Below are 40,662 nucleotides of genomic sequence, written 5' to 3' on the forward strand. Positions count from 1 at the left end.
TCGCTTCGCGATTGTTGTTCAAAAAAGGTTCGCGCAAAGGATACAATCTCACCGCATTTTGTTGATGATAGAATACTTTTGTACGGAAGTGATCGATATGTGTCGATTTTCTTGTCTGCCGCATCGTACTAAACACTAAAGACCCCCCATGCTTCGCGTAAAGCTACGCAGGACAAGCGGTATTTAGTGTTTAAAAGCTGGTTTGTGAGCAGCGGGCGTATCCGTCCTCTCCGCAGACTAAAATTTTTTATCGGAGAGCCTCGATTGCCTAAAGGTTAATATCTAAGCTAAACTTAAGACATGAATGTTATCTTATACATGGCAATATCGGCAAACGGATTTATCGCTCGAGAAAACGGCGACGAAGATTTCTTATCACACGAGAACTGGAATAGGTTCTGTGATCTTGCCAATAAATACAACAACTTCATAGTCGGCAGAAAAACATACGAGGCGGTAAAGAACTGGAAGGATGGATATGGTTTCGACGATTTGAATATGGAGAAGATTGTTGTCTCTCAAGACGCTTCATATCCTCTCAGTGGTTCTTATTCTTTGGCTACATCTCCTCATGATGCCCTCGCAAAGCTTGCTGAGAAAGGATTTCAAGAAACGTTACTGGCAGGCGGTTCAGCTTTAAATACCGCCTTTGCAAAAGCGGGACTCATCGACGAAATCGTACTGAATGTCGAGCCGGTTGTTATCGGAAAAGGTATACCCCTTTTCTCTTCTGGAGGATTTGAACTACCGATTGAATTGCTAGACACTTCCAAAAGTGACACCGGCATCGCTACCCTTCGCTACAAGGTGAAAAAGTAGATGAGGGTCAAATACCTAGTGGCATGAATCTTGTCCATGACACAGGGAAGTCGGTCTGATAACATACTTGTATGCCTACATACAATAAACTTGTTCGGGACAAGATACCCGAGATTTTAGATCAGAAGAATATACCGTACGAGAAAAGAATTGCTGACGAGAGTGAGTTTAAAAATGAGTTGATTAAGAAGTTACTTGAAGAAGTAAATGAATTTTCTGAGACTCCCACCACGGAAGAACTTGCCGATATTGTAGAGGTGGTTGAGTTTCTTAAAAAACTCCCGGAGTATTCGAACGTAGAGAGTATTCGGTTAAATAAAAAAGAAGAACGGGGCGGTTTTGATGAAAAAATAATTTTGAGGGGAGAAAAATAGCCAATAGTAGAGTCTTTCTAAACACGCCACCCGGGTGGCGTATTGAAAAGAGTACTTTCGTTCTCTGCTTTTCCCTGGTTACTGTTTTTTAATGGGGTATACTGCAAATAACATTTCATTAACGGCTAAACGTGATTAACTCAAAATCTATGGAACAAGAATTTCAACAGCAACCTCAAGAGGTAGAACCAAAGAATAACGGCCAAATCATTGTCGCTGTTGGCGTTAGTGTTTTACTGACGGCTCTCGTGGTCGGTTTTGGTGTTTACTTTGTAATGAGTAAGTTTGCTGACCCGCAAAAACAAACCGGGAGTGATCTTGTTACGGAAACTGAAGGAGTTAATGATATTAGCGAGTTGGTTTTACAAGATGTGGTAGATGAGATCGTTTACGTAGAGCAAGAATCTGGAGAGTTGGCTCAACTGGATACAAATAAGCTCAAAAAAGCTGGTCGTTACTATTACGTAGATATCGAAGCACAAAAAATTTACTATCTCAAAAAGAATATCGATGGAGATAGTGTTCAATTAGGGAATGCTACGACTATAGATTCCAAGAGCTTTTCGATTTATAAAAATGATAATCGTTATGCACATGATTTAATAAATGTGTATGCGGTATTGTCAATTCCGTGGTCGTCAGATTACGAATTTGGCGTTATCGAAAAAGCTGATCCACTGACTTTCGAACCAAAAATTGTCGAACAATTTGATGTGTCGCAAGGTAATACGTTTCAAGGATGGATCTCTAGAGACAAAAATAATGTCTATTATAAATATGAAATTTTTGAACACGCTGACCCAAAGAGCTTTGAGATTTCAGAGAATGTCTCAATCAATAAAGACAAAAATAATGTTTATCTGTGGAGAGAAATTTTGCCTAAGGCAGACCCTCAAACTTACGAAATATTATTAGATGAGAGTGCTGCGGGCCGCGGTACAGTGTATGGAAAAGACAAAAATAATCTTTTTGTTGATTACTGCACGTTGAGCGGAGTTGATACGGCATCAGTTAATTTTGAATATGTTCCAAATAAGGGGCGTGTATTTTCTGACAAAAATGGTGTTTTCACAATCAAACATGATGAAGAATCAAATACGTGTTCGATAGTTCGAGAATAGAAGCTCTTCGTAACGGATACTTAATATATAATACGCCTATCGATAGCGTACGTGTAGTTCTGATATGCAAGCACCGCAAGGCTAAAGCAGGTCTTGTTGCTCGCACATCCACTAGATACAAAAAAAGAGATAGGCTATACTACACATATGCATTTTATGTCTCTTGATCTCGGTGTTGTCGCGCTCGCGGCGTTGGTTCCAATGGTGCTGGGAAGTTTCTGGTATTCACCGGTAGTATTTGGTAATCACTGGCTGACACTCTCTCGAATAAAAACGAGTAGCATTCAGCAGGCACGTCTTGAGATAGCTGTTGCGCTCTTCGGAAGTTTTCTTGCTTCGTTCATCATGAGTTTCGTGCTGGCAATGCTGATAGAGAATTTGTTTGTGATAACAGCAGTTGATGGCATGGTCCTTGGCTTCTGGATCTGGCTTGGGTTTGTGGCTACTACAATGATCCCGGAGTATCTATTCGGTGGCAGTGCCAAACCGTACTTGCTGTATGTGCTGAATGCCGGTTACCACCTTCTTGCTCTGATAAGCATGGGCGGACTACTGGCTCTCTGGATGTAGTCACCGTGAGCCATAGATAGAGATATGCAAAAAAACTTTTTTATCGGTCTTGTCGGCGCCCTGGTTTTGCTCGTCGGTTTTTATGTGTATCAGTTTGCGTATCAGCAGGAGTCTTCGCCTTTGCCGGACCCTGAAGATCCGGATGCCGGTGAGGTTATTCGCTCGGTAGAGCTCGCGGGGGAGTGTGTTGACGTAGATGTTGCTCAAGAGCCTAGTGAGCGGGCACAGGGTCTCTCCGGGCGCACTGAGTTGCTTGATGGGACCGGCATGTTGTTTGTATTTGAGCAACCCGACCGTCATAGTTTTTGGATGAAAGAGATGAATTTTTCTATTGATATGCTGTGGTTCTCCGAAGATAAACGTGTCGTGCATATTGTTAAAAACGCCTCACCTGAGAGCTTTCCTGAGTCTTTTCGACCCGATGAGCCTGCGCTGTATGTCTTGGAAGTTCCGGCTGGATTTTCACAGGAACAGGGTGTAGAGGCGGGGGATTCTATGGGCTTTCAGGCTCAAGCCTGTGGATAACTTTTGGTCTTTATAGGTTCAATTCAGGGTGCTTTTTAGATCAGGTTACAAGAGAGTCCTGTTTGGGTCAGATAGTACAGGCGTTTCCACGTTTCTCGATTGACAGCCACTCATTTTTTATTTCGTGTATGGGCTGTGGGCTGACCTGGGTTGCATACGGGGGTAAAATAGGAGAAACAGATGCTCATCATTACAAATATTAGTAGTAGTATCAGTAATACTTTTCGATAATCCACTTTACTATGGCAAACGAGAAACGATCTACACGATCAAAGAAAAAAACAACCAAATCATCGGCTCAAGCAAAAGAGAGCACGACAGCGAAGACGTCTCGATCAAAGAAGGCTAAGAGCGGCATGACAAGCGAGCAAGCCGGCGCATTCATCAAAGGTGTTCGCAAGCGTGACGGTTCGGTTGTTGGTTTCGATCTCGACAAAGTTGCCAACGCGATCTACAAAGCAATGCTTGCCACCAACACCGGTTCGGATGTAGAGGCAAGTATGGTCGCGAATAAAGTGTTTGCTGAGCTGGTAAAGATCTCTAAGAAACACAAAGATTTTGTGCCGACCGTGGAAGGTATTCAGGATACGGTCGAAAAGGAATTGATGCTTTCTGATTATGTTGAGGCCTCTAAGTCGTACATTTTGTACCGTCAGGAGCACGCGAAGCGACGCGAGCAAGGGATCAAGGTTCCTAAGAAGGTTCAAAAGTTGGCGAGTGAGAGTAAGGCGTATTTCCGAAATCCTCTTGCTGAATTTATTTACTACCGTTCGTACTCCCGTTGGATGCCGGAAGAGAACCGACGCGAGACCTGGATCGAGACAGTTGATCGCTACATGGACTTCATGAAAGAAAATGTGGGTAGCGCAATAAAAGCAAACGAATACGCTGAGATCCGAGAGCATATTCTTCATCAGTGGTCGATGCCATCGATGCGACTGATGTGGTCTGCCGGCGCTCCGGCACGCAAGACCAATGTCTGTGCGTACAACTGCTCGTTCATTGCTCCAAGTCAGCTACAAGACCTTGGTGAGATCATGTACCTCTCGATGTGCGGCACCGGTGTTGGTTTCTCAGTCGAGAGTCAGACGATCCAGCAGTTGCCGATCATCCAAAAGCAGTCCGGCCAGCATGTCGGCACGCACACTGTAGACGACAGCAAAGAAGGGTGGGCAGATGCGTTCGTCTACGCGATGCAGACCTGGTTTGACGGGAAGGATCTTGATTTTGATTATTCCCAGGTTCGCCCGCAAGGCGCACGGCTCAAGACAATGGGCGGTAAGGCGAGTGGCCCGGATCCATTAATGCAATTGATGGCGTTTGCAAAGCAACGAGTGCTTGCACGACAAGGTAAGCGGCTTTCAAACCTTGATGCGCACGACATTATCTGCAAGATCGGTGAGATCGTTGTGGCCGGTGGTGTGCGTCGAAGCGCTCTGATCTCTCTTTCTGATCTTGATGATGATGACATGCGAGACGCTAAGAAAGGCCAGTTCTTCTTGACCGATCCACAGCGCGGCATGTCGAACAACTCCGCTGTCTACGAAGAGAAGCCAAGCAACGAAGATTTTCTCGATGAATGGGTGGCATTGATGAAGTCCGGTTCAGGAGAGCGAGGTATCTTTAACCGTGGCGGACTTCAGAGTCAGCTTCCGGAGCGTCGATGGAAGGTGTTCGAGGATCATGCGCCAACGAGCGGAACGAATCCGTGTGGTGAGATCATCCTCAGGAGCAAGCAGTTCTGTAACTTAAGCGAAGTAGTGGCACGTAAAGAAGATGACGAAGCTTCGCTTATTAAGAAGGCTCGCATTGCTGCTATCCTCGGCACGTATCAGTCAACGCTGACCCATTTCCCGTATCTTTCAAAAGAATGGAAAGAGAATTGTGAGGAAGAGCGCCTTCTGGGTGTTTCGATCACCGGTCAGTGGGACTGTCCGGCAGTACGCAACCCGGAGACGTTGGAGAAGATCAAGAAGGAGGCGGTCAAGGTTAACAAACAGTTTGCAAAGCGTCTTGGTGTTAAGGAGTCAACGTGTGTGACGTGTGTGAAGCCATCGGGAACGGTCTCTCAGTTGGTAGACGCAAGTTCGGGTATGCATCCGCGACACTCTAAGTATTATATTCGACGGGTTCGCATCACCGGCACCGACAGTCTGTTTCAGATGTTGAAAGATCAGGGTGTGCCGTACAAGCCGGAGAACGGTCAGAGTGAAGAGAATGCACACACATTCGTGCTGGAGTTTCCGGTCAAGGCACCCGACGCTTCGATCATGAAAGATGACATGACCGCAAATGAGCAGCTTGAGTACTGGAAAATGGTGAAGGAGAATTACACCGAACATAATCCGTCGACCACGATATCGGTCGGACCAACTGAATGGGTTGAGACAGCAAACTGGATCTATGAGAACTGGGATCAGGTTGGCGGTCTTTCATTCCTTCCGCGCTTCGATCATGTGTATCCGTTGGCGCCGTACGAAGAGTGTGATGAGAAAACCTATAAAGAGCTTCTCAAGCGGTTTAACGGTATCGATTTCTCGAAGATCGTGACGTATGAAGCACAGGACAACACGAAAGGAGCAAAAGAGCTGGCGTGTGTGTCGGGAACGTGTGAGATCATCTAGCTCTCTTCTAAACTAAGTTATAAGTTGCAGAACACAGGTCGCTTTTGGCGGCCTGTTTTCATACTATGAGCCGGTATGTAACTTGTGCACACGACGCAAGGATTACTCAGCTGATATACTACAGTTAATCAGTACACACACCATGATTCATCCAAGAGTGTTATCAAGTATGCTCGGGGCGCTTGTCGTTAGTGTTGCTTTTTTGGTGTTTATACTGCCTGTGGATGCATCAGAAACGAACGGAACCATAGATGCTACGGACAAGTACGCGAAATTTATTGATGGACATGGAAAGGTGAATTTCAAACCGGCAAACGGCACGGCGGTAAGTGTGACCGACTCGGCGCTTGCTGGCGATGTGTGGGGTGAGAAAGTGGGGTGGATAAATCTTCAGCCTACGAATGGAGGGGTAACGAATGATGCGGAAGGAAACCTGTCGGGATATGCTTGGGGAGAAAACACCGGCTGGATCAATTTCAACACAACAAATGCACAGGTAACGATCGATGATAATGGATATTTTGAAGGATACGCATGGAGCGAGAATTACGGCTGGCTTTCGTTTAATTGTTCAGACGAGGGCGAGTGCGGCAGTGACGATTATAAAGTACGCACCGACTGGCGTCCTGAAAGCGTGCGTGATGACAGTGATCCGGAATGTAGCGATGGAATTGATAATGATGGTGACGGCGATATTGATCACCCTGACGACGAAGGATGTTCCAGCTCGTCGGATGACTCTGAGGATTCCGATGATGGCGGGGACCCTGGTACGTCAAATAGTTCGCCGGAAATAACTCTTTTGGGCAATGATCCGACGGTGGTAGAGGAAGGGGAGGACTATATTGAACCGGGATACACAGCAACAGACTCAGAAGACGGTGATCTGACTGATGATGTTACTGTGTCCGGTAGCGTAGATACATCCACTGTGGGTGAATACACGCTTACGTACGAGGTGTATGATTCCGGCAATCGTCGGGCGCTCGTGCGACGTGATGTGCATGTGGTAGAGCCTAACGAAAGACCGATCATTACACTTGTTGGTGATGAGGCAATGAGTATTGAGCAGGGATCACTGTTTACTGATCCCGGTGCTACTGCATCCGATCCTGAAGACGGAGATATTACTGGCGATATTGACGTTACCGGCTCAGTTAATACATCTGTCACGGATACATATATTCTTTACTACGATGTTACTGATAGCGATGGTAAGTCAGCGGTTACTATTGTTCGCGAAGTTACCGTCACTCCGGAAGATCAGGTCGGAGAAGTGCCAACAATATCTCTGATAGGTCCGGCAATCATTGAGCTTAATGTGAACGATGCATTTGCTGATCCCGGAGCTACAGCGATGGATCCTGAGGACGGCGATCTCACTGATCAGATCGTTACAATCGGTAGTGTCGACACATCTGTCCCCGGTACTTACTTCCTCCGCTATGATGTTACCGACTCTGACGGCAACGCTGCGCCGGCTAGAGTCCGCCAGATCCGTGTGACGGAAGAAGACGACGAGCCTGATGATGATCCTGACAATGATCCTGATGGCGATCCGGATGATCCGGATGATCCGGATGAACCTCGCGATGACCCTGATGATGATTCTGGCAGTGGAGGCCCTGATGATCCGGCTACAGATGATGAGACCGATGACGACGATGATGTTATTACGACCACTGTTCGCGAAGTTGCAGAATTCTATAATAGCCCGGTCGGCTCGGTAACTACGAAGGTAGTTTCAACAGCTGGTCTGATCACCGGTAGTATAGGCGCAGCGGCAACGCTGTTCATGTCCCCGCTTGCTTTAGGTGAGCTGTTTCTTATTCCGTTGCGTCTGTGGGCACTTTTGTTGTCGTTGCTCGGATTAAAGAAAAGATATCGACCGTGGGGCACGGTCTACGACAGTGTTACCAAGCAGCCGCTTGATCCGGCCTACGTCATACTTGAGGACATGGATGGAAATGAGCTTAAGACCTCGATCACTGATCTTGATGGTCGATTCGGTTTTCTTATTGGTCCGGGGCGCTATCGGATCAAGGCGCATAAAACTAATTACTCGTTCCCGTCAGAAAAACTAGCTGGTCAGACAGATGACGATCTACATCCGAATCTATACTTCGGAGAGCCGATCGATGTCACTGAAGAAGGTGGGGTAGTGGCAAAGAATATCCCGATGGATCCGGAGAAATTTGACTGGAATGAGTTTGCAAAGAATGATCAAAATTTGATGAAATTCTATTCCCGTTTTGACGTGATAAAAAGCAAGATCGTGAAATGGCTATTTTACCTCGGATTCGTAGTGACTCTCGTAGCGTTATTCTTTGCTCCGGAGCCGTACAATTACATCATTTTTGCTTTGTATGTTGTTGTGGTCATTGTTTCGTTCGTTGGTTTGAAGCGAAAGAAGTCCGGCCGTGTTGTAGATGATGAAACCGGGGCGCCGCTTTCGTTCGCGATCGTACGACTCTTCTCGCCGAACCTCGGTCGGGAGATCTCAAAGACCGTGTGCGACAAGTACGGACGATACTTTATGCTTATTTCAAATGGTGATTATTACGTGGTTATAGAGCGGAAGACAGGAGAGGACGAATACGAAAAAATATTCACCTCTGAGTCGTTTAAAGTAAAGAACGGTATTGTGAAAAAGAAATTTCGGGTATAGAAAGAGGTTTTAAGATATTACAAAAATATCTTTCTTGGTTCTGAAATAGCAATGTAAACATCTTCTTTGAGAGGATCCTGTCCACATCAGTTCGCCTTTTTTATGCGCTATAATAAGGCTATATATAAATGATCTTCGCTCACAAAATACGCTTTATTGTACGCAATTTTTTGGTACTGGCAGCGGTCCTTGCAGTCAGTGTTCTTGTTGTGGCAGTTATTACTCAAGCAGCAGCTCCGTCTGGTGGATATGCTCCAGGGGCAACGCTTGATCCGGATTGTTCACCGGGCGATGCGGACTGTACAGTTGCTGTCGGACCGGATGGAGCAACGAGTACGTTGCAGTACAACGATGGTGGTGTTTTGGGTTCAATAGCAAATTTCTTCTATGATTCCGGGACCGGAAACATCGGTATCGGTACCTCAACACCTTCTTCGCTGTTCACTGTTTCAGGTACGATCGTTGCTAATGGGATACACGCCACCTCTACCGGCTTTACGTTTCCTGACGGCACCACACAGACCACTGCGGCAAGTGCCGGTGCTAGCTCTGCTTCCTCAACCGGCGCGATCCAGTACTCCGACGGGTCAGGTGGATTCCTGGCAGATGCAGACAATTTCTTTTGGGATTCTTCTACAAGTCGGTTAGGAGTGGGGACGAATACCCCGAGCAGTACATTTGAAGTTGTTGGTGATAGTGTGTTGCTTAATTTCCTCGAAGATTACTCGGATTACGGCATTAAAACAGGGGGAGGTATTCACTTCTCTCAATGGAGTGATGCAGATCCAAATGTCTATTTTAATGTCTTTGAAGATGCTGGGTATTCATTTTTTAATAATGATGCAACAAATGAGCTATTGCGCATTACCAGCGATGGTCTTGTTGGTATTGGTACCAGCACTCCATCTACGGCCCTTTCGGTCAACGGCGAAACTCTCGCGTCGTACTTCACTGCAAGCTCAACAACTGCCACCTCAACCTTCGGCAATCTCAAGCTTCTCGGTACCGGCCTAACCTTCTCCGACGGCACTCAACAAACCACCGCAGCAAGTGCCGGCGCTTCAGCTGCCTCGTCCACCGGCGCGATCCAGTACTCCGACGGGTCAGGCGGATTTGTGGCAGATGCGGGCAACTTCTTCTGGGACGCGACAAATGATCGACTCGGTGTTGGGACCAACTCGCCAACATCACCGTTCCATGTTTTGGCGGATACAATCTATGGGCTTACCTTGCAGCGGGATCGGTCTAGCGTTTCCTCAAATCTTATCGGATTCAACTCGAGCAATGACAGTTCGTATCTTTCCGGGTATGTGGGGTCGAAGAGTGCGCCGGGGGACGGGGAGGTGTATGTATACTCCGGATCTCGAGATGATGAAGTTCACAAGGTTGATTCTTCTGGTAACAATGTATGGGAATACACTGGGCACAGTGATGATATAAATTTTGTTGCTGTTGATTCAGACGGTAATGTGTACTCCGCATCAAATGACGATGAAGTTCACAAGATAGACTCTGCCGGGAATAACATTTGGACGTATACGGGGCATACGGGGAATGTAAGTGCTGTTGCTGTTGATTCGGGCGGTAATGTCTACTCGGCTTCAAGTGATCAGGAAGTTCATAAGATCGATTCAAGCGGCAATCAGGTTTGGACATACACCGGACACAATAGCAGTGTGAATGCTGTTGCTGTTGATTCAGACGGAAACGCATATTCCGCCTCTGATGATGACGGAGTTCACAAAGTAGATTCGAGTGGTAATCAGGTTTGGACGTATACGGGGCATAGCGACAGGATTCTTGCTGTTACTGTTGATTCGGACGGTAACGTGTATTCAGGATCTTTTAATACAGATGAGGTTCACAAGGTAGACTCGAGCGGTAATCAGGTTTGGGTGTATTCCGGTCACAGTGAAGGTATACGGGCTATTGCATCTGATGCGGACGGTAATGTGTACTCTGCGTCGAATGATAATAGTCTCCATAAGATCGACTCAAATGGTGATCATGTTTGGACGTATGCAGGCTACGGTAGTGCTAATGCAGTATCTGTTGCTGTTGATTCTAACGGTAATGTCTACTCCGGAGGGAATGACGATATTCTTCACAAGATCGACTCAAACGGTGATCAGGTCTGGACGTATACAGATCATGCCGGTTTTGTTTTGGGTGCTGCTGTCGACCCTGGTACTGAGGGTGCCGGCTTCTGGAGCGAGGCCATCCCCGCAACCGGCCCCGCGGCACTTGTTTTTGGTACGAACGAAACACCGACAAACTCCGGATCGATAGCTGAGCGTATGCGCATCACCGGCGAGGGCTTGGTTGGCATCGGCACTACTAACCCGGACGAACTTCTCCACGTAGCCGGCAACGGACTTTTTGATGATCAATTATCCGCAGACACTCTCTCAGTTTCAACCACCACTGGTACGAGTACGTTCGCAAATGCGCTTGGTGTTGGTTCTACTTCAACGTCACTCGCAAACATTTTCAACGTTGATGGCTCTGCTTCGATCGGTTCCTCGTACGGAGTATTTAACGCACCAACCAACGGTCTCATTATTGAGGGTAGCGTCGGTATCGGCACTACTACTCCAACCACCGCACTCTCCGTTAACGGCGAAACTCTCGCGTCGTACTTCACTGCAAGCTCAACAACTGCCACCTCAACCTTCGGCAATCTCAAACTTCTCGGTACCGGCCTAACCTTCTCTGACGGCACTCAGCAAACCACCGCAGCTAGTGCCGGCGCCAGCGCTGCTTCGTCCACTGGCGCGATTCAGTACTCTGATGGGTCTGGTGGATTTTTGGCGGATGCAGATAATTTCTTCTGGGATGCGACAAATGATCGGCTTGGTATTGGGACAAATTCACCAGCGTCACCGTTTCATATCTCAGTGGATACAGAGTACGGTTTTACCTTGCAGCGGGATCGGTCATCACAGGGTTCGAATCTACTTCGATTTACCTCGAGTGACAATAGCTCTCATTTATCTGGGTATATTGGGTCAAGAAGTACAGCGGAAGACCAGGCTGTCTATCATTACACTGGTGATACTTCTGGAAATGTTCGTAAACTTGATTCGAGTAGTAATGTCGAATGGACAAATTCAAACGGCACGGGGGAAGTTATTGATGTTGCGGTTGATTCGAACGGTAATGTATACGCAGCATACTACGATGAAGATAAAATTAAAAAAATCGATTCGACAGGAAATCTTCTTTGGCAATTTGATGTTACTGGACCGCGCTCGGTTGCAGTTGGTACAGATGGATACGTATATACTGCAGGTTATGATGATTCTGTTAGAAAAATTGATTCTTCAGGAAATCAAGTTTGGGTGAACAGTGCTGATATTTCATCCAATAATGCTATGGGTGTTGCTGTAGATACAGACGGTAATGTGTATGTGGGTGATAGTGATGCTATTAAAAAGTTTGATTCTGACGGTACTCTTATACAGTCATTTGGACAGGTTACAATGAAACTAAAAGTTGACACCTCCGGGAACATATACAGTGGAGGAAATTCATCTGAATATGTTCGCAAGTACGATTCTGATTTCAATCTGCTTTGGACGTACAGCGGATTCGAAGATAGTAGCGGTCCAGGTCAGTTTGATGGTATTACTGATATAGCGGTTGATGATGATGGTAATGTATATGCTGTTTCGAGGAACGATGATTGGGTGGCGAAGATAAATTCAAATGGTAGTGAGGTATGGACGTACGATCTTTCGTCTACAGGAAGCGGAGTAGATGTTGATACGTCAGGACTTGTTTACGTAAGAGAGAACGACAAGGTTACTATACTTGACTCGAGCGGTAATTTGGTAAGCGTCTATTCCAATTCATCAATTAATAATGCTGGCGGTATGGCTGTCGATCCTGGTTCTCAAGGCGCTGGTTTTTGGGACACGGTTGATGCTACCGGTCCCGCAGCTTTGGTGTTCGGTACCAACGAAACACCAACCGCTGCCGGCGCGGTTACTGAACGTATGCGCATCACCGGAGAGGGGTTGGTTGGTATCGGTACGACTGCTCCTGATGAACTCCTCCACGTTGACGGGAACACGAAGGTGGGTGGTGAGTTGAAGGTTGCCACTACCACCGGCACCTCCACGATCACCAATGCTTTGGCGGTTGGTACGAGCTCAACTGATACCGCAAACCTCTTCACGGTCAGTGGCTCGGCAGTGATCGGGTCGTCGTACGCAACAACCTCCGCGCCGACCGATGGCCTCTTAGTGGAAGGGTGGGTCGGTATCGGCACAAGCACGCCGGCGCATCCGCTAGCACTAGCCTCAGGCGCACATGTTACCGAAGGGGGAACGTGGACTGATGCATCCAGTCGCGAGTACAAGGAGAACTTTGAGAGCCTGAGTGCGTCTACAACACTTGCCAGCATCAGAGAGCTCGATATAAGTCGATGGAACTATAAAGTTGAGAGTGAAAGTGTTCAACACATCGGACCGGTAGCCGAAGAATTTCATAAACTGTTCGGTGTTGGAACAGATAGAACCATCGCGTCGCTTGATACCTCAGGTGTTGCCCTAAGAGGAGTGCAGATACTGGCAGATCAGCATGACTTGCTTTATAGCGTACTTGACCTCTCCATAGATGATATTACGGCGGACTCAGGAGAACTTGTGCCGGAGGGAAGCAGGTTTATCGAGCTTGTAAAAGAAGCGCTCACACATCTAGGTATTCAGATCAAGGATGGTGTTGTTTCAATTGCTCAGATCGGTGTTGAGTTGTTGCAAACGGATCGAATTGAAACACAGGAATTCTGTACTGACGGCATCTGTCTTAACCAAAGCGAATTGAAGGCACTGATCCGTGATTATGCTCAAGGTTCTGATTCAACAGGAGATGAGGAAGAAGAGGAAAGTAATGATGCTAATGAAGAAGATAGGGGTGACGACAAGGAGACTGATCCGGATGATCAGGAAGATACAGATGATTATCCTGATGATGGCAATGCGGATGATGCTGGTAATGAAAATGAAGACGCAGACAATGATGAGACAGAAGAAGGAAGCGAAGAAGATAACAAAAAAGAAGAGGGGGAGAAGGATGACAGTGATGAAAATGAAACTGATGACGGAGAGGGTCAAGGAGATGGTCCTGATGGTGAAGAGGGCGATGAAAAAGAATCGGGTGATGGTAGTGATGAGGACGACGAGAAGGTTGACGATGAAGAGCAGGAAACCGGCGATGAAACAGATGAAAGCGACAACGAAGACACCGATGAATCGGAGGACGATACAAGTGATGGTCAGTCTGAGGAAACAGGATCTGACGAAGGAGGTAGTGAAGATGAATAGTGTTTTTTCTTGACCTTAAAAACTTTACGTCCTTGCGCTACCAAGCCCGTAATGTGTATATATTACTTATACACACACGCTCGGGTAACCAGGTGCTACAATAAAAACATACTAACCAGTAAGCATTTTCTCTATGGCAACTCGAGTAGCAATTAACGGTGTGGGGCGGATCGGACGGGCGTTCATCAAAGCGGCGTGGGCGCGCGAGGAATTAGATGTTGTTGCGTTAAATGATCTGGGCGATATTCACACGCTCGCGTATCTCTTGAAGTATGACAGTGTATACGGTCGCGCTCCTTTTTCAGTGGAGGTGAGCGAGGACCAAAAGCAACTTATTATTGATGGAAAACCGGTTAATTTTTACTCTGAAAAAGACCCCACACAGTTGCCATGGGCGGAGGACAGAGAGAATATTGATGTGGTGGTTGAAGCGACCGGTGTCTTTCGAAAGTTTGAGGATGCTAAAAAACATCAGGGGGCGGGAGCTCGACGAGTGGTTATTTCGGCGCCAGCAAAGAGTGACCCGACCGATGATACTCAAGGCACGGTCCTCATGGGAGTAAACGACGGTTCACTGGCAACGTGCCGGATCAGTTCAAACGGCTCGTGTACAACCAATGCCGGAGCGCCGATTGTTCAGGTGCTTCACGAGGCGATCGGGATAGAGAAAGCGATGCTGAACACAACCCATAGTTACACCGCCACCCAGGCACTGGTGGACTCACCGGACAACAAAGATCCGCGCCGCGGTCGGGCTGCTGCTGAGAATATGATACCGACCACAACCGGTGCGGCGATAGCGACCACTAAAGTGATCCCTGATCTTGTTGATAAATTTGACGGCATCGCGGTGCGAGTGCCAACACCGGCCGGCTCGATCGCTGACATTACATTTGTGGCGAGTCGCGACACGAGTGCTGAGGAGGTGAACGATATTTTGCGCAGTGCCGCTCGAGACGAAAGGTGGAGCAAGACGTTTACGGTCACTGAGGAGCCGCTTGTTTCAAGTGATATTGTCGGAATGAATTTTGGCGCGATAGCGGATCTTGCTATGACCCGTGTTACCGGCGGAAATCTGGTTAAAGTGATGAGTTGGTACGATAACGAAGCGGGGTACACGCACACGTTGGTTGAGCATGTAATTGCAACCGGGAGACATATTTAAGCTCATTTTAGATCGCTTTTGTTCAACGCCTCAACGCGTTGAGGCGTTGAGTCTCTAGGTTTGTTTTGATCGTTCGACCATCGGCGTAGAGTAGAGAGGGTATGGTAGAATGCAATAATGAAAATCTACTTCGGAACAGATCATGCCGGGTTTGAGCTCAAGGAGCAACTTGTGCCTTTTGTGCGTGACGAGCTTGGACATGAGGTCGAGGATCTGGGTGCACACGAGTATAACGAAGAAGATGACTATCCTGATCTTATCGCGCCGGTGGCGCGGAAGGTGTCTGAGAGCGCCCTTCGACAGGCTCAGGGCGAGCACGATCTGGGGATCGTGCTCGGCGGGTCAGGCCAAGGCGAGGCGATCGTGGCAAATCGATTCCCGCATGTACGAGCAGTAGTGATAAACGATGCTGTTGGGTCAAGAAAGGAAGCCGGTGAGCCCAACGAAGTTGCTCTTTCCCGGGAGCATAATCAGGCGAACGTGCTTTCTCTGGGTGCTCGGTTTTTAAATAACGATGAGGCAAAAAAAGTGGTTAAAGATTGGCTTGAAACACCGGCGGAAAGCGAGCCACGGCATCTGAGGAGATTGCAAAAGATCGAGGAAGTAACAAAACACCTTCACAGTAATTAGAAGGTAGTAACCTGCTGAAAATGGAAATAATCCCCGCCGTTTTACCCGAAGATTTCAATGACCTACGAGAGCACCTTGTGCTTGTTCGCGGCATTGCGCCACTGGTTCAGATCGATGTGACCGATGGTGAGTTCGTCCCGGATGCATCCTGGCCATACGCTAATGATCCGGACCGGCTTTTTAAGCGTATCGCAAATGAGGAAGAGGAGATGCCGTACTGGCAAGAGTTTGATTTTGAAGTTGATCTTATGGTGCACCGAGCCGAGTTAGTGATCGCTGATTGGATCAATGCCGGCGCTCGACGGGTAGTGCCCCATATTGAGTCAAAGAGCGATATAGAAAAGATCATTGCGGATCTTCGCGCGATAACCCGGGACAAGGATTCCGCTGCGTACACTGAGGTTGGCCTGGCTGTTAATACTACAACCCCACTAGAGAGGGTGACGCAGTGGATCGCTTCAAGTGATGAGGAAGACGGTATTGATTTTGTTCAGTGTATGGGAATAGAGCAGATCGGGTATCAGGGGCAGGATTTTGATGAGCGGGTGCTGAAGAAAATAACAGAACTTCGCTCTCAGTATCCGGAGCTGCCGATCAGTGTTGATGGCAGTGTGAATTTTGACACCGTCGCCGAGCTTACCGAGGCCGGAGCGACCCGACTCGTGGTCGGCTCGGCGTTGTTCGAAAGTCCGGATATCCACACCGCCATAGAACACCTTAAAGGTGGTACAATGGAAAGTATAGAGTAGATTTTTTTATGGTACAACGTAAACAATCACAAAAAAAGACTTCCCGAAAAAAGACAGACATGACTGTCAGTGAGCTAGCAAAGGTTGTTTCAAAAGGGTTTAACGCACTTGAAGAGAGGATAGATGAAACAGAAGTTCGGTTGAGCCAACAGATCAATGGAATCAATAATCGTCTTGATGACCTCGCTCTAAATCGCGCGACTCGTGATGAGCTTCAGACGGTTAATAAACGTGTAGATCGAGTTGAGAAGAAAGTTGGATTAAAGTCGAGGCGGTAATTAATTTTTCCTAATGCACCTTACTGAAGAAAAAATAACCGGTCTTGAATTGCAGGCAAACGAGATCCGTAAAGACCTCATTGAGATGCTTCTGGCTTCCGGTTCCGGGCACTCCGCCGGGCCGCTTGGCATGGCTGATATTTTTACAGCGCTGTACTTCCAGGTTCTCAAACACGACCCGAGTGACCCGGAATGGTCTGACCGTGATAGATTGATCCTTTCAAACGGTCACATTGCGCCTATTCGATATGTCACGATGCACCATGCCGGCTACGACATAACAAAAGAAGAGCTCGGCACACTCCGAAAGATCGGTTCAAAACTCGAAGGACACCCTTCATATAAAAGAATGCATGCGCTTGAGACTTCGAGTGGTCCGCTTGGAGAAGGTGTTTCACAAGCAGCCGGAATGGCTCACGCAGCGCAGATGGATGGTCGGGAGTACGATTTTCATGTGTGGTGTCTCACTTCCGACGGCGAGCACGAAGAAGGAATGACTTGGGAGGCGATCATGTACGCTGCGAAATATCGTTTGAATAATCTTACGGTCATTATAGATCGAAACAATATTCAGATAGACGGCGTGACCGAGGATATCATGCCGCTTGAGTCGCTTAAGGAAAAATACGAATCGTTCAACTGGACGGTGCTTGAGATGAACGGGCACGATATGCACGAGATCGTCTCAACACTTGAAGAGGCGAAGGCGATCCAGCAGTCACCGGTGTGTATTATTGCAAATACCGTTCCAGGAAAAGGAGTGGACTTTATGGAGCAGGACTATAAATGGCACGGCAATCCACCGGACAAAGAGCAGGCTAAGGAGGCCCTGAAGCAGTTGCGCTCACTTGGAGACAAGATCGAGGCGGCGGATAGTGATTAAGAAGTTTTATACCATGGATTACAAACTTGTAGACAATTTATATAGTACTGACATAGAAACCGCCAAAATGCGCGACGGGGCCGGGAAGGGCGTGGCTGAGCTTGGTGCAGAGAAAGACGATGTGGTCGTACTTGGCGCCGATACGATGGGCTCGAGTCGGGCAAAGTACTTTGCCGAGAAGTTTCCGGAGCGCACGGTGCAGGTCGGCGTTGCTGAACAGAACTTGATCGGGGTGACCGCCGGCTTCGCGTACTACGGCAAGGTGCCGTACGCTTTTACCTATGCGCCGTTTTTGATCGGCCGGCCGTGGGAGCCGATCCGCACGACACTGTGTTATCCGAATAATCATGCTGTGCTCGTTGCTTCCCACGCTGGTCTCGCCACCGGTCCGGACGGTCCGACTCATCAGATGACCGAGGACATTGCCTTGACTCGGTGTTTGCCGAACATGACCGTGCTGTGCCCGGCGGACTACGAGCAGGCTCGCAAGGCGGTCAAGGCGGCGTATGATCTCGAAGGTCCGGTGTACGTACGAACTGCCCGTGAGGGAACTGAAGCGTTCACTACTGAAGATACACCGTTTGAGGTTGGCAAAGCCCAGGTTTTGCGTGAGGGAACCGATCTCACTGTTATTGGGAACGGTTATTTGGTGTATCGCTTGCTTCAGGCGGCTGAACAGCTTACAAGCGAGCTTTCTATAGAGGTTATTAATCTCCACACGATCAAGCCATTCGACAATGACACGGTCATCCGCTCGGCCCGGAAGACCGGCAAAGTATTCACAGCAGAGGATCACAATGTAGTTGGTGGTATGGGTTCAGCTGTCGCTGAAGTACTTGCTCATCACGCACCGGTTCCGATCCAGCGTCACGGAGTCCTTGATATATTCGCTGAGTCAGGTTCAAGCAAAGATCTCTGGAAAAAGTACCAGCTTGATACAGAAGGAGTTGTGCACTCGATCCGTAATTTTATTGAGCACGTGTCGCGTCTGTAACAGGTATCTTGCAATACAGTTGAGAAAAAAAGCACCGCTTTGATGGTGCTGTTTTTCTCGTTGCTGAAGCTACGCGATCTTTTTGGGTTTGTAGTCTTCAGGTGCATTTGCCAGGTGTTCCAGGAGCTGTTCGCGAGACAGGAGGCCTCGTTGCGCGCCGACGTACTGGACAACCGACATCGAGTTGATCGGACCCCACTGGAGGGCGGTCGGAATATCGTTGCCAAGACCAAGCGCGGCAGTGAACGTTGAAGAGAATGCGTCACCGGCACCGGTTCGGTCGACCGGCGGTTTTGGGTCAGGATACATTGGTTGCCACCAGGCGTTTTTTCCATCATAGGCGTATGAGCCCTCCGGGCCGTCGGTGATAACCGCAATATCAGGACCTAGTTCATGCATTTTTTGAAGTAGGACGATCATTTCGTGTTTTTCGCTTTCCGGTATTTCAAGGATTCGCTTTGCTTCTTCGCGGTTACAGAAGAAGAGTTGGGAGCGCTCGTAGAGTCGCTTAAGCTTGTCTTTACCGAGTATCATCTGAAAGGTTCCCGGCTGGAACGAGAGATGGATCTCAGGATGTTCATCAAGATAATCAGCGATCTTCTCATGGTACGGATAGGAATTTTCTGCCAGAGATGAAAGATACAGCCATTTAGGTGAGCCGATGTCGGGAAGTTTGTAATCGTACTCCTGGTGCTTTACCAGAATCGTTCGCTCAGCTTCGTACCAGAGGACGAAGTGGTAATTAGTCTCTTCGCCTTCGTGAACAGTGACGAATGAGTCATCAACACCGTTACGTTTAAGGGTGGCGACACATTCATGACCGTTCGTGTCATCGCCGACGTCTGTAACGAGGCCTGAGTTCAAACCGAGACGTGTTGCAGATACCGCGGCGTTCGGGCTGTTGCCGACTGCTCGCAGGTCAGTCGTTGATTCGTACGGAACTTTGTCGCCAAAGTTAAAACAGAGCTTTTTATGTTCTTTGCTAAAGCGCTCAGCGATGCTTTCGTTGGTGAGCTTGATGAAATTGTCAGTAACAATGTCGCCAAGGGCTAGAAAATCAAGTGTGTGAGGAGCTTCACTCATAAACAACTAATACGTTAAATTATTATTATTTCAGTATACCACTTCACCATTTTTTTGAGTGTGAATAGTGTGGCCGGTAGGATGGTGCGACTGACCCTGAAGTTTTTTGGTCTGTTTCTGCTTGGTCATTGCCGGGTGGGTTGTGTTTTGTCCCAAGCTGTGTTTATAATAGGCCTCTATGATAACGCTTAAAACACAACTCCGGGACACGGCGAAAAATCCTGATTCATTTCGGGCACAAGGTTTAGTGCCGGCTGTATATTACGGAAAGAAAGAGAAGGCAACTCCCATTATGATCGAGAAGTCAGAATTCATTCGTGCTTGGCGAGAAGCCGGAGAGTCAACAGTAGTTTCACTGGAAGATCCGGATAAAGGGGACAGTATCGATACGCTGATCTACGATGTTCAGCTTGATCCGGTAACTGACGCGCCTATCCACGCTGATTTTTATGTATTCGAACGCGGAAAGCCGATCGAGGTCAGTGTGTCACTCGAATTCGTTGGTGAGGCTCCTGCGGTCAAAGAGCTCGGCGGTATGATGGTGAAAGTACTTCACGAGCTAGAGATCAGTGCGCTACCCAAAAACCTGCCAAGTCATATTGATGTGGATGTTTCATTACTCAATGATTTTGAAAGCCAGATCGCCGCACAGGATATCGCGCTTCCGGAAGGAGTTGAGTTGGTAACTGACCCTGAAGAGGTTGTTGTACTGGTTAATGAGCCGCGAGAGGAAGAGCCAGAAGAGCCGGCTGAGAGTGAGATGTCACTTGATGATATTGAGGTTGAAGGCAAGGGCAAGGAGGAGGAAGCTGATGGCGCCGAAGAAGGCGAAGAGAAGGGTGAGAAATCCGGAGACAAGGAGTAGACAGTTTCCGGTAGACCCTCTACCAAACTTTTTGGCAGACTTTTGTCAGGAACTCGCTTTTTTTTCTTGCTATTTCTCTTGCTATTTTTTAGCATTCTCCTGTGGTATTATAGGCCGTGTAATGAAGACACGGCCTTTGTTGTATTTGGGAGCATATCATTTAGCACTGCTCGGCATAGTCGCTGGTGCAGTTTTGGTTATAGGTGTAGCCGGCCAAACCTGGATAAATGAAGTAAATGCTCAGGAAAGCATTGAGGAGCGCAAAGTGCGACTCCGTAATGAGCTGGATCAGGTTGAAAAGGAGATACAGCAGCAACAGCAAGCACTCAATAAAACACGCGCTGAATCGTCGTCGATCGAGCGCGACATCTCTATTCTAGAAGGAGAGATCAATCAAGCACAGCTTGAGATCCGCCGGATGGAGATCACGATCGAACAGCTTGGTAAGGATATAACGAATCGCACTCTTACGATCGAGGAACTTGATGAGAAGATCTCTCGGAGTAAAGAATCACTCGGGCAGCTCATGCGTGAGACGGATGAAATGGACAGCCTGTCGCTCATAGAAGTGCTTTTAGCGCACGAGAATTTGACTGATTTTTTTGTGCAGCTTGATGACTTTGATTCGATCCGATCAGCATTAGATGTGTCGCTGGATGATATACGAGACCTCCAGCAGCAAAACAGGGAAGAGCGTCAACAGCTTTCAGGAGAACGTGACGAGGTCAGTAACGCACGGGCGGCTATCGAGGCGCAGAAAAATAAGATCCTGGCGAACCAGTCAGAGTTAGAGCGATTGTTGTCCATTAAACGAGGAGAAGAGCAAACCTATGAATCGGTCATCGCGGAAAGAGAAAGGCGGGCAAATGAGATCCGCAGCGCACTGTTCGCGCTTCGAGACTCGGCGGCTATACCGTTTGGCCGAGCACTGACACTTGCAAACCAGGCTCAGCAGGTGACCGGCGTTCGACCCGCGTTCCTGCTTGCGATCATTCAGCAGGAATCCGAGCTTGGTCAGAATGTAGGAACCTGCAATCGACCGGGTGATTCTCAAACGTGGCGTGATATTATGCCCGGGCCAAATGACAACTCATGGCGAGATGACCAAACGAACTTTCAGAAAATAACGTCCGACCTAGGGATAAGTCCTGACGGCGTGCCACTTTCGTGTCCGTGGGGGAATGGTTGGGGTGGCGCGATGGGTCCGGCACAGTTCATACCGACCACGTGGCTTGAGTACGCGCCACGTATTAGGGCGGCAACCGGTGCTACTCCTGACCCGTGGGAGCCCTCACACGCCTTTATGGCCTCCTCCCTTTACCTTAGTGATCTTGGCGCAGGAGCAGGGACGTACACCGCAGAGCGAACAGCTGCGCTTAAATACTATGCCGGAAGCAATTGGAATAATCCGAAAAATGCTTTTTATGGAGATCAAGTAATGAATAAAGTGCAAGATATCCAGCAGAATATGATCGATCCGTTGCAAAATAACTAGGTTTTGTTGCGATTGTAATAATAATGTGCTACATTTTGAAAACTATGAAAAATGAAATTCACCCAGACAACTACCGTCTCGTCATTTTCAAAGACACCTCAAGCGGTGAGCGTTTTTTGGTTGGTTCTACAGTAGAGACGACCGAAACCGATACATGGGAAGATGGCAAAGAGTACCCATTCTACGAGATCGAGATCTCAAGCGCGTCACACCCTTTCTATACCGGACAGGACAAGGTTCTTGATACAACCGGACGAGTTGAACGGTTCAAGCAGCGCCGAGAAAAAGCGCAGGCTTCTGCCTCATCTGCAAAAAAGAAAGCTAAGAAAGAAGAGAAGAAAGAGGCAACATCAAGCAGCAGTGAAGGTAGTATCTCCATTGATGTTGACGCACAATCATAACGACCGCTAGCTCACAGCCGCTTTTCAGTATATTAGGCGGTTGTATCAGGCTGTGCCTATACGATCTGACTTATGGATCTTGCACCCTATAAAGACAATCACAAAACAAGTTATTTCGCCTCTATTTATGAAAAGCTAGAGAAGGAAGAGAAAGAACTCATTGCAATGAGCGAAGGCGATGAATCCATGCGTGATCTTGCCAAAGAGGAACTCACCTCGATCCGTGAGCAAAAAGAACAGGTAAAGAAGCAGATGGATGAGATCCTCGAGGCAGACAAGAAGGAGGAAGATCTGCCGAACGAGTTAATGCTCGAGGTTCGTGCCGGTGCAGGTGGAGATGAAGCGTCTTTATTTGCGCGGGAATTGGCAGAAATGTATCAAGGATATGCGACACTACAGGGTTGGAAGGTGAACCCGATCGATATTTCTGAGAGCGCCCTTGGCGGATATAAAGAGGCGAGTTTTCAAATAAACGGCAAAGGGTGTTTCGAGGCACTTCGATTCGAGACCGGTGTGCATCGTGTTCAACGTATACCAAGCACGGAGAAGAATGGGCGTACACACACATCTACCGCGTCGGTCGCAGTGCTGCCGATCCGGCCGAAGAAGACCGTTGAGATAAATCCGGCGGATCTTGAAATTGATTTCTCTCGCTCCGGCGGCGCCGGGGGTCAGAATGTAAACAAAGTAGAGACCGCTGTGCGAGTAGTGCATAAGCCGACTGGCATTACTATCCGCTCGACCGCGGAGCGTAGCCAGGCTGCAAACCGCGAACGAGCCATGCAGGCACTTCAGGCGAAGCTCGAAGCCCAACAAGAAGAAGCTGAGGCCGAGTCTCTTTCCTCTGAGCGATCAGGTCAGATCGGTACCGGAGACCGTTCAGAGAAGATACGTACCTATAATATTCCGCAGGATCGCATTACTGACCATCGAATCAAAAAAAGTTGGTCGAATGTCGAAGGTAAATTAAGCGGAGAGTATCTTTCAGAGATCATCGATGATGTTCAGCAGGGGTTTGACCAAGAATAATTAATTGACAGGTTGCAGGTTTTTCTAAGCTAATGAAGATTGCAAAGCTTTGCGATGTGTGATAACTTTTCTCTATTATGACAGCTAAAACAGACACATCAACTGACGTGATCAAGGAGCTCTTTTCGGTCGGAGCTCATTTAGGATATCGGAAGGCACGTCGTCACCCGAGCATGAAGCGGTATGTTTATGGTGTAAAAGATAATCAAGAGATAATCAACCTTGAGCATACAAAGCAATCCATTGAGGACGCACAGGCATTCCTTAAAGATATTGCTGCCAAAGGAGGAATGATCCAATTTCTTGGTGGAAAGAAAGAATCACAAGAAGCGGTAGAGCGTGTTGCCAAGGAGGTAGCCATGCCCTACGTACTTGGCCGTTGGATCGGTGGGACGTTTACGAACTTTGCCCAGATCCGTCGTCAGGTTGATAAGCTTATACGTTTGCGTGATGAGCGCGAGAAGGGCGATCTGGAAAAATATACAAAACGAGAGCAGTTGACGTTTGATCGTGAGATCGTTGATCTCGAAAAGTTTTACGGTGGAATGACCGAACTTACTAAATTACCGAGTGTTTTGGTCGTTATTGATCCAACCCAGGAACAAATAGCCGTCGACGAGGCGCTGCATGTAGGCGTGCCTATTGTTGCGCTTGCAAATACTGATTGCAATATCTCAGAAGTTGATCATGCTATTCCTTGCAACGACCATTCAAAATCAACTATTAACCTGATCATTGGTTTGCTCGGAGACGCCATAAAGGAAGGTCAGGCACAAGCTGCAGAGAATAACCCAAAGGCAAATGCAGATGAGGGCGAAAAGGCTCCGGCTAAGCGCCACAAAGTAGCAGCTGCCTAAAGTAGGTTGCGCGAGAAAAAAGATCTTATCAGACGTCATAACGAATACGTACTTTATGAGTGATATCAAGACAGAAGATGTAAAAGCACTTCGGATAGAAACCGGGGTATCTATCATGCAGTGTAAGAAGGCGCTTGAGGAGGCTGAAGGCGACGCAGAGAAGGCGAAAGTGATCCTTCAGAGAAAAAGTAAAGAAGCTGCGGCAAAGAAATCTGAGCGTGAACTTGCTGCGGGTGTGGTTCAGGCATACATTCACAACACGAACACGGTTGGCGCTATTGTTGAGTTGTCTTGCGAGACTGACTTTGTTGCAAACAACGAGGAATTCAAGCAGCTTGCATACGATATTGCAATGCACATAACAGCTGAGAACCCGCAGTACATTAAGAAAGAGGAGATACCTGCAGAGGAGCGAACGCAAGTAGAGGAAGCGATCAAACCTGAGCTGGAGGGGACCCCGACCGAGAAGCATGAGCAGATCATGCAGGGTAAATTAGATGCACACTTCAAGGGAAGTGTTTTGATGGAGCAGCCATTTGTTAAGAATCCTGATCAAACGATCGGTAATCTTGTCGAGGCGGCGGTTCAGAAGTTCGGAGAGAATATTGACGTTACTCGCTTCACGCGCTTTTCGATCAAGTAGCAGTGTGCTGACAGGTGACGGCGTTGCCTGTATGAAGCGAGCAAGCATCACGATCTTGTTATGACGACATTATCTCTTATATCCACAGTTCTCCTTTTTGTATCTATACTCGGTATTACCGGTATGATCTGGAGGCAGTGGCACGAAGCTCAACGTCTCCAGGAAAGAGGGCGTTTTAGAAGTTTAGTGGGTGTATTGGATAATGCTGTGTTAACATGTCTTTACCGCTCAGGAAGACTCACTCATCGTTTGTCTCGGCGGGTAGAGAGAGGCGTGTTCGGGTATTTACCGGAGTTATTGCTTGAGTTTACGGTTACGGGATGTTACAAGTGTTATATTCAGTATATGCATTTAGTTGTGACCCTGCGTGGACACAAGGTGCGTCGTGAGCGACGGATGCAGAAAGAAGCTTCGCCGTATATGCGGGCACTGAATTCGAAGAGTTCGAAGTAAAAGATCAGCCACCTTAGCTCAGTTGGTAGAGCAACGGTTTTGTAAACCGTAGGTCGTCAGTTCGAATCTGACAGGTGGCTCACGAGCTTAACAATTCAGTTAGTAAATAGTACAGAAACCTATGCAACACCGGGTGTTGCATAGGTTGGTGGATGCTTTATTCAAAGCCGGTTTTTGCAGGGCTCGTGTTTACAAAGTCGACGTAGTTAGTCGAATCTTTGAATTGATCAAGTAGTACAGCTTGATCCAACAAAGGTCCCCATCGGTTTAAAGATGTATAGTCAGGGAAACTCGACCATTCGTATCGATGCTCCTTTCCCGCCCATCCTTTTAGTTCTCTAGGGTTTCGGTGAATATATGCTGAGGCGTGAAGAAGTTGTGTGTTTGAGCTAATGTGTTGGGCTTGGAATTCTTTTTCAAATAGGTGGCCGGATCTATCATATTTCGTATTAAAGTATTTAGCATAACTGTTCAAAACTCGTTTCATATACTGGCTAATGCCACCGTCTTCCAGTTGTTGTAAAATCATGTGAAAATGGTTTGGCATAATACAAAAGGCAACGAGACTCACAGCTCTGTTAGTGGCTATGTCATCTGCAATTGGTTGGGTAATGCCAAATGATCTTGTTTTGATGTATCGCAATGATAGGAGAGAAGGATTAGAAATACGTTTAAGCGACTGGCTTGCCAGGATCGGCAGTAAGAATCTGGCTTTGTCTCCATTCAATTCAAATATGGGTTGTTTATTGATGCCGCGTTGATATACGTGGTAGAACTCATGTGTCGCAAGAGGAACTTCTCGAATAGCCATATGTTTTTTAATTTTAACATCTTTGTCACCTATGCAACACCCGGTGTTGCATAGGTACAGGTACGCTCTATGCGATTCACCAATGCGGTTCACCAAACCGCTTTTTTCTGTATAATAAAGCCTATTATGACCGAAGGACACTACCACCCCATTACGCGAATGAACCGACAGATCAACGATATTTTTTTTGATCTTGGGTTTGAAGTAGTCGACGGTCCCGAGGTAGAGGACGAGTGGCATAATTTTGACGCACTCAATATTCCACCACACCATCCGGCGCGAGATATGTGGGATACGTTTTGGTTGAAAGGAGAAAATCCGCGCAAGCTTCTTCGCACGCACACGTCACCGATCCAGATTCGGCACATGGAGGAGCATGGTGCACCGGTGCGTATTATTGCCCCGGGTAAGACATTTCGAAATGAAGCAACCGATGCGACCCATGAGGCGCAGTTTTACCAGGTTGAGGGTCTGCTTATTGCCCAAGACATAACAATGGCGCATCTGAAAACAACACTTACGACTTTCTTTCAAAAACTTTTTCATGCGGATATTCACGCACGACTGCGACCGAGTTATTTCCCGTTTGTTGAGCCCGGCGTGGAAATGGATATATCGTGTTTTCTCTGCGAGAGCAAGGGGTGCCGGGTTTGTAAGCAGACCGGCTGGATCGAGGTTTTGGGTGCAGGAATGGTGCATCCGAATGTGCTCACAAATGTGGGACTCGATTCGGCGAAATGGCAAGGCTTTGCGTTCGGTGGAGGAACCGATCGATTTGCAATGCTTAAGTACGGTATTGATGATGTGCGTAAGTTGTATACGGGAGATCTGAGGGTGGTAAATCAATTTTAGCTATGTTGGTAAGTTACGACTGGATACAGGATTTTATACAGGAACCGCTTCCTCCTGCCGATGAGATCGCTCGTGAGTTGACGATGCGCGCCTTTGAAGTAGAAGGTATTGAAAAGGTCGGCAAGAAATACCCGGGAGTCATTGTGGGGCACGTTGTTCGCATCGAAGAGCATCCGAACGCAGACCGGCTTCGGCTTATTATTGTAGATCTGGGCGACAGCGAAGAGCACAGAATAGTTTGTGGAGCTTCTAACTTCAGTGAGGGTGCGCTGGTGCCGGTGGCAACCATTGGAACGGTCCTACCGAATGGAATGGAGATCAAAGTGGCAACCATCCGCGACGTGGAGTCTCGTGGTATGATCTGCTCAAAGGCAGAGCTCGGACTTGAGAAAGAGTCAGACGGTATTTGGGTGCTCGATTCAGATGCAGCCCCGGGCACGCTTTTCGATGAGGTCGTAGAAGGGGGAGAGGTGGAGACCGTGTTCGATATTGATGTGTTGCCGAACCGGGCGCACGACTGCCTCTCGCACCGCGGTATTGCTCGAGAGATCGCGGTGTTGTTCGGTCTTACCTTTACTGACTATGAATCGGACCTCGAATTTTCGGAAAGGGAGCCTTCAGAAAAGCCGGAAACACTCTCGGTATTGATCGATGAGCCGGAACGTTGTCGTCGGTATGTCGGTGTTCATCTTGACGGTCTTGTTTGCAAGGAGTCTCCGGCGTGGCTTCAGGACAGGTTGCGTTCGATCGGGCTTCGCCCAAAGAATGCAGTTGTCGATGCTGCAAACTATATTATGTTTTCAACCGGCCAGCCGCTCCACGCATTTGATGCGGCAAAGCTTGGTCAAACAAGCGGTTCGCATATGATCCAAGTTCGTGCTGGCAGAAAAGAAGAGTCAATGCGGGCGCTCGACGGTAAAAAGTACGATCTCCCTGAAGAGTCGACGGTTATCGCCGATGCTTCAGCAGACGGTATCGCTCTCGCGCTCGGAGGTGTTATCGGGGGTGAAGACAGCGCTGTTTCCGATAAGACAACTGAGGTGATACTCGAAGCGGCGAACTTTGACCCTGTGTTGACTCGCAAGACCTCGCAGGCATTGAAGCTGGCGACAGACTCAAGCAAGCGCTTCGAGAACGAAATATCACCGGTGTTAGCTCCGATGGCAATGAATGCTCTCATTGTACTTCTGAAGGATATAGCCGGAACTGACAACACAGCAGTACGCAGCGTTGTTGATAGGTACCCGGACCCTGTTCAGCAGCAGAGTGTGTCTGTTACAGCGGATAAAGTAAACAGGCTTTTAGGAACTGAGGTCACAGAGAAAGATATTGTGGATGTATTAACTCGACTATCGTTTCAGGTTGAGAAGGGTAATGATGCACTTTCGGTAACACCGCCGCTCGATCGACTTGATGTCACCACGGTGCCCGACGTCATAGAGGAAGTGGGGCGCATCTATGGTTACGAAACGATCACAGAGGTCGCTCCTCCTTCCCGTGACGGAGACGTGCCGATACATGAGCGCTTTTACTGGCTTAACGTTATTCGCGATGAGCTTGTGAAGGTCGGATTCAGTGAAGTGATGACGTACGCTCTTCGTAAAAAGGGCGAGCTTGAGATCGAGAATCCGCTTGCAGAAGATAAGGCGTTTGTCCGCAACACTCTTGTCGACGGTGTTGCGCAGGCCCTAGAGCACAATGAACGCTACACTGACCTGCTTGGTATCAGTGAGGTTGCGTTGTTCGAGATCGGTAATGTGTACCGTGATGAAGAGGAGCGCACGATGCTTTCTTTGGCGGCATCCCCAACAAAACGGTCAGCTTACAAGACCCAAGAGATACTTGATCGAGCACGGGTTGCTCTGACCGATACGCTTGGCGTAGAGGTAGTGCTTCCTAAGGATGTGCCGGTTGTCGAGATCAACATCGACAAAATACTTGAGAAACTACCGGCACCTGGTACATACGATAATTTGACAGATCTTTCCGGAGATATTACCTATCTATCAAGTTCGGTCTATCCGTACATGTTGCGTGACGTAGCTCTCTGGGTACCAAAGTCGGTTAGTAAAAGTGATGTCGAAAAAGTGCTTCTCGAAGAAACCGGCAAGCTTTTAGTGAATCATTATCTATTTGATGAATATGAACCGGTAGAAGGGGGAGAGAAGTCGTATGCGTTTCGGTTCGTGTTCCAGTCTTTTGAAAAAACGCTCTCCGACGAAGAGGTGAACGTTATAATGGACAGTGTATATAAAGCACTTGATGCAAAGAAAGGGTGGAAAACCAGGTAGTGAATGTTAGGTATAGAAAAACCCGTCGCGTATGCATCGCGCGGCGGGTTTTGTGCTGGGGGCAAGCGGGACGTTTAGTCGTCCTCATCCTCGCGCTCGTCGCGCTGATCGAGCATCTGTTCGATCAGCCGGGCGCCGGAATCATCGCATTCATCCGGCTCGAGATCATCAATCCCTCGGATCGGACGAGTGGATCTGCCGCCGGTTCTCAGGTCGTGCGGTCGTCTGCCGCCAGGGCAGCATTTGAGCGACATCGAGCTGAGCACGTCGCAATCCCGTTCTGCCAAATCGTGAAATGAACCAGTAACCTGTCTGCACATGATAAAACCCTCAAAAAGGTGCCACTACGTAGATCACATCCATACGACCTACAACTGTCAATGATTATAGACACTTATCAAGCGGTGTCAAGAAGCTTATGTCAATACTGTGGATAATCCTTAAAATACCGCTACGTTTACGTTGTTTTTAGGTGGCTGTGTGATATAATGGATGTACAAATCACAGCGATCATATCTGATCATGGATATCTTATTTTATGGCTCAACAAAAGGATAAAAAGGAGAAAAAAGAAGCCGAAAAAGGCTCGGATGTGAAAGCGGGATCAAAAGCTTCAAAAAAAGCAAAATCGTCCGCAAAAAATGGCAGTGGTCACCACTATGGTGCGGAGGATATTACTGTGCTTGAGGGCTTGGAGCCGGTGCGACGTCGTCCGGGAATGTATATTGGGACAACCGGTCCTGACGGTCTGCACCACCTTATTTGGGAGGTTTTTGATAACTCTCGGGACGAGGCGATGGGCGGTTTTGCTGATACTGTTGAGATAGCGTTACTTCCAAATAATCGGATCCGTGTCGCCGATAATGGGCGTGGTATTCCGGTTGAGAAGCATAAGCAGTCGGGTGTTTCGACGCTCGAGACGATCATGACCACTTTGCATGCCGGTGGAAAATTCGGTGGTGAGGGATATAAGATCTCCGGTGGATTGCACGGGGTAGGTATATCGGTTGTAAACGCACTTTCAACCTACGCCAAGGCAGAAATTCATCGCGATGGAGGTCGGTATGTTCAGGAGTATGAAAAGGGAGATCGCAAGGCGGCGGTGAAGAAAGTTGGTTCATCGAAAGAGACAGGAACGGTGATAAGTTTTGAACCAGACGGTAGTATATTTGAAACTACGGAGTTCAATTGGGATAAGATCATTAACCATCTTCGCCAGCAGGCGTATTTGGTGAAAGGGATGCGGATCACGATTTTGGATTTGAGAAAGTCAGATGAAGAATTTGATTCTGAGGTGCTCTACCTGCAGGACCAGGGCCTGGACGTACCGTCAATGACCTTTTTCTTTGAAGGCGGACTTCGTTCATTGGTCAAGTTCTACAACCAGACACAAAAGCCGATCCATAAGAATATTTATTACGTAGAGCGAGACCTGGAAGAGTCGCAGTCACTTGAGATCAGTGTGCAATACGCTGACGACATTTCTTCTCGTTTGTTTTCGTTTGCCAACAACATCTATAACCCGGAAGGGGGTACGCATACGACCGGTTTCAAAACCGCTCTGACCCGTACGCTTAACAACTACGCGCGGGCGAATAAGATGCTTAAAGACGATGAAGATAATTTCACCGGAGACGACGTGCTGGAGGGAATTACCTGTGTGATCTCGATCAAGCTTCGCGAAGTGCAGTTTGAGGGACAGACCAAGGCGAAGCTGGGCAGTCCGGAAGCGCGAAGCTATGTCGATAACATTTTCTCTGAAACGTTTGCTGAATTTCTTGAGGAGCATCCGGAGGACGCAAAAGCGATCATTAATAAAGTAACTCTTGCTCTTAAGGCGCGAAAGGCTGCAAAAGCCGCTAAAGACAGCGTGTTACGAAAAGGCGCTTTAGACGGCATGACTCTGCCGGGGAAGCTTGCTGATTGTCAGACACGAAAACCGGCTGAGTCTGAGCTCTTTATTGTGGAGGGTGATTCTGCCGGCGGTACAGCAAAGACCGGACGAGATCGTCGAACGCAGGCTATTCTACCGCTTCGCGGAAAGATCTTGAATGTAGAGCGAGCTCGACTTGATCGCATGCTTGCCTCGACCGAGATCAAGTCGTTGGTCATCGCTCTCGGTACGGCTATCGGTGATACGTTCGATATCGAAAGTCTGCGGTACCACAAGATCATTATCGCAACCGACGCCGATGTTGATGGCGCACACATTCGCACACTGCTTCTCACATTGTTCTACCGCTATTTCCGTCCGCTTATTGATGGGGGATTTGTCTATATCGCTCTGCCGCCACTCTACAAGATAAAGGAAGGAAAGAAGATCACGTATCTCTATACCGAGGGTGAAAAGGACGCGTACTTCGGAAAAGGGGTGAACATCGATGACTTTCTTGAGGAAGAGGAAGTTGAAGTGGAGGAGGGCGAAGAAGCCCCGGTTAAAGCAAAGAAGAAAAGTGTTTCGATCCAGCGATACAAGGGTCTTGGTGAGATGAATGCCGACGAGCTTAAAGAGACAACAATGTCAGTTGATAATCGTGTGCTGAAGCAGGTGACGGTCGAGGACGGTATTGAAGCAGACAAAATATTTGATATTTTGATGGGGACTGATGTGCCGGCACGCCGCTCATTCATCCAGTCAAACGCGCAGGAGGCTGAGGTGGATGTGTAAGAGCGGTCAAAACGCGCGACTCTTCCAAAGCCAAATAAAAAATAAACACTAAAGACTGCAGTCTTTAGTGTTTATTTTAATGAAAATGATGTTAAAAACCGATCTTGCGGTGATCGGTTTTTTAGTTATGTTGTTTAGCCAATTTTCTCAACAAGTTCCGGTATATGCATTGCTCCCAGATCGCCGTCGTCTCGGCTTTCAGCACTTACAGTTTCGTTTTCTTTTTCTTTATCACCGACGACAAGTAGATACGGGATCTTTTCTTTTTTGGCATTTCGGATGCGCTTGCCGAGCGATTCGTTGCTATCGTCAACATCAACACGAACGTTGCTTTGTTCAAGTGATGTTCCAACTGTCTTGGCGTACTCGCCATGCGCCTCGCTGTTAACCGGAATGACTCGTGTTTGTACCGGTGCAAGCCAGGTAGGGAAGGCGCCGGCAAAGTGTTCGATGATAACTGAGAGAAAACGCTCGAGCGATCCGGCGATCGCGCGATGGATCATAACCGGTGTCTTTTTGCTACCGTCCTCGGCAGTGTACTCAAGCTCAAATCGGCCCGGCATAACAAAATCAAGTTGAATGGTTGCGAGCTGCCACTCGCGTCCGATGGCGTCCTTGAACATAAAATCAAGTTTAGGACCGTAGAATGCCGCTTCACCTTCCTCAACAACGTACGGCAGCCCTCGTTTCTCGGCAATAGTTTTGAGGGTCTGTTCGGCTTCGTCCCATCGGGTAGGATCACCGAGATATTCATCGGGAGTCTTTGGGTCACGAACAGAGAGAAATACACGGTAGTTGCCTTCAGAATACATATCAAGTGACGTGTAGAATTGTTTAATGACATCGGCTATGTTGTCGATCTCACTCTCTACTTGTTCCGGAGTACAAAAGACGTGACCATCATCCTGGGTGAGGGAACGAACACGTGATAAGCCGAGGAGCTCACCTGTTTGCTCATCACGGTAATTGGTCGTAGCTTCAGTAAAGCGTACAGGAAGGTCGCGATAGCTTTTAGCGCTACTGGCGTAGATCTGGGTGTGGTGCGGGCAGTTCATCGGCTTCATGACAAATTCAGATTCCTTGCCGTATACTTTAAATAATTCATCGCCGAACTTCTCCCAGTGACCGCTGGTCTTGTAGAGTTCCGGCTTGGTGATGTGCGGTATCCAGACGTTCTGGTAACCATATGGCTTTTGGATCGCGTAGATCTTATCAATGATCGCGTTGCGCATTGTCGCTCCTTTTGGCGTAAAGAGGGGGAGTCCGGGTCCGACAAGATCGGAAAATGTAAAAAGGTTGAGTTCCTTCCCGAGTTTTCTGTGGTCTCGTTTCGCAGCTTCTTCAAGTTGCTTGAGATGGTCGGTGATTTCTTGTTTGGTATGAAAAGCAAGACCGTAAATGCGGGTGAGCATTTGGTTGTTCTCATCGCCACGCCAGTAGGCGCCGGCAACCGAGGAAAGCTTGAAGGCTCGTGGGTCTATATTGGCTGCGCTTTCGACGTGTCCGCCACGGCATAGGTCAGTAAAGGTGCCTGAAGTATAGAAGGTGATCTTCTCTTTTGCGTCTGATATTTCGTCTATAAGTTCGAGTTTGTAAGGGTTGTTCTGGAAGCGCTCCTTGGCTTCTTCAACAGATACTTCTACGCCGTCGAAACTGTCCCAGGACTTGAGCACCTCCCGCATTTTCTCCTCGATCTTCGGGAGATCGTCTTCTGAGACCTGTTCGCCGTCGGCAAAATCGAAGTCATAATAAAAACCCGTTTCGGTGGCCGGTCCGATCGTTGGTTTGGCGTGTGGGTATAGTTCGATCACTGCGGCAGCGAGGGCGTGTGCGAGCGAGTGCCGAATATACTGGATATCTTCCTGTTGGTTATCGTGACTGTCTGACATATGAGAAAAGTATAGCGGATAGAGTGCATTCGCGCAAAGCAGGTCGGCAAAAGATGCTCGTAAACAAGGTTACAAATGAAAACGCACAAAGTTATACCCATACAGTGCGTGAACCTCGTGGTATAATACGTTTTTAGGAATGCTCCGTATAAATTACTAACAAACCACGTTACGATCATCTTTTTCGTGTTACCTCTTTGACAGGAAGGTGGGTGCGCATGACTCACTCAGAGATCCATGTCTGTCTCGAGCAGGTCATTTCTACAGATCCTTATTTGCAAAGGGAGCTCAGCGCCCAGCGTAAATGTCGTGGTGTCGGAAAAAAAGACGGTGATGAGATCGACGACCGAGAACTTCTTGGTGTATGGGACACATGCTCCTGGAGGTGTGCGGAACTCATTGCCAGGAATTTGAGACCCCAGCTTCCTGTTGAAGATATTCACCGCGATATCGTCGAATGGCGTAATTACTCATTCGAGCATATGGTCAGTCGTACGTGAATTCGCACTATCTGAAAAGGATGATCTCACAGCCGCAATGGTGCGGCTTTTCTTTTTTCAGTACCGGACTCTTCCTTGGTCTTTAGTAGTTTCTAGCTCTGATCTTAGCTCGGAACTTCTTGGGGTATCGCACTTTCTTCGGCTTCTTCTTCCTTGTCTTTTGTGCGAAGTCGCTTTGCTTTATCTATTGCGATACTTGTCACACTGTCCCTTTTGGTAATGGTTCCTTTGATCACTACACAGGTGTCAGGCTCTAGTTTGTCTCGAAGTTTCTCATACACGGAAGGGAAGGCGACCGCCTCTATGCTTCCGGTATAGTCACCTAGCTTGATGAAGGCCATGCGATCACCCTTTTTTGTAAATATTTCCTTTTTCTCTTCGATCAGTGCTCCCAGGATCACAGTTTCTTTTTTGACACCGCTTTCGATAATATCAGCGATGGAGGCTTTCTGTTTCTCAAGTTTATCTTTGAAGGAATCAAGAGGGTGACCGGAGATGTACAAACCGATCAGTTCTTTTTCCCAGGTCAATTGCTCTTGGAAGTCTGCCGGTTCGCTTTCTTCCAGCGTAAGACGGGGAACGCTTGCTTGGTCGCTCATTAAACCAAAAAGTGAATCTTGCCCTTCCGGCTGGTCCGAGGCTTCTTTGTGATATTTCAATAGATAATCAATGTTGGCTAGCATTTGGCCTCGTTCGCCGAGCTTATCAAGCGCACCGGCCTTAATAAGTGAATCGAGTGTTTTGCGGTTGAGGTTGCGGTCTTCAACGCGAGTGAGAAAGTCGGCAAGGGTTTCGAATTTGCCGCCTCGTTTGCGCTCAGCAATGATGGCATCCGAAATACCTTCGCCTACATTTTTGACCGTATAGAGTCCGAAGCGGATCTTCTCTCCGCCGGCTTTGTCCGTAACAACGGTAAAGTCACCGTAACTTTCATTAATATCCGGAGGAAGTACTTCAAGACCCATCCGTGAACATTCAGCCACAATTGCAGCGATCTTTTCGGTGTCGCCTGATTCAGCGGTCATAACTGCTGACATGAAGGCGGCCGGGTAGTTGGCTTTCATGTAGCCGGTCTGGTAGGCAACGCGGCCGTAACTGGCGGCGTGAGCTTTGTTAAAGCCGTAGCCAGCGAACGGTCCGATCAACTCCCAGAGTTTGTTTGCCTTCTTTTCGTCTAAGCCGTTCGCGAGAAGACCTTTCATCAATTTTTCACGCTGGGCTTCCATTTCCTCCGGAATCTTCTTACCCATCGCTTTACGCAGTTTGTCCGCCTCAAGCCAGGAGTATCCACCCAGTTTGATGGCGATCATAAGCACGTCGTCCTGGTAGGTGATCACTCCGTATGACTGGTCAAGAATATCTTTTAACCGCGGGTCGAGATAGGTAACCTTTTTTGGGTTATGCTTTCGCTCGATGTAGCTTGGAATAGATTCCATCGGACCCGGACGGTACAGCGCAACCATAGCGTTGATGTCGTGAATAGTCGATGGCTTGAGTTCCATGAGGTATTGGGTCATCTGCTCCCCGTTGAGCTGGAAGAGTCCAATAGTCTCTCCTTTGGCAACGAGATCAAATGTTTTAGGGTCATCAAGCGGAATGTTCTCAATATCTATATCGATATTGTAAAGGTCTTTCACGCGATGAACGGCGTTCGATAGGATAGCGAGGTTGCGGATACCCAGGAAGTCGAATTTCACCAGGCCGGCATCTTCTACTTCATGCATATCGAACTGAGTGATCAGCTTACCTCCCTTTGGGTCGTACTGAAGCGGGGTGTAGTCGGTGAGAGGCTTGGGTGAGATCACCACGCCGGCAGCGTGGACCGAAATGTGGCGGGCACAGCCTTCGATCTTTTGCGCCATATCAAGAATCTCTTTTGCCTCGGTGTCATTGGTGTACATTCTTTTAAGATCCGGTTCTTGTTCGAGTGCCTTTTGAATAGTCATCGGGAAACCTTGGGCACCGAAAGGGATCAGTTTGGAGATCTCGTCTCCTTTTGAATAAGGGAAGCCAAGCGCACGAGCGACATCACGCACCGCACCGCGCGCCATCATCGTACCGAAGGTACCGATCTGGGCGACTTTATCGATCCCGTACTTTTCTCGAGCATAGTCCAGGATCTCGTCGCGACGATCATCAGCAAAGTCCATATCGATATCCGGCGCTTTTGGACGCTCCGGGTTCAGGAATCGCTCGAAAGGAAGTTTATAAGCGAGCGGGTCTACATTGGTGATACCGAGCAGGTAGGTTGTAAGGGAGCCGGCAACAGATCCGCGAATAGTGGTGTGAATACCTCGTTCGTGTGCTTCGCGTAAAAGATCGCCCACGATCAGGAAGTATACCGAGTACCCTTTGTCAGCAATAACTTTGAGCTCGTACTCAAGTCGATCTACCACTTCATTTGTTTGTTTGAGTTCACGGCGAGGAATCCCGGCGTAGGCCTGGTCCTTGAGCTCTTCGTCGTATGGTTTGCCGCTTTTCGTTTCAAATTCCGGGAAGACCCAGCCGCCTAACTCGAGGTCGAGGTTGCATTTATCGACTATTTTCTGGGTATTTTCAACGGCGTCCGGCAGGTCGGCAAAACGCTTCTTGATCTCGGCTTGTGAGAGAAAGGAGAAATCATCTTCTTCTTCATCGAACCCGACTTGACCTCCGGTTCCCGATGACTGGACCGCAAGCAGTGTCTCGCGAGCCCGGCGATCGTCAGGCTTGAGGTAATACACGTCATGGGCGGCAACGATCGGTGTGTTCGTCTCGCGTGCGAGTTTGACCAGCTGGTCCATTTTCTCGTCGTGACCTGAAAGTTCCGGATGCTTGGAGATCTCGATATAAAAATCATCACCGAATATCTTGGTGTACCACTCGATCAACCCTTTTGCTTTTTGTGTGTCGCCATGCTCAAGCGCCTTAGCTATGTCACCTGAGAAAGACGGGGAGATGCAGACCAGATCCTTGTGGTACTTCTCGATCAATTCATAGTCGATGCGAGGTTTATAGTAAAAGCCTTCCAGAAATGAGTCGGTTACAAGCTTTACGAGGTTTTTGTAGCCTTCCTGGTTTTTAACGAGCAAAACAAGTCGGTGCCACCCTTTGTCCACTCCCGGCTGCTTGTCAGTGCGGGCACGAAGGGCAATGTGGGCATCCACACCAAGGATCGGCTTGATCTCGTTCTTCTCACATTCTTGGTAGAACTGGATGGCGCCGTACATGTTGCCGGCATCGGTGAGCGCTAAGGCTTTTTGTCCGTCTGCTTTGGCTGCCGCTACAAGCTCATACACCTTGGGCACGGCCTGAAGGAGAGAGTAGTGGGAGTGGACGTGGAGGTGAGCAAAATCTGACATGGCTGTATAATACCATATACATCTTATGCCCAAATATCTTATAGGAATTGATGAAGCCGGCCGTGGCCCTCTTGCCGGACCGCTCTCGGTAGCGGCGGTGTGTGTGCCGGTAGGAGTGAATATTTTGGACATCTGTGAGGGGGTAACTGACTCCAAAAAGCTCTCGCCGGAACGTCGCGAGGAGATCTATCGCGTACTTGAAAATGCCCAAATTAAAAATAGCAGACCCCGGAGTTCGGATAAGGCTATGCAACACCGGGTGTTGCATAGGGGCGGGGAGGTATGTATGTACGCGCATACGCACGTAATGCCGTCGACACTTGACCGGTGGGGTATGACCAAGTCGCTTCAGGTTGCGGTGGCTCGGGTGCTTGGGAAATTGCCGGTCGATCCGAAGGAAGTAAGAGTGTTGCTCGACGGCTCTTTGAAAGCACCGGCTGAATACGAGAACCAGGAGACGATCATTAAAGGTGACTGCTCTGAGTCGATCATCGGCGCGGCATCGATCATTGCCAAGGTACGCCGGGACCAGTCAATGGTGCGGTATGCTAAGCAGTATCCCGAATACGGTTTCGAGCAACATAAAGGGTATGGCACAGTAGTGCACCGGGCTAGAATCAAAAAATATGGTCCATGTGTCATTCACCGGAAACGTTTTATCAAACGTTTGATCCGGGATCTATGAAGTCGCCGAAGGCGGTTGAATTCTTACATCATAGATCGGGCTCTTAATATCTGAGAAAAAGGCTTTTTCCTCTACACAGGTTGCACAATTAGACATTTTAGGCTAAAGTGACCGACGTATGGTAGTACGAATGCGAACAACAAAATCGAAGACCGGCATGCGCCGATCTCACCACGCACTTGAAAAGCCGGCAACAACCGTTGACACTGACGGTGTGATGCACTACAAGCACCGGGCTACAGCAGAGACCGGTAAGTATCGAGGTCGACAAGTGGTCGATGTTGAGAAAAAGCTTGAAAAAAAGCGGGTGAAGCAGCAGAAGAAACTTGAGGAGGCAGACTCCGCTTCGGAGTAATATTGTCCTTTCACATTGTTTTGGTATGGCAAATCGGCATCTTTCACGATCAATCGTGTTGCAGTCTCTCTATGAATGGGATTTCGGCAACAAAAGCCCGGAGGAGGGTGTAGTAATTCTCGACCGTAACGTTGAGGAGTTCGCTCCAGGAATGGGCGATTATACGTTTATCAAAGCGCTTTTTTCAGGCGTGATAGAAAAACAAAAGGACCTTGATACCATCATTGAAAAGGCCGCGCCGGATTGGCCGATCGACAAGATAGCGACCGTCGATCGCAATATTCTGCGCCTTGGCCTCTATGAACTCCTTTTTGGTGATCGTAGCGAGGTTCCCCCGAAAGTAGCTATTAATGAGGCGATCGAGCTTGCCAAAAGTTTTGGTGGTGATACGTCGAGTAAGTTCGTGAACGGTGTGCTTGGGGCGGTTTATAAAGAAATGGGTGAACCGGGAAAAGAAGAGACGTCCAAGCGTAAGAATATCGATCCAAATGCAAAGTTGCCGGAGAAAACTCTTTGTGGCGCTGTTGTGTATGCTCGAGATAACGACAAGCTGTACTTAGCACTCGTTCACGATATCTTTGGTCACTGGACACTCAGTAAAGGCCGAATCCAGGAAGGAGAGGAGAAGGAAGACGGTGTAAAGCGTGAAGTGAAGGAAGAGATCGGTCTTGATGTTGATGTGCAGACCAAGCTCGGAGAAAACAGCTATGTTGCTTCTGATCCGGAGATAGGAAAACTGCGAAAGAACGTAACATACTTCCTCGCTGAGTCACCATACACTGAGGTTAAACTTGCCGAATCTGGCGGACTCGATGATGCCCGATGGTTTACGCTCGACGAAGTGGCCGACTTGAACTTTTACGACGATATCGTGCCGCTTATCACCAAAGCAGTGAGCATACTCCAAGAAGATAAATAAAACGAAGAGAAAGAAAATTTAATCATACTACGCCATGGAACGAGATTTTACTCAGTTTGAGGAGAAGGCGGGAGTGACGTTTCAGGATAAATCGCTTCTTCAGCAGGCGTTCACACACCGCTCCTACATAAATGAGCACAAACGTTCAGGGGCCGCTCATAACGAGCGACTTGAATTTTTGGGTGACGCGGTTCTCGAGCTTGTGATCACTGATTTTTTGTACAAGAAATATCCGGATAAGCCGGAAGGGGAGTTGACCTCTTACCGAGCGGCATTGGTGAACGCGCAGACCTGTTCGGATGTTGCCGGTGAGCTTAACTTGAATGACTTTCTTTTGCTCTCAAAAGGGGAGTCGAAAGACACCGGTCGAGCTCGACAGTATATTTTGGCTGACATGCTCGAGGCGGTTATTGGTGCGATCTATCTTGATCAGGGATACGACAAGGCGCGTGATTTTATTGCAGCGCATCTTTCGCCACGCATTGATGAGATCGTAGAAAAAGGGAACTGGATCGATGCCAAGAGTCGTTTCCAGGAAATGGCCCAAGAGCATGCCGGGATTACACCGGTTTATCAGGTGGTAGAGGAAAGTGGTCCGGATCACGACAAGCGATTCGTGGTCGGTGTATTCCTTGCTGATGAGCAGGTTGCCCTTGGGGAAGGAAATTCAAAACAGGAGGCGGAGCAGAAGGCGGCAGAGCGAGGGTTGGAGGAGAAGGGGTGGAATTGAGTTTAATGTGTAGGGTTAGGTGGTAGTGGATAGTTAGTGAAATCCCGCCGTTCGCACAGCGAACGGCG

At 48.2% G+C, this 40,662-nt stretch carries 32 protein-coding genes, 1 tRNA gene and 1 pseudogene; 29 read left to right on the forward strand and 5 right to left on the reverse strand.

Annotated elements, in window-relative coordinates:
* The first annotated feature begins 300 nt into the window (after window positions 1-300).
* From WD312_03750 to WD312_03815, 14 genes are all read left to right on the forward strand, one after another.
* Window positions 301-819, forward strand: a complete 519-nt coding sequence (locus WD312_03750; GenBank protein ID MEX2564203.1) for a dihydrofolate reductase family protein — start codon at window positions 301-303, stop codon at window positions 817-819.
* A 71-nt stretch (window positions 820-890) separates the two neighbouring features.
* On the forward strand, window positions 891-1,193 hold the full coding sequence (locus WD312_03755) for a nucleoside triphosphate pyrophosphohydrolase (GenBank protein ID MEX2564204.1): 303 nt from the start codon (window positions 891-893) through the stop codon (window positions 1,191-1,193).
* A gap of 149 nt (window positions 1,194-1,342) precedes the next feature.
* The gene (locus WD312_03760; protein MEX2564205.1) at window positions 1,343-2,314 is read left to right on the forward strand and encodes a DKNYY domain-containing protein; all 972 of its coding nucleotides are present in this window, start codon (window positions 1,343-1,345) and stop codon (window positions 2,312-2,314) included.
* Between the two features lie 147 nt (window positions 2,315-2,461).
* A complete protein-coding gene (locus WD312_03765) occupies window positions 2,462-2,884 on the forward strand; it encodes a DUF1761 domain-containing protein (GenBank protein MEX2564206.1) in 423 nt (140 codons plus the stop codon).
* 24 nt (window positions 2,885-2,908) lie between these two features.
* Window positions 2,909-3,409, forward strand: coding sequence for a DUF192 domain-containing protein (locus WD312_03770; protein ID MEX2564207.1), 501 nt, complete (start codon window positions 2,909-2,911; stop codon window positions 3,407-3,409).
* A gap of 242 nt (window positions 3,410-3,651) precedes the next feature.
* Complete coding sequence (locus WD312_03775) at window positions 3,652-6,033, forward strand: ATP cone domain-containing protein (protein ID MEX2564208.1); 2,382 nt, start codon at window positions 3,652-3,654, stop codon at window positions 6,031-6,033.
* A gap of 142 nt (window positions 6,034-6,175) precedes the next feature.
* Entirely contained in the window at window positions 6,176-8,701 is a 2,526-nt protein-coding gene (locus WD312_03780) for an immunoglobulin-like domain-containing protein (protein ID MEX2564209.1), read from the forward strand.
* 128 nt (window positions 8,702-8,829) lie between these two features.
* Complete coding sequence (locus WD312_03785) at window positions 8,830-14,028, forward strand: PQQ-binding-like beta-propeller repeat protein (GenBank protein ID MEX2564210.1); 5,199 nt, start codon at window positions 8,830-8,832, stop codon at window positions 14,026-14,028.
* Between the two features lie 133 nt (window positions 14,029-14,161).
* Window positions 14,162-15,193, forward strand: a complete 1,032-nt coding sequence (gene gap / locus WD312_03790) for a type I glyceraldehyde-3-phosphate dehydrogenase (protein MEX2564211.1) — start codon at window positions 14,162-14,164, stop codon at window positions 15,191-15,193.
* Window positions 15,194-15,310: 117 nt separating this feature from the next.
* The gene (locus tag WD312_03795; GenBank protein MEX2564212.1) at window positions 15,311-15,823 is read left to right on the forward strand and encodes an RpiB/LacA/LacB family sugar-phosphate isomerase; all 513 of its coding nucleotides are present in this window, start codon (window positions 15,311-15,313) and stop codon (window positions 15,821-15,823) included.
* A gap of 20 nt (window positions 15,824-15,843) precedes the next feature.
* Window positions 15,844-16,572, forward strand: coding sequence for a hypothetical protein (locus WD312_03800; GenBank protein MEX2564213.1), 729 nt, complete (start codon window positions 15,844-15,846; stop codon window positions 16,570-16,572).
* 8 nt (window positions 16,573-16,580) lie between these two features.
* On the forward strand, window positions 16,581-16,850 hold the full coding sequence (locus tag WD312_03805) for a hypothetical protein (protein ID MEX2564214.1): 270 nt from the start codon (window positions 16,581-16,583) through the stop codon (window positions 16,848-16,850).
* A 13-nt stretch (window positions 16,851-16,863) separates the two neighbouring features.
* A complete protein-coding gene (locus WD312_03810) occupies window positions 16,864-17,733 on the forward strand; it encodes a transketolase (GenBank protein MEX2564215.1) in 870 nt (289 codons plus the stop codon).
* A 13-nt stretch (window positions 17,734-17,746) separates the two neighbouring features.
* Entirely contained in the window at window positions 17,747-18,727 is a 981-nt protein-coding gene (locus WD312_03815) for a transketolase C-terminal domain-containing protein (protein MEX2564216.1), read from the forward strand.
* Between the two features lie 69 nt (window positions 18,728-18,796).
* On the opposite strand, the gene WD312_03820 is transcribed toward WD312_03815, so the two are convergent.
* Window positions 18,797-19,810: a carbohydrate kinase family protein gene (locus WD312_03820; GenBank protein ID MEX2564217.1), complete on the reverse strand. Its 1,014-nt coding sequence runs from the start codon at window positions 19,808-19,810 to the stop codon at window positions 18,797-18,799.
* Between the two features lie 178 nt (window positions 19,811-19,988).
* Between WD312_03820 and WD312_03825 the strand changes: the two genes are divergently transcribed.
* The 7 genes and pseudogenes from WD312_03825 to WD312_03855 all read left to right on the forward strand — a co-directional run bounded on the left by WD312_03825 (window position 19,989) and on the right by WD312_03855 (window position 25,633).
* Window positions 19,989-20,675 (forward strand): 50S ribosomal protein L25, encoded by a 687-nt coding sequence (locus tag WD312_03825; protein MEX2564218.1) that lies wholly within the window; start codon window positions 19,989-19,991, stop codon window positions 20,673-20,675.
* A gap of 121 nt (window positions 20,676-20,796) precedes the next feature.
* On the forward strand, window positions 20,797-22,170 hold the full coding sequence (locus WD312_03830; GenBank protein MEX2564219.1) for a lytic murein transglycosylase: 1,374 nt from the start codon (window positions 20,797-20,799) through the stop codon (window positions 22,168-22,170).
* A 44-nt stretch (window positions 22,171-22,214) separates the two neighbouring features.
* Window positions 22,215-22,457, forward strand: a pseudogene (locus WD312_03835) (type B 50S ribosomal protein L31).
* A 186-nt stretch (window positions 22,458-22,643) separates the two neighbouring features.
* Complete coding sequence (locus tag WD312_03840) at window positions 22,644-23,600, forward strand: PCRF domain-containing protein (protein MEX2564220.1); 957 nt, start codon at window positions 22,644-22,646, stop codon at window positions 23,598-23,600.
* Window positions 23,601-23,677: 77 nt separating this feature from the next.
* The gene (rpsB, locus tag WD312_03845; GenBank protein ID MEX2564221.1) at window positions 23,678-24,457 is read left to right on the forward strand and encodes a 30S ribosomal protein S2; all 780 of its coding nucleotides are present in this window, start codon (window positions 23,678-23,680) and stop codon (window positions 24,455-24,457) included.
* Window positions 24,458-24,512: 55 nt separating this feature from the next.
* Window positions 24,513-25,100, forward strand: a complete 588-nt coding sequence (tsf, locus tag WD312_03850; GenBank protein ID MEX2564222.1) for an elongation factor Ts — start codon at window positions 24,513-24,515, stop codon at window positions 25,098-25,100.
* Window positions 25,101-25,560: 460 nt separating this feature from the next.
* Window positions 25,561-25,633: transfer RNA gene (locus tag WD312_03855), tRNA-Thr, on the forward strand.
* A 77-nt stretch (window positions 25,634-25,710) separates the two neighbouring features.
* Here the strand turns inward: WD312_03855 and WD312_03860 are convergent.
* Window positions 25,711-26,364 carry a transposase gene (locus WD312_03860; protein MEX2564223.1) on the reverse strand — a complete coding sequence of 218 codons (654 nt, stop codon included), beginning with the start codon at window positions 26,362-26,364 and terminating at the stop codon, window positions 25,711-25,713.
* A gap of 69 nt (window positions 26,365-26,433) precedes the next feature.
* Between WD312_03860 and pheS the strand changes: the two genes are divergently transcribed.
* Together pheS and pheT are read left to right on the forward strand one after the other, a co-directional pair.
* Window positions 26,434-27,216, forward strand: a complete 783-nt coding sequence (gene pheS, locus WD312_03865) for a phenylalanine--tRNA ligase subunit alpha (GenBank protein ID MEX2564224.1) — start codon at window positions 26,434-26,436, stop codon at window positions 27,214-27,216.
* Window positions 27,217-27,218: 2 nt separating this feature from the next.
* Window positions 27,219-29,507 (forward strand): phenylalanine--tRNA ligase subunit beta, encoded by a 2,289-nt coding sequence (gene pheT, locus WD312_03870; protein MEX2564225.1) that lies wholly within the window; start codon window positions 27,219-27,221, stop codon window positions 29,505-29,507.
* Window positions 29,508-29,581: 74 nt separating this feature from the next.
* On the opposite strand, the gene WD312_03875 is transcribed toward pheT, so the two are convergent.
* Window positions 29,582-29,794, reverse strand: coding sequence for a hypothetical protein (locus WD312_03875; GenBank protein MEX2564226.1), 213 nt, complete (start codon window positions 29,792-29,794; stop codon window positions 29,582-29,584).
* A 251-nt stretch (window positions 29,795-30,045) separates the two neighbouring features.
* Between WD312_03875 and WD312_03880 the strand changes: the two genes are divergently transcribed.
* A complete protein-coding gene (locus WD312_03880) occupies window positions 30,046-32,175 on the forward strand; it encodes a DNA topoisomerase subunit B (GenBank protein MEX2564227.1) in 2,130 nt (709 codons plus the stop codon).
* Window positions 32,176-32,309: 134 nt separating this feature from the next.
* On the opposite strand, the gene thrS is transcribed toward WD312_03880, so the two are convergent.
* A complete protein-coding gene (thrS, locus tag WD312_03885) occupies window positions 32,310-34,064 on the reverse strand; it encodes a threonine--tRNA ligase (GenBank protein MEX2564228.1) in 1,755 nt (584 codons plus the stop codon).
* A 218-nt stretch (window positions 34,065-34,282) separates the two neighbouring features.
* Here thrS and WD312_03890 point away from each other — a divergent pair, with 218 nt between their 5' ends.
* Window positions 34,283-34,564 carry a hypothetical protein gene (locus WD312_03890; protein ID MEX2564229.1) on the forward strand — a complete coding sequence of 94 codons (282 nt, stop codon included), beginning with the start codon at window positions 34,283-34,285 and terminating at the stop codon, window positions 34,562-34,564.
* A 104-nt stretch (window positions 34,565-34,668) separates the two neighbouring features.
* Here WD312_03890 and dnaE read toward each other — a convergent pair whose 3' ends face one another.
* Window positions 34,669-37,905, reverse strand: a complete 3,237-nt coding sequence (gene dnaE, locus WD312_03895) for a DNA polymerase III subunit alpha (protein MEX2564230.1) — start codon at window positions 37,903-37,905, stop codon at window positions 34,669-34,671.
* 25 nt (window positions 37,906-37,930) lie between these two features.
* Here dnaE and WD312_03900 point away from each other — a divergent pair, with 25 nt between their 5' ends.
* From WD312_03900 to rnc, 4 genes are all read left to right on the forward strand, one after another.
* Complete coding sequence (locus WD312_03900) at window positions 37,931-38,590, forward strand: ribonuclease HII (protein ID MEX2564231.1); 660 nt, start codon at window positions 37,931-37,933, stop codon at window positions 38,588-38,590.
* Between the two features lie 130 nt (window positions 38,591-38,720).
* A complete protein-coding gene (gene rpmF, locus WD312_03905; GenBank protein ID MEX2564232.1) occupies window positions 38,721-38,945 on the forward strand; it encodes a 50S ribosomal protein L32 in 225 nt (74 codons plus the stop codon).
* Between the two features lie 25 nt (window positions 38,946-38,970).
* On the forward strand, window positions 38,971-39,864 hold the full coding sequence (nusB, locus tag WD312_03910) for a transcription antitermination factor NusB (protein MEX2564233.1): 894 nt from the start codon (window positions 38,971-38,973) through the stop codon (window positions 39,862-39,864).
* 34 nt (window positions 39,865-39,898) lie between these two features.
* Window positions 39,899-40,594, forward strand: coding sequence for a ribonuclease III (gene rnc / locus WD312_03915; GenBank protein MEX2564234.1), 696 nt, complete (start codon window positions 39,899-39,901; stop codon window positions 40,592-40,594).
* Window positions 40,595-40,662: the final 68 nt, after the last annotated feature.

Source organism: Candidatus Paceibacterota bacterium, assembly GCA_040905715.1.
Taxonomy (GTDB): domain Bacteria; phylum Patescibacteriota; class Minisyncoccia; order Phycocordibacterales; family CSBR16-193; genus JBBDHZ01.

What these genes read in the sequence shown, in the direction of transcription:
- rnc (MEX2564234.1), top strand. Translation starts at nt 39,899, where the DNA reads ATGGAACGAGATTTTACTCAGTTTGAGGAGAAGGCGGGAGTGACGTTT.
- rpsB (MEX2564221.1), top strand. Translation starts at nt 23,678, where the DNA reads ATGACAGCTAAAACAGACACATCAACTGACGTGATCAAGGAGCTCTTT.
- WD312_03800 (MEX2564213.1), top strand. Translation starts at nt 15,844, where the DNA reads ATGGAAATAATCCCCGCCGTTTTACCCGAAGATTTCAATGACCTACGA.
- WD312_03900 (MEX2564231.1), top strand. Translation starts at nt 37,931, where the DNA reads ATGCCCAAATATCTTATAGGAATTGATGAAGCCGGCCGTGGCCCTCTT.
- WD312_03810 (MEX2564215.1), top strand. Translation starts at nt 16,864, where the DNA reads ATGCACCTTACTGAAGAAAAAATAACCGGTCTTGAATTGCAGGCAAAC.
- WD312_03860 (MEX2564223.1), bottom strand. Translation starts at nt 26,364, where the DNA reads ATGGCTATTCGAGAAGTTCCTCTTGCGACACATGAGTTCTACCACGTA.
- thrS (MEX2564228.1), bottom strand. Translation starts at nt 34,064, where the DNA reads ATGTCAGACAGTCACGATAACCAACAGGAAGATATCCAGTATATTCGG.
- rpmF (MEX2564232.1), top strand. Translation starts at nt 38,721, where the DNA reads ATGCGAACAACAAAATCGAAGACCGGCATGCGCCGATCTCACCACGCA.
- WD312_03825 (MEX2564218.1), top strand. Translation starts at nt 19,989, where the DNA reads ATGATAACGCTTAAAACACAACTCCGGGACACGGCGAAAAATCCTGAT.
- WD312_03770 (MEX2564207.1), top strand. Translation starts at nt 2,909, where the DNA reads ATGCAAAAAAACTTTTTTATCGGTCTTGTCGGCGCCCTGGTTTTGCTC.
- WD312_03760 (MEX2564205.1), top strand. Translation starts at nt 1,343, where the DNA reads ATGGAACAAGAATTTCAACAGCAACCTCAAGAGGTAGAACCAAAGAAT.
- pheT (MEX2564225.1), top strand. Translation starts at nt 27,219, where the DNA reads ATGTTGGTAAGTTACGACTGGATACAGGATTTTATACAGGAACCGCTT.
- nusB (MEX2564233.1), top strand. Translation starts at nt 38,971, where the DNA reads ATGGCAAATCGGCATCTTTCACGATCAATCGTGTTGCAGTCTCTCTAT.
- WD312_03795 (MEX2564212.1), top strand. Translation starts at nt 15,311, where the DNA reads ATGAAAATCTACTTCGGAACAGATCATGCCGGGTTTGAGCTCAAGGAG.
- WD312_03840 (MEX2564220.1), top strand. Translation starts at nt 22,644, where the DNA reads ATGGATCTTGCACCCTATAAAGACAATCACAAAACAAGTTATTTCGCC.
- WD312_03780 (MEX2564209.1), top strand. Translation starts at nt 6,176, where the DNA reads ATGATTCATCCAAGAGTGTTATCAAGTATGCTCGGGGCGCTTGTCGTT.
- WD312_03830 (MEX2564219.1), top strand. Translation starts at nt 20,797, where the DNA reads ATGAAGACACGGCCTTTGTTGTATTTGGGAGCATATCATTTAGCACTG.
- WD312_03785 (MEX2564210.1), top strand. Translation starts at nt 8,830, where the DNA reads ATGATCTTCGCTCACAAAATACGCTTTATTGTACGCAATTTTTTGGTA.
- WD312_03820 (MEX2564217.1), bottom strand. Translation starts at nt 19,810, where the DNA reads ATGAGTGAAGCTCCTCACACACTTGATTTTCTAGCCCTTGGCGACATT.
- WD312_03880 (MEX2564227.1), top strand. Translation starts at nt 30,046, where the DNA reads ATGGCTCAACAAAAGGATAAAAAGGAGAAAAAAGAAGCCGAAAAAGGC.
- gap (MEX2564211.1), top strand. Translation starts at nt 14,162, where the DNA reads ATGGCAACTCGAGTAGCAATTAACGGTGTGGGGCGGATCGGACGGGCG.
- WD312_03805 (MEX2564214.1), top strand. Translation starts at nt 16,581, where the DNA reads ATGGTACAACGTAAACAATCACAAAAAAAGACTTCCCGAAAAAAGACA.
- pheS (MEX2564224.1), top strand. Translation starts at nt 26,434, where the DNA reads ATGCGATTCACCAATGCGGTTCACCAAACCGCTTTTTTCTGTATAATA.
- WD312_03890 (MEX2564229.1), top strand. Translation starts at nt 34,283, where the DNA reads ATGACTCACTCAGAGATCCATGTCTGTCTCGAGCAGGTCATTTCTACA.
- WD312_03815 (MEX2564216.1), top strand. Translation starts at nt 17,747, where the DNA reads ATGGATTACAAACTTGTAGACAATTTATATAGTACTGACATAGAAACC.
- WD312_03775 (MEX2564208.1), top strand. Translation starts at nt 3,652, where the DNA reads ATGGCAAACGAGAAACGATCTACACGATCAAAGAAAAAAACAACCAAA.
- dnaE (MEX2564230.1), bottom strand. Translation starts at nt 37,905, where the DNA reads ATGTCAGATTTTGCTCACCTCCACGTCCACTCCCACTACTCTCTCCTT.
- WD312_03765 (MEX2564206.1), top strand. Translation starts at nt 2,462, where the DNA reads ATGCATTTTATGTCTCTTGATCTCGGTGTTGTCGCGCTCGCGGCGTTG.
- WD312_03755 (MEX2564204.1), top strand. Translation starts at nt 891, where the DNA reads ATGCCTACATACAATAAACTTGTTCGGGACAAGATACCCGAGATTTTA.
- WD312_03750 (MEX2564203.1), top strand. Translation starts at nt 301, where the DNA reads ATGAATGTTATCTTATACATGGCAATATCGGCAAACGGATTTATCGCT.
- tsf (MEX2564222.1), top strand. Translation starts at nt 24,513, where the DNA reads ATGAGTGATATCAAGACAGAAGATGTAAAAGCACTTCGGATAGAAACC.